Source organism: Hungatella sp. SL.1.14, from assembly GCF_024460495.1.
Taxonomy (GTDB): domain Bacteria; phylum Bacillota; class Clostridia; order Lachnospirales; family Lachnospiraceae; genus Hungatella; species Hungatella hathewayi.
This window is the reverse complement of the sequence record NZ_JANFYJ010000020.1, coordinates 57,672-115,342: the sequence shown is the minus strand read 5'-3', so window position 1 is coordinate 115,342 and position 57,671 is coordinate 57,672. Positions and strand designations below refer to the sequence as shown.

Annotated in this window: 54 protein-coding genes and 9 pseudogenes (1 of these 63 only partly in view); 5 read left to right on the top strand and 58 right to left on the bottom strand. The window is 41.2% G+C overall.

The genetic code is table 11. From position 1 onward, the window contains the following. Positions 1-135: 135 nt before the first annotated feature. Positions 136-1,323, top strand: coding sequence for a M20 metallopeptidase family protein (locus tag NE473_RS20665; protein ID WP_002591397.1), 1,188 nt, complete (start codon positions 136-138; stop codon positions 1,321-1,323). A gap of 45 nt (positions 1,324-1,368) precedes the next feature. Next, complete coding sequence (locus NE473_RS20660; RefSeq protein WP_002591396.1) at positions 1,369-1,725, top strand: hypothetical protein; 357 nt, start codon at positions 1,369-1,371, stop codon at positions 1,723-1,725. A gap of 385 nt (positions 1,726-2,110) precedes the next feature. Here the strand turns inward: NE473_RS20660 and NE473_RS20655 are convergent, their stop codons facing one another. The 35 genes and pseudogenes from NE473_RS20655 to NE473_RS20480 all read right to left on the bottom strand — a co-directional run bounded on the left by NE473_RS20655 (position 2,111) and on the right by NE473_RS20480 (position 30,575). Continuing rightward, on the bottom strand, positions 2,111-2,317 hold the full coding sequence (locus tag NE473_RS20655; RefSeq protein WP_002591395.1) for a helix-turn-helix domain-containing protein: 207 nt from the start codon (positions 2,315-2,317) through the stop codon (positions 2,111-2,113). Then, positions 2,307-2,747 carry a sigma-70 RNA polymerase sigma factor region 4 domain-containing protein gene (locus NE473_RS20650; RefSeq protein ID WP_002591394.1) on the bottom strand — a complete coding sequence of 147 codons (441 nt, stop codon included), beginning with the start codon at positions 2,745-2,747 and terminating at the stop codon, positions 2,307-2,309. Before NE473_RS20650 ends, NE473_RS20655 begins: the two co-directional genes overlap by 11 nt. 1,007 nt (positions 2,748-3,754) lie before the next feature. Further along, entirely contained in the window at positions 3,755-4,507 is a 753-nt protein-coding gene (locus NE473_RS20645) for an inositol monophosphatase family protein (protein WP_002591393.1), read from the bottom strand. 131 nt (positions 4,508-4,638) lie between these two features. Then, positions 4,639-5,409, bottom strand: a complete 771-nt coding sequence (locus NE473_RS20640; RefSeq protein WP_002591392.1) for a TraX family protein — start codon at positions 5,407-5,409, stop codon at positions 4,639-4,641. A 91-nt stretch (positions 5,410-5,500) separates the two neighbouring features. After that, positions 5,501-6,052, bottom strand: a complete 552-nt coding sequence (locus tag NE473_RS20635; protein ID WP_227898619.1) for a nitroreductase family protein — start codon at positions 6,050-6,052, stop codon at positions 5,501-5,503. Between the two features lie 92 nt (positions 6,053-6,144). Further along, positions 6,145-6,288: pseudogene (locus NE473_RS20630) on the bottom strand (VOC family protein); the annotation flags it as partial. Positions 6,289-6,324: 36 nt separating this feature from the next. Beyond that, on the bottom strand, positions 6,325-6,807 hold the full coding sequence (locus NE473_RS20625; protein ID WP_002591390.1) for a GNAT family N-acetyltransferase: 483 nt from the start codon (positions 6,805-6,807) through the stop codon (positions 6,325-6,327). A 437-nt stretch (positions 6,808-7,244) separates the two neighbouring features. Next, a pseudogene (locus tag NE473_RS33185) lies at positions 7,245-7,767 on the bottom strand (hypothetical protein). Positions 7,768-7,968: 201 nt separating this feature from the next. After that, positions 7,969-8,172, bottom strand: a pseudogene (locus NE473_RS33180) (DUF3795 domain-containing protein); the annotation flags it as partial. 148 nt (positions 8,173-8,320) lie between these two features. Continuing rightward, entirely contained in the window at positions 8,321-8,803 is a 483-nt protein-coding gene (locus tag NE473_RS20605; protein WP_002591386.1) for a hypothetical protein, read from the bottom strand. 36 nt (positions 8,804-8,839) lie between these two features. Then, positions 8,840-8,986 (bottom strand): annotated as a pseudogene (locus NE473_RS20600) (VOC family protein); the annotation flags it as partial. 38 nt (positions 8,987-9,024) lie between these two features. Beyond that, positions 9,025-9,630 carry a GNAT family N-acetyltransferase gene (locus tag NE473_RS20595; protein ID WP_002591384.1) on the bottom strand — a complete coding sequence of 202 codons (606 nt, stop codon included), beginning with the start codon at positions 9,628-9,630 and terminating at the stop codon, positions 9,025-9,027. Positions 9,631-9,716: 86 nt separating this feature from the next. After that, the gene (locus NE473_RS20590; RefSeq protein ID WP_002591383.1) at positions 9,717-10,127 is read right to left on the bottom strand and encodes an ester cyclase; all 411 of its coding nucleotides are present in this window, start codon (positions 10,125-10,127) and stop codon (positions 9,717-9,719) included. A gap of 45 nt (positions 10,128-10,172) precedes the next feature. After that, a pseudogene (locus tag NE473_RS20585) lies at positions 10,173-10,316 on the bottom strand (VOC family protein); the annotation flags it as partial. A gap of 25 nt (positions 10,317-10,341) precedes the next feature. Then, a complete protein-coding gene (locus tag NE473_RS20580) occupies positions 10,342-10,878 on the bottom strand; it encodes a GNAT family N-acetyltransferase (protein ID WP_002591381.1) in 537 nt (178 codons plus the stop codon). A 46-nt stretch (positions 10,879-10,924) separates the two neighbouring features. Continuing rightward, positions 10,925-11,389: a VOC family protein gene (locus tag NE473_RS20575; protein WP_002591380.1), complete on the bottom strand. Its 465-nt coding sequence runs from the start codon at positions 11,387-11,389 to the stop codon at positions 10,925-10,927. Positions 11,390-11,480: 91 nt separating this feature from the next. Further along, entirely contained in the window at positions 11,481-12,242 is a 762-nt protein-coding gene (locus NE473_RS20570) for an MBL fold metallo-hydrolase (RefSeq protein WP_002591379.1), read from the bottom strand. A 99-nt stretch (positions 12,243-12,341) separates the two neighbouring features. After that, a complete protein-coding gene (locus NE473_RS20565; protein ID WP_002591378.1) occupies positions 12,342-12,875 on the bottom strand; it encodes an IbrB-like domain-containing protein in 534 nt (177 codons plus the stop codon). Beyond that, the gene (locus tag NE473_RS20560; RefSeq protein ID WP_006774512.1) at positions 12,865-14,175 is read right to left on the bottom strand and encodes a phosphoadenosine phosphosulfate reductase; all 1,311 of its coding nucleotides are present in this window, start codon (positions 14,173-14,175) and stop codon (positions 12,865-12,867) included. Before NE473_RS20560 ends, NE473_RS20565 begins: the two co-directional genes overlap by 11 nt. A gap of 133 nt (positions 14,176-14,308) precedes the next feature. Beyond that, positions 14,309-14,850: pseudogene (locus tag NE473_RS20555) on the bottom strand (DUF3795 domain-containing protein). An 89-nt stretch (positions 14,851-14,939) separates the two neighbouring features. After that, positions 14,940-15,533: a VanZ family protein gene (locus tag NE473_RS20550; RefSeq protein ID WP_002591375.1), complete on the bottom strand. Its 594-nt coding sequence runs from the start codon at positions 15,531-15,533 to the stop codon at positions 14,940-14,942. Beyond that, entirely contained in the window at positions 15,526-16,644 is a 1,119-nt protein-coding gene (locus NE473_RS20545; protein ID WP_002591374.1) for an ABC transporter ATP-binding protein, read from the bottom strand. The genes NE473_RS20550 and NE473_RS20545 overlap by 8 nt, the downstream gene beginning before the upstream one ends. A 16-nt stretch (positions 16,645-16,660) precedes the next feature. Further along, entirely contained in the window at positions 16,661-17,500 is an 840-nt protein-coding gene (locus NE473_RS20540) for a carbohydrate ABC transporter permease (protein ID WP_002591373.1), read from the bottom strand. Further along, complete coding sequence (locus NE473_RS20535) at positions 17,497-18,369, bottom strand: carbohydrate ABC transporter permease (RefSeq protein WP_002591372.1); 873 nt, start codon at positions 18,367-18,369, stop codon at positions 17,497-17,499. Before NE473_RS20535 ends, NE473_RS20540 begins: the two co-directional genes overlap by 4 nt. After that, on the bottom strand, positions 18,353-19,594 hold the full coding sequence (locus NE473_RS20530; RefSeq protein ID WP_002591371.1) for a hypothetical protein: 1,242 nt from the start codon (positions 19,592-19,594) through the stop codon (positions 18,353-18,355). Before NE473_RS20530 ends, NE473_RS20535 begins: the two co-directional genes overlap by 17 nt. Then, positions 19,584-21,530, bottom strand: a complete 1,947-nt coding sequence (locus NE473_RS20525) for a hypothetical protein (RefSeq protein ID WP_002591370.1) — start codon at positions 21,528-21,530, stop codon at positions 19,584-19,586. Before NE473_RS20525 ends, NE473_RS20530 begins: the two co-directional genes overlap by 11 nt. 22 nt (positions 21,531-21,552) lie before the next feature. Continuing rightward, on the bottom strand, positions 21,553-22,152 hold the full coding sequence (locus NE473_RS20520) for a hypothetical protein (protein WP_002591369.1): 600 nt from the start codon (positions 22,150-22,152) through the stop codon (positions 21,553-21,555). 32 nt (positions 22,153-22,184) lie between these two features. Next, a complete protein-coding gene (locus NE473_RS20515; protein ID WP_002591368.1) occupies positions 22,185-24,314 on the bottom strand; it encodes an ABC transporter substrate-binding protein in 2,130 nt (709 codons plus the stop codon). Positions 24,315-24,451: 137 nt separating this feature from the next. Then, entirely contained in the window at positions 24,452-24,883 is a 432-nt protein-coding gene (locus tag NE473_RS20510) for a DUF3788 domain-containing protein (RefSeq protein WP_002591367.1), read from the bottom strand. Positions 24,884-24,896: 13 nt separating this feature from the next. Continuing rightward, positions 24,897-25,826: an AraC family transcriptional regulator gene (locus NE473_RS20505; RefSeq protein ID WP_002591366.1), complete on the bottom strand. Its 930-nt coding sequence runs from the start codon at positions 25,824-25,826 to the stop codon at positions 24,897-24,899. A 203-nt stretch (positions 25,827-26,029) separates the two neighbouring features. Beyond that, positions 26,030-27,178, bottom strand: a complete 1,149-nt coding sequence (locus NE473_RS20500) for a sensor histidine kinase (RefSeq protein ID WP_002591365.1) — start codon at positions 27,176-27,178, stop codon at positions 26,030-26,032. Then, positions 27,165-27,872: a VanR-ABDEGLN family response regulator transcription factor gene (gene vanR, locus NE473_RS20495; protein ID WP_002591364.1), complete on the bottom strand. Its 708-nt coding sequence runs from the start codon at positions 27,870-27,872 to the stop codon at positions 27,165-27,167. The genes NE473_RS20500 and vanR (NE473_RS20495) overlap by 14 nt, the downstream gene beginning before the upstream one ends. Positions 27,873-28,041: 169 nt before the next feature. Further along, positions 28,042-28,989, bottom strand: coding sequence for a DUF2268 domain-containing putative Zn-dependent protease (locus NE473_RS20490; RefSeq protein ID WP_256265374.1), 948 nt, complete (start codon positions 28,987-28,989; stop codon positions 28,042-28,044). A 290-nt stretch (positions 28,990-29,279) separates the two neighbouring features. Beyond that, positions 29,280-29,680 (bottom strand): annotated as a pseudogene (locus tag NE473_RS20485) (helix-turn-helix domain-containing protein); the annotation flags it as partial. A gap of 709 nt (positions 29,681-30,389) precedes the next feature. Next, positions 30,390-30,575: a hypothetical protein gene (locus tag NE473_RS20480; RefSeq protein ID WP_038269767.1), complete on the bottom strand. Its 186-nt coding sequence runs from the start codon at positions 30,573-30,575 to the stop codon at positions 30,390-30,392. A 258-nt stretch (positions 30,576-30,833) separates the two neighbouring features. Here NE473_RS20480 and NE473_RS33175 point away from each other — a divergent pair. Further along, positions 30,834-31,016: pseudogene (locus NE473_RS33175) on the top strand (sporulation initiation factor Spo0A C-terminal domain-containing protein); the annotation flags it as partial. Positions 31,017-31,161: 145 nt separating this feature from the next. On the opposite strand, the gene NE473_RS20470 reads toward NE473_RS33175, so the two are convergent. From NE473_RS20470 to NE473_RS20370, 21 genes are all read right to left on the bottom strand, one after another. Then, positions 31,162-32,310, bottom strand: coding sequence for a sensor histidine kinase (locus NE473_RS20470; protein WP_002591356.1), 1,149 nt, complete (start codon positions 32,308-32,310; stop codon positions 31,162-31,164). Beyond that, positions 32,297-33,004 (bottom strand): VanR-ABDEGLN family response regulator transcription factor, encoded by a 708-nt coding sequence (gene vanR / locus NE473_RS20465; protein ID WP_002591355.1) that lies wholly within the window; start codon positions 33,002-33,004, stop codon positions 32,297-32,299. Before vanR (NE473_RS20465) ends, NE473_RS20470 begins: the two co-directional genes overlap by 14 nt. 506 nt (positions 33,005-33,510) lie before the next feature. Then, positions 33,511-34,275 carry a MerR family transcriptional regulator gene (locus NE473_RS20460; RefSeq protein WP_002591354.1) on the bottom strand — a complete coding sequence of 255 codons (765 nt, stop codon included), beginning with the start codon at positions 34,273-34,275 and terminating at the stop codon, positions 33,511-33,513. After that, complete coding sequence (locus NE473_RS20455; RefSeq protein WP_256265373.1) at positions 34,265-35,188, bottom strand: DUF2268 domain-containing putative Zn-dependent protease; 924 nt, start codon at positions 35,186-35,188, stop codon at positions 34,265-34,267. Before NE473_RS20455 ends, NE473_RS20460 begins: the two co-directional genes overlap by 11 nt. A gap of 293 nt (positions 35,189-35,481) precedes the next feature. After that, positions 35,482-35,697 (bottom strand): hypothetical protein, encoded by a 216-nt coding sequence (locus NE473_RS20450; protein ID WP_002591352.1) that lies wholly within the window; start codon positions 35,695-35,697, stop codon positions 35,482-35,484. 84 nt (positions 35,698-35,781) lie between these two features. Next, positions 35,782-36,198: a pyridoxamine 5'-phosphate oxidase family protein gene (locus NE473_RS20445; RefSeq protein ID WP_117566153.1), complete on the bottom strand. Its 417-nt coding sequence runs from the start codon at positions 36,196-36,198 to the stop codon at positions 35,782-35,784. Positions 36,199-36,268: 70 nt separating this feature from the next. Next, positions 36,269-36,673, bottom strand: a complete 405-nt coding sequence (locus NE473_RS20440) for a GNAT family N-acetyltransferase (protein WP_002591350.1) — start codon at positions 36,671-36,673, stop codon at positions 36,269-36,271. Positions 36,674-36,709: 36 nt separating this feature from the next. Next, complete coding sequence (locus tag NE473_RS20435) at positions 36,710-37,267, bottom strand: CD3072 family TudS-related putative desulfidase (protein ID WP_002591349.1); 558 nt, start codon at positions 37,265-37,267, stop codon at positions 36,710-36,712. Between the two features lie 39 nt (positions 37,268-37,306). Continuing rightward, positions 37,307-37,537: a GNAT family N-acetyltransferase gene (locus NE473_RS20430; protein WP_330592359.1), complete on the bottom strand. Its 231-nt coding sequence runs from the start codon at positions 37,535-37,537 to the stop codon at positions 37,307-37,309. Beyond that, positions 37,431-37,880: a VOC family protein gene (locus NE473_RS33170; RefSeq protein ID WP_002591348.1), complete on the bottom strand. Its 450-nt coding sequence runs from the start codon at positions 37,878-37,880 to the stop codon at positions 37,431-37,433. The genes NE473_RS20430 and NE473_RS33170 overlap by 107 nt, the downstream gene beginning before the upstream one ends. Before the next feature lie 670 nt (positions 37,881-38,550). Next, positions 38,551-39,144, bottom strand: a complete 594-nt coding sequence (locus NE473_RS20420) for an IbrB-like domain-containing protein (RefSeq protein WP_002591346.1) — start codon at positions 39,142-39,144, stop codon at positions 38,551-38,553. Next, positions 39,134-40,459, bottom strand: coding sequence for a phosphoadenosine phosphosulfate reductase (locus NE473_RS20415; protein ID WP_155560802.1), 1,326 nt, complete (start codon positions 40,457-40,459; stop codon positions 39,134-39,136). The genes NE473_RS20420 and NE473_RS20415 overlap by 11 nt, the downstream gene beginning before the upstream one ends. Positions 40,460-40,911: 452 nt before the next feature. Next, positions 40,912-41,439 carry a hypothetical protein gene (locus NE473_RS20410; protein ID WP_002591334.1) on the bottom strand — a complete coding sequence of 176 codons (528 nt, stop codon included), beginning with the start codon at positions 41,437-41,439 and terminating at the stop codon, positions 40,912-40,914. Positions 41,440-41,567: 128 nt separating this feature from the next. Continuing rightward, a complete protein-coding gene (locus NE473_RS20405; protein ID WP_002591333.1) occupies positions 41,568-42,461 on the bottom strand; it encodes an NAD(P)/FAD-dependent oxidoreductase in 894 nt (297 codons plus the stop codon). Between the two features lie 622 nt (positions 42,462-43,083). After that, positions 43,084-43,524: a DUF3795 domain-containing protein gene (locus NE473_RS20400; RefSeq protein ID WP_002591332.1), complete on the bottom strand. Its 441-nt coding sequence runs from the start codon at positions 43,522-43,524 to the stop codon at positions 43,084-43,086. A gap of 59 nt (positions 43,525-43,583) precedes the next feature. Then, a complete protein-coding gene (locus NE473_RS20395) occupies positions 43,584-43,916 on the bottom strand; it encodes an NUDIX domain-containing protein (protein ID WP_082245918.1) in 333 nt (110 codons plus the stop codon). Positions 43,917-44,084: 168 nt separating this feature from the next. Further along, positions 44,085-44,468, bottom strand: a complete 384-nt coding sequence (locus tag NE473_RS20390; RefSeq protein ID WP_002591331.1) for a hypothetical protein — start codon at positions 44,466-44,468, stop codon at positions 44,085-44,087. Between the two features lie 82 nt (positions 44,469-44,550). Beyond that, the gene (locus NE473_RS20385) at positions 44,551-47,112 is read right to left on the bottom strand and encodes a hybrid sensor histidine kinase/response regulator (protein ID WP_002591330.1); all 2,562 of its coding nucleotides are present in this window, start codon (positions 47,110-47,112) and stop codon (positions 44,551-44,553) included. Between the two features lie 5 nt (positions 47,113-47,117). After that, on the bottom strand, positions 47,118-47,480 hold the full coding sequence (locus NE473_RS20380) for an Hpt domain-containing protein (RefSeq protein WP_002591329.1): 363 nt from the start codon (positions 47,478-47,480) through the stop codon (positions 47,118-47,120). Positions 47,481-47,799: 319 nt separating this feature from the next. Continuing rightward, positions 47,800-49,980, bottom strand: coding sequence for a transporter substrate-binding domain-containing diguanylate cyclase (locus tag NE473_RS20375; RefSeq protein WP_002591328.1), 2,181 nt, complete (start codon positions 49,978-49,980; stop codon positions 47,800-47,802). A gap of 302 nt (positions 49,981-50,282) precedes the next feature. Further along, the gene (locus NE473_RS20370; protein WP_002591327.1) at positions 50,283-51,956 is read right to left on the bottom strand and encodes a putative bifunctional diguanylate cyclase/phosphodiesterase; all 1,674 of its coding nucleotides are present in this window, start codon (positions 51,954-51,956) and stop codon (positions 50,283-50,285) included. Positions 51,957-52,278: 322 nt separating this feature from the next. Between NE473_RS20370 and NE473_RS33165 the strand changes: the two are divergent. Together NE473_RS33165 and NE473_RS20360 are read left to right on the top strand one after the other, a co-directional pair. Beyond that, positions 52,279-52,470: pseudogene (locus tag NE473_RS33165) on the top strand (IS110 family RNA-guided transposase); the annotation flags it as partial. A 403-nt stretch (positions 52,471-52,873) separates the two neighbouring features. Further along, positions 52,874-53,656: an IS110 family RNA-guided transposase gene (locus tag NE473_RS20360; protein ID WP_002591326.1), complete on the top strand. Its 783-nt coding sequence runs from the start codon at positions 52,874-52,876 to the stop codon at positions 53,654-53,656. Between the two features lie 308 nt (positions 53,657-53,964). Here NE473_RS20360 and NE473_RS20355 read toward each other — a convergent pair whose 3' ends face one another. Both NE473_RS20355 and NE473_RS20350 read right to left on the bottom strand, forming a co-directional pair. Continuing rightward, positions 53,965-55,284, bottom strand: a complete 1,320-nt coding sequence (locus tag NE473_RS20355; RefSeq protein ID WP_002591325.1) for an ABC transporter substrate-binding protein — start codon at positions 55,282-55,284, stop codon at positions 53,965-53,967. Continuing rightward, positions 55,281-57,671: the 3' portion of an ATP-binding protein gene (locus NE473_RS20350; protein WP_166434169.1), read on the bottom strand. The gene runs 771 nt beyond the window's last position; only the last 2,391 of its 3,162 coding nucleotides appear in the window; its start codon lies beyond the right edge, outside the window — the gene reads right to left on this strand; the stop codon is at positions 55,281-55,283. The genes NE473_RS20355 and NE473_RS20350 overlap by 4 nt, the downstream gene beginning before the upstream one ends.

Genomic DNA, 57,671 nt, shown 5'->3' with positions numbered 1-57,671 from the left:
AATTCATTGTTTTATTTATCATATGACTTTACATTCTTTTCACTTTTTATGATATACTTCATTAACAGAAACATGTGAAACAAACCATTTTCATATTCTTAAATTTCAGTCAATATTAACCCGGAGGATATTAATATGAAATCAATTTTTGAGTCTGCAAAACAGCTAAAGCCAGAACTAATATCAATCAGAAGAACATTACATCAATATCCTGAAATAGGTTGCATCTTACCACGAACCCAATCATTTGTTTTTAGTAAATTGGAAGAGTATGGATATTGTCCTCAGAAAATATGCGAAAGTGCTGTTATTGCCACTATATCTGGTAAGCAGCCCGGCAAAACAATCCTTCTTCGCGCTGATATGGATGCTCTTCCGATTAAAGAAGCTGCTCCCGTTCCATTTGCCTCTGAAAATGGCTATATGCATGCATGTGGACACGATATGCACACAACCATGCTTCTGGGTGCAGCTAAATTATTAAAACATTACCAGCAGGATCTGGTTGGAACCGTAAAACTGGTATTTCAACCTGACGAAGAGGGATTCACCGGAGCAAAGGCAATGCTTAAGGCCGGTGTTTTGGAAAATCCCCATGTAGATGCAGGCATTGCTTTCCATGTTGTTTCAGGCATTCCATCCGGAACGATCATGTGTGGTTCAGGTACCTGCATGGCTGGGTGTATTTTATTTCAAATTCATATAAAAGGTACCGGCTGCCATGGTGCAATGCCGGAAGCAGGTGTTGACCCCATCAATATTGCGGCCCATGTTTATCTGTCTCTCCAGGAAATCATTGCAAGAGAAATTGCTCCCACCCAACCTGCCGCCCTTACCATTGGCAGGTTTACTGCCGGCGAAGCGCCAAATATCATCCCCGAAGATGTGATTCTCGAGGGAAGCATTCGTACAATGGATTACAAGATATCCAAATATATCTTTGACAGAATTGAAGAAATCTCCATTCAGACAGCTTCTCTCTTTCGCGGACAGGCTTGTGTGAAAGAAATCGCTTCTGCACCACCGCTGCAAAATGACAGTGATATGGTCAAGGAGCTTACCAGCTACATGAAAGAATGCTATGAGCCTCATAAAATAGTATTGTTTGAACAAGGCGGCATGGGGTCAGAGGATTTCGCCTCTTATACTTATGAGAGGCCATGCTGCTATATGTTAATAGGCGCCGGAACCCCAGATGAAAATCCGCTATTCGGCAAACCGATGCATAATGACCACGTTGTCTTTAATGAGGAGATTCTTTCCCTAGGCAGTGCACTTTACGCATCAAATGCCATAAACTGGCTGCGAAACCACAGCCAATAACTTTTTCTTTGTACGCTGAATATATTAATAAAAAAGGGTATTCATATGCGTACAAAACGATATACCGTTGTCATTGCGGGACTTATGCCGGAAATCGTCACTCAGAACATTCTGGTTAAGATTTGGGGAAAAGCTGCCAAAAAAGTATACGCGAGTACAGGCATATATGTAAACGCATGGTTAAGCGAATCCTATTTCCTTTGTGGGGATAAACGGGGACCAGATCTAGATGGGTTGACCGCTAACTTTATAATTATATGGAATCCAGTCGAAGTGGAAAGTTATGAAAAATTCCATGAAGCGTTCACACAGGTTGTAAACGGTGTAAGGGACATATTGGGCAATCCATATGTGTGGATTACGATAGATGACATAGAGTTCTATTATTTTGTAAAATGCTGAAAGCTAGGAGCCGCCTTTGGGCGGCTTTCCTATTCCCCAAAGCGCTGACTCATTAAGTTGTCTGCCGATTCAGACAGGCGTCCTGTTTGTGTTGCACGTAAAATGAGCGTGTAAAGCTGGGTTTTAGAGGCACAAAGATAATTCTTCTTAGTGTTTGTCTAGTCTTTATGGTCCTGACTCCCCCTATTGCTATTAAGCTGCTTATGGGACAAGTATCAGATACCCTTGAAATAAATGTAGCAGCATACATAAAGATAATTGCTATTAAAGGAAAAGGGAATACCCCTGCCTCTGCATGCTGTATTCCCTTACTCTCTGTCTCCTTAAAGACTCATAGTTGCTGGTCCTCCTGTCGTTAACTGCGGATTAAGAAGGAAATTCAGTCTTATTTTTGCTCGTTTTCAGTCCCCTCAATAGAAAACTGTTCAATACAGGATACAAAGGTCTTAGAAAGTTCCTGATATAAGTCCTCTGAAAAGATTCCTTTGATTCTGGACCTGCTTAACACCATGGGACGGTACATCAAAAACAGTTCCTCTCTTGCCCCCTTGTCTCCCTGCTTAGCCTTCATTAACAGTTCTTTAAAATTCATTCCGTATTTTCCATCCTTTCCTCATTTTTTTCTTCGCATAGTTAAAAACAGAGCCGGCCTTTTTATAGTCCATGCCCAAATGCCTGCCGATCTCTTGATATGTCAGCTGTCTAAAAACCTTCATAAACACTACAAGAATTTCCATATCTGTCAGAGCATCAAGCGCCGTTTCTCCTGACTCACCAATCTGGCTTTCCATATACTGACGAACTTCATCCGGTATCAGTGGAATCTGCTCCGTTTCTTCCCATAAAAATGGCTTACTGTCCGTTATATCACACAACGGTTCTGGAAGCATCTTCTCTAACGGGCTTTCATGATTGCTTATTTTTATTTCACGGCATATGTAATCTCTCTTGGCACGTTTTAAAGCTGCTAATACATACCCCGTAAAACGGTATCTGATATTATCTTTCTTTTTCACTTTCATAGTCCCTCCGAATGTAGAATTATCTCTTTTCAGAAAGACTATGGTGGGCCACGAACCTTTGTCCTATATATTCCCCTGCTCATGAGGGTGTATACTGTTATTTTGAAAACAAAAGAGGAACAGCTTTGTACTGTTCCCCTTAAAAAGAATTGTTGATATTGGCTTTTTGCTATATCGCATTCTTTAAGTCTTTGGCTCTTTGCTACTCTTCCTTTCTCTAAGTTATATACCTTTATATTTAGGGATAATAGTTTATGTTTAATTTCCGGTTCTATATTAACTTAATAAAATAGTGTCCATCATCCATAAAGAGGTAATGTACTTGAAGAGTCCAGACCATCAGCTAATTTATTGGTTTTTGATACACTGCCTTTACTACAACACCCGTAAGAAATACCGACAATTCTTAATTAATAGCATAGGCAAAGCCTACAAATCAATCCATAGAGGGATAGCAGTTGGTTTTGTCTCTCAAAGCCTTTCATAACGCCTCCAAAAGCAGATTACCAGCCCGCTCTTTAATAAGCCAATTTTAGATAATCATCATAACTTTTGAACTGCACACACGGTCTCATAATTCGCTCAGGCTTAATAAATTATCCTAATAGTCATCTGCTCACATTTTTTTAGTCAGTATACTATAGGATTTTCAACGAGGCTCTATCTGTTCAAATTCTCAAAGGAAATGAAACTCAAAGGAACTCCAGTACTCTATTATAATTCTCCTCCTCCCTAAGGACAGAATAGTTTCCACACAACAAAGCTCCTGACTACCAGCAGCTAGAATCTTATCCTATCTAAAGTTACATTAGCCATGACTGATAGGATGTTCGCGGCTCTTGCAATGGGTAAACCGCCTCCACATTAAAGTCCGCATTTTCCGAGAATTGAATAGAACATTGTTAGTTCCACCACTTTCTGGACTGGCTTCTGATTTTTTGCTTCGAGAAGATGATACCCAGAAGTTAACCTTCTCCTACATCAGGGTACCCAAGTGAACACATAGCTTACAGTAACTTTAACAGTTCTGTATGGATAAATCCATTTGTTCCCACCACACTGCTCCCCTTTTTCGGTTCAAGCGGTTTTCCTGTAAAATCAGTTACCTTGCCTCCTGCTTCCTGAATCATAAGCATGCCGGCTGCATAGTCCCAGGGATTTAGATATATCTCGAAATAGCCTCCCTGTCTGCCGCAGGCGGTATATGCCAGTTCCAGAGCGGCAGAGCCAATCCTGCGGACATCCTGGCACTGACCGAACACCCTGCGGAACCGGGCAAAATTTTCATCGGCCACTTCTCTTTTTGCTGTTCCCAGCCCAATCATTGTGTCGGATAGTTTTTCTGCATTTGATACATGTATGGGCTGCCCATTTAGAAAGCTGCCCTTTCTCTTAATTGCAGAAAACACTTCATCGCGGAAGGGATCATATATAATTCCCATAATAATATCCCCCTGGCGGCAAAGGGCTAAAGATACAACGCTGTGCTGATAGTCGTGCATAAGGTTTGTCGTCCCGTCAACAGGGTCTAAAATCCAAAAGCTATCCGCTTTTATTTCCTGCAATCCGGTTTCTTCTCCAAGGAATTGAATATCCGGCGCAAGGGCAAACAGTTCCTTTTTTAAGAAATTCTGTACGGCAATATCTACCTGCGTTACATAATCTGCAAGACCTTTCTCTTTTACATGAGCGGCCATTTCACGGTTTTTAATTAGCCCTTGCGTTTTTGTTACTAAACTGATAATTTTCTGAATATCCATATGCGTTTCCTCCATAGGCATCAAATACCTGGTTGCAAAATAGAGTTTTGCAAACCATGCTTCTTAATTTAAAGGGTTAAGAAAATAAGGTTTAAAAGAACACGACAAACATGAATTGACAAAGCTTAACATTATACCTTGAGAACCAGCCGAACTAGGCCAATAATTAGCAAATGAATCGGATAAAAGGCATAGAATAACCAACGTGGAACCTTCAGGTTTGTATGGGTACAGGGGAAGATAAACAAAGCGGCAAAGGCCATTGCAAAAGTCCAATCAAATGTAAGACCACCCAAGGTGAGATTCCGAAAATCACCGGGGCGGGCGAAAAGCGCTGGCGGAACTGTAAACAGCAGATAGAACATGGCCCCTACTACCGGATTGTTGCGGCAGAGATAGAACACCAGCATCAAAAAAATTCCGTTGCTGGAGTAGTCGAAGTTCCACCATGAAATCACAAAAAAAGTCAGTGCGAACAGCCACCATTTGCGTTCTTTCCATCCATACATCGCCAAAAGGCTTAGAAACAAAGTAAAGAAGATATTCCAGTTAGTAAACTGCGACCAAAAGTCATACGGATGAAAGGCAAAGATATAACAGGGTTGAGAAATCAGTGCAAATATTCCCAAACGGAATAAATATTTCTTGATATCATGAGTATATAGCAGGCCCACTGTCATGCAATAACAGAAAATCGGAAACGCCAGCCGTCCGATCCAACGCAGCACCCTTACCTCCGGGAAAAAGACGCTGCCGATGTGGTCGATGAGCATTGAAACAATGGCGATTAGTTTGAGAAAATCAGTATCCAGATTCGTTTGCAGTCGGGCCTTATTATCTGAAAACGTGGGTGGGGTAAGCAATAGCTCCTTCACCCGCTTTAAATTTTGTGTTGTTTTCATATGGTTTCTGTCCTTTTGTTTTCATATTCACTGCAGATAAATCAATTCAAATTTTCCAGTTCAACAAACTGGAAGTTATTATTCTGACAAATTACTTTCTCCACTCCACTACATCATCAATCTTCTTGCGTGGCCTTTCTTTAGGAAATTCATTTGGATAACCAAATGCAATAGCTGCAATAAGTTGTCCGTCACTATTCAACCACTTACACAGTTCTGGATATGCAAAATAAATATCACATATCCAAAGACTACCTATTCCCTTCTCAGTCGCGGCGAGAAGCATATTTTGTATAGCAGCACTTATAGATTGAATATTACAGATTTCATAAACACGTTCTTCTGTTGTTAATTCTTCCATAATACTTTTCCCCAGTGAATTAACAACAAAGACTATGGTTGGTGCTTCTGCCATAATATCAATAGTGTATTTTGCAGAAGCTATGTGTTGTCTGCTTTGCGGTAACAATGCGCTATCGTTTTCTTCTCTCCCGATTCCCAACCTGAAAACATTTATCATGTTTTCCTTAGCATTTCCTTGTATCACAACGAACTTCCATGGTTGTCTATTTTTAGAAGAAGGGGCTTTTATTCCACTTTGGATAATATCTATAATATCTTTTTGAGATATAGGTTTATCTATGAATTACCGTGTGCTTCGTCTGTTATAAATTGAAGAAATCATTTTTACTTTTGTCCTTTCAATTATCGACTTGTTTATTCCTCCACCACATATTAGTTATTCAGAAGTTTTGTCGCATTCTCAATAGAAGCATCCATTTTCATAGAGACTTCCTCCATCGTCAAGGCGGAATCAAGAAAACGCTTGACCACCACTTTCATATTTTCTCCAACCTCTATGAGATGCCCAGCCAGATCTCTGTTGTGTTACTCACCGACAAACCTGAAGTTGTCTTAGAGCTTTAATACGGCAATCTGTTCTTCTCCATCTTTTTCTCCAGTTTCTATAAATCCAAAAGAGGCATACAACGATTTGGCAACCGTGTTCTCTGGCTCATATGACAGCCAACAGGAATCGGCTTTACCACAGGGAAATGTTCTGATAAATCTTAACGCAAGTTCTACAGCCTTTTTCCCATATCCCCTGTTTTGATAGTTCTTATCTATCATCAATCTCCACAGGTTATAATTTCCTTCTGCTATAGCAGGTGCATCCTTCCAATAATCATCTTTGCCATAACCAATCATCACAAAGCCGACCGGATGTTTATCTTCATAAATTCCAAACGGAAAAGCATACCCGTTGGATGTAATAGTGGTATACGCTTCAATAATGCTGATATCATTGCCAGCAACAAAAGATTTCTGACTATCTGAGACTTTTAACTTTAGAATATCCCAGACAATTTCGCCATTTATCTTTTCCAAATGAATCATTCTATTCACCTCTGAAAATCCCGATTTGATAAATTGTTATAAGCCAACTTTTTTGAAAAATACTCATTATCTAATTTAAGGTAGCGTATTTAATAAAATTTCTTTGCTATGTGCGTGGTTCCTATCCATCGGCTGTCATCTGAATTGTGAGCCAAACCTGCTAATTTGACTTTTAATGCAACAGGATTTACTTTAATCCCTTTTATATAGTCAAAATATTTAACAGACTCATCATGCGTCAGAATCGCAACCGCTTCGACTATTTCATAGGAAATTCTGGATTCAACTTTTCAACGGAAAAATGCTCATTGATGCAATACCAATTTATATAGGTTGTTTGCTTGAAATAAGACCGGATCTTAACCTTGCCATAAAACTGCATTCCAAAATTTCTTAACATCCATCTCTGCGCTCCTTTCAAACTGATTCGTCATTTCTTACTTTTCGATTGAAATAAACGTAGGAAAGGTATCGGAGCTATCGTTACGCCGCATAGTTTTTGAGTCCACATCAAAACACTTGCCGTTGTATTCATAGTGTAGCTTATTAGCTTTAACATAAAAACGATGTTCCGATTGAAATGCAACGGACTTAAAATGCCCTTCTTGTATCGGCTGATCCCGATATAAGACCTGATCTTCCGATAACTTCAGCACATCATTTTCAAGATGCATATCATAAATTCCACTTACGATAGCCTCTGCTGCCATATTTTTCCCTGAAGCTGAAATGAAACGAAAACAGCCAGTCAAACTATTGGTGCTTTTTCGCTCCGCTAGTTCAAATCGGAACAGGGATACACCACTGAAATCCGCTCTGAGAATATTTTAGATTAGAGAAAGATATTTGATCTGAGTAAACGCCCTGTAACGCACCATTTTCAAGTTCGTAAACTAATTCCTTTGTAAACAGCGTTTTTCCATCCACATTCGCTTCAATGAAGTTGATGATTTCTTTCATTAGCACCCGACTTCCTTTCAATTTAAAATACACCCTTTTACGCCAAGAACGCATAAAAACAACTTACAATTTTCAAGCCACACAACTTCTTATTTTCTTTCCCGCTCAGCTACACGGCAGCTTTTCTAAATCCCCGCCAGCCTCTATGAGATGCCCCTCCAGACCTCTGTTGTGTTACACTTACCGACAAACCTGAAGTTATCGCATTACACAAAGACTATCACAGAATACAGTTTTAATTCCATCAACACGACATCCTTCACAATTGATATGTTCAGGCAAAATGGGAGCATTATTTAACTCGGCCCACCGCTTTGCAGTTTTCTCACGCAACACCTAATCGTCATTGATTGTTACAAGATATGCCTCGCATTTTCCACAATCCAGCCCACAGTATGCAATCATTACCCATAATACTGATTGAACTTTGAGTAAAGTTCTGTTTCATGTCGGTTTTGTGCTGCATACTCAATCATAGTCTCATTCTGTATGATTCCCGCGCAGAAAACCAATAACTCCAATTTCCCATTCAAATTCTTCAGCATATCATTTTTTATTTTGCATCCCCGTTTTTGTACATATTGAAAAACAGTTCTCTAAATTCTTTCTCCGAAAGACTTAACTCTGTTTCGTTATAATAAGGGGTACCATCTTTAATTCCGAATTCAAGAGTAGTAGGTCCGTCTAAGTTGTAAGCTTTATGTGCGTAGTCAATCGCTTTTGCTTGTCGAACATAATCTACTAAAGCCTTTGCTGCCTTTCTGGATTTTTCGTCCGATATACCGCCAACTGCAAGACCTGAGCCTGCACAGTAAATATCTAAGTAAACTTCTTCCGATGTCGCCAGAATACAGTATGAAAAAAGATTCTCCAGATTTTTCGTTTCATAAATCGGTTGACCAAATAGCGCTTTGATTTTACCGCATATGATTGAAAACTGATTTCCATAATCTGAAAAGTCTTCAATGAAATTATATAGTTTACTGCTATCTGTTAATATTTCCATGCTTTTCACTGATTGAAATGTATATGGCATTTTATCCTCCTCTGTTTTTGAGCATATTTGAAAATTTTATTTTTTCTCGTTATTCAGAAGTTTTGTCAAATCCTCAATAGATACGTCCATTTTCGTAGATACTTCTTCCATAGTCATTCCAGAAGCAAGGAACCGCTTTACTACCATCTGCATATCCTCTCCAACCTCTATGAGATGCCCATCCCGATTGTTGTTGTGCTACTCACGACAACCTAAAGAATTTATAATTCGATATTGTATGTCAGTTCCTCATATTGATTTTCCGGTAATATTTTTTTCAAAGTATTCATAGCAAAGTTAAATTGGTTTTCATATTGAGAAAAACTGTCTGTTTTTTGAATCTTAAATCCTTGTCGAACATATAAAATGATTGCCTTATAACTCCATGGTTGAGTGTGGATATATACTGGAAACTCATCGTTTACAACGAAAATCTGCATAACCTTCTGGCAAAGAGCTTTTCCAATACCTTTACCCTGATATTGAGGGGAAACAACAAGCCAATGCAGGGAAGCAACCAATGTATCGTTTCTTAATTCTTTCCACGCAATGCAAGAACCAACAATTTCATTTTTTTCATTGACTACAAATACACATCTTTCTGTAATATCAAGAGCCTTTTTTGAACAATAAGTTGAAATGAAATACTGCTCTGCTTCATCAACTGAATCAAAGTCTCCAATTTCATATTCAAGTTGTGCCCACTTTCGCTCATCTCCATCTTGATACATACGGAATTCATATCCATTATGCAAAATTGGTGTAGTGGTTAAATAACGATCACACCGAAGAATAGTGTTATAAAATGGTATCGTCCTGTCTAACATTTAATTTTACTCTCCTCAAAATTTCGTACAATATAAGAGTAGGGAAATTACCCCCTATTCTTATTTTTCGATTTCACGTTTCAAAATTATATTGCTCCTATCATACCTGCTTCAAATAAAGTTTCAAATGTATTTACTGCACCTCCATGCTCCACAATCCTCCCATCAACTACCTTATCAACAATAATGCCAGTAAATACCAATCGTTTGTTGGTTGGCTTCATTCCTAGCCATTCACCTTTATGTGTACCCTCCATTACAAATTCAGAGATGACATAATCACCATCACAAAATTGCTTAATAATCTTCATCTTATAATCGGGATATGTCAGCTTTGTTGCTTGTATGTGTTCTTTCATACCTTCAATGCCAACTGGAATCAGTCTTTCTCCCATTTTCACACAACATTTTTCATGGACAAACTCTGCTACTTTTCCAATTTGATTTTCAGATATGATAGTTTCATAGAAATATTTTATTTTCTCCACTGAATCCATTGTCCTACCTCTCAACTTTCCACTAGTTTATTCCTTCACCACGTATTAGGTATTCAGAAGTTTGGTCAAATCCTCAATAGAAGCATCCATCTTCACAGAGACTTCTTCCATAGTCATACCTGACGCCAGAAAACACCTGAGCACCATTTTCATATCCTCGCCAACCTCTATGAGATGCCTATCCAGATCTCTGTTGTGTTACTTACCGGCAAACCTAAAATGATTTATACGACATATTCCTCGACAAACTGGAATTTATCGCTATTTGTAGATATATCGGACTTCTCGCAATTCTTTCCCTCCGAATATTATAATCTAAAAAATCATCTGTCGGTGAAAAACCAAATTGTTCATAAAAATGCCTTGCTCTGCTGTTTTCTTCAAGAACCCATAAAAAGATATTTTCGTATCCTTGTATTTTTAATTCTGAAAGGGTAGATTTCATAAGAGTTTTTCCATAGCCTTTACCCATATAATTCGGTAGCAGATATATCGAAATAACTTCACCCCAGTCGTGAAACTGCTCAAAACGGGATTTACAAAAACTGCTTGTTCCCACAATTCTGCCATTGTCAATACAAATCAATGTTTTCCAGTTTGGGTTATCTAAGATTGACGACCAGCGTCCATTAGGAATCGAATCCAGATAGTCTTGAGGTATTATGCCTTTATATGCGCATTTCCAACTTTCCTCATATATCTTGCTTATTTCCATTCTATCATCGGTAGGTATAATATATCGAATTTCCATTTTCTCACCTCTCCAAATTCTAATTTGTTTATATGCCCGCTGCACATTAGCTATTCAGAAGTTTTGTTAGGTCCTCAATGGATACATCCATTTTTGAAGATACTTCTTCCATAGTCATTCCAGAAGCAAGGAAGCGCTTTACTACCATCTGCATATCCTCTCCAACCTCTATGAGATGCTCGTCCAAATCGTAGAACCGGATTACACGTTGTCCCCAGCTATGCTCAATGACTTCTCCCAAATATTCGATGTCCGAGTATGCTTTCAGCTTATTCAGGAAACCATCAAAATCCTGTTCCTCAAAGACGATCTCCGCATTGTTGGATTTCTTCAGTACCTTTTCCTTTGGTATACTTACCAGCCAGTCAAAATCCTGCTGTAATGCCAGACCGCAGGTAAAAGCGATATTCCTTCCGTAATCCTGATAGACTTCTACCCCGAACAGTTCCTCATAAAACTTTCTTGCAGCACTGATGTCCGCTACCGATATAACTGTACATACATACTTCATATAAACGCTCCTCAATCTATAGCTGTTCTTTATTTCTGATAAAGCCTTTTGTATAGCACACAACTAAATGAAATTATACTGCTTCCTTTTTTTATAACCATACTGCCCAATCTCCATAGTCAAATGTACCACTGCCGTGATGTAATTTACCATCTTCCCGTAACTGCCTGAACGCATTTCTCATTCTGATTAAAATCTCCGGCTGAATATCCAAACTATGATGCGCAGGAAAAACCTTTTTGACCGGAAGCTCCGAAATCTTTTCAAGAGAAGCAAGGTATGCGTCCGGGTCTGTTGACGGATAATAGGCAAATAAAGTGTCCTTATAAACCAGGTCTCCGGTAAACAGATAACCTCTGTCTGATTCCCAGAAACACATATGCCCCGGAGCATGACCCGGAGTATGCAATACCTGTATATTCCGTCCACCTAATTCAATGTTCTCTCCATCCTCCAATACCTTAGTTGGCGTTCCCTGGAAAAACTCATAAGAGCCTGTATCGTAACCGTCTGGTAAATCGCAGCGGTCTGCCACCATCTCTCTGATTGTTTCTATTGTCAGAGGAAACTCACCGTTCAGCCAGCTCAATTCTTCCGCATGGGCATAAAAGTCCGGAAAAAACTTATGACCCCCAATATGATCCCAATGAATATGGGTGGCAACGGCCGTAACAGGCTTATTTGTCAGCTTCATTACTTCATCATAAATATTGCAGATTCCCAGACCCGTATCAATCAATAAGCTGCGGCTGGATCCATTTAACAGATAGCAATGCGTCTCCTCCCAATGCCGGTATTCGCTGATAATATATGTATCTTCATCAATCTGATCAATCGTGAACCATTTATCCATTTGCAAGCATACCTCCATAATTAATATCTGATTCCCTTTGCAGAACATCACTTATTTTTCTGCCAAAGGGCGTTTATTACTTTCACTCATTAATATTATTTACTCTTTTTCCGTCTCTTCCTCTACAGGGCGCCACGCCTCTCCAAATTTTATATCCCTGAATAGCGCGGCAAGACCTGTAATCTGCTTGAGACGCAAAATTTCATCTCTATCCATTCCCAAATGCTTTGAGATCCAGGCGTCTGATCGCCCAAACTCATGAAGTTCCTTTACGATGTTGCTCATCAGATCCACATCGTGAGTGCCTCGTGCCCTGTTATGGCGAACGGTGCTGGCCATACGTTTATCAATCGGTTTCTCAATGACAGAAACCGGCAGCAATCCCTGTTCTCTCTCGTAGATATCCGGATGATCCATCATCACCTGATACCGGTGGAAGCCGTCCACAATCAGATAAATATCCTGCGATTTTACATAATAGCATACGACCGGCATCGTATATCCGTCTTCTTTGATGCTCTCATAAAGCAGCCTCATTTCCGGCGGAGCAACCTTATTTGGATTGTAGTTATTGGGCCGTACCTTCTCTATTGGAACAGCTATCACATTATAAACTGGGCTTTTATACTTCATAATCGAATTCCTCTATACTTTTGTATTTACGGCGTATCATATCCAACCGTTTCTGTTGCTGCCGTGTCATCCCAAATCCCATGAAGCGGCAGATATGGTCATTTTTCAAAATGCAGTAACACATCCGCTTCCAACTGGGGATATCCTTTGTGGATTTGATATCGTCCGTGTGATCCGGTATGGGTCCCACAAATACAATCCGTGATTTTTGGTTCAATGTATAATTGGAAACACCGTTTCGTCTAATTTGATACCCCTTCTCCTGAAGCTCCTGAATTACAGACTCGTCCAACCCACCGCCTGTCCCATGCCAGAACTGGATAGAGGTATTGAATTTCTTAGCGTAGTTATTCCGCAGCCTTTTGGGCAGTGTATCCAATAAAAACTTCGTATAAGATTTCCATGTATGCCCCTCTGGCAAAGTAATATTCCGGTAGCCCATCGCTTTGCTCTTTCCATAAATGGAAGCGAAATTTGCGCCTTGTACACGCCCTACAAGCTTGCACCAAATCTCCGGGTCTATGACGCGGTATAGATTCAGGGCATCCTTCGCATAGTCATTAAACGGGGAGGCCACACGCATCTGCGAGGGCTTCAGTCCAGCCATATAATAGAGATCATACAGGCGGTTATAGTCATAACCAAATAAATAGGTGGCGTGCCATACATCATCCGTAGACCAGTCGTATAAAGGGGAGGCACACCAGACATCTTTAAACTGTTTGCTGATCCAGCAGGTATCCTTATAGCCATATTTTTTATTCAAAAACCCGCTGTACCGCTGTAAAGATTCATCTGCCCGATTTCCAAGCAGGCATACTGTTTTTCCGCCGTCATGGGCGTCCCGGTACCAGCGCCCGAATTGTTTTGCCAAATCTTCCTGGTGCATCCGGTAACGATATGTAGTCATTCTATTATTTTCCAGATTGATGACATATTCTTTTTGTGGCATCTCCCGGACCCAGAGTTCCTTCTTCGTATCATCCCATGGATACCAGTACATCTCATAGCTGCTTAATGCGGTTCTGGTGGCCATGGGCAAGCAGACCCAATAAAGCTCAACCTGATCCTGAATCCGTTCAAAGGTGCGTTCCACATACTCAGTCGTCACCGTATACTGTGCCTCAAAGTCCTGATGAAACACGCCAATGGCCCTTTCCGGATAATGCTGATTCCGATAATCCAGAACCAGATTGAGCAGCAAACCGCTGTCCTTGCCTCCGGAAAAAGAGACATAGATATGATCAAACTCCTCAAAGAGAAAATGCATCCGCGCTAAAAACGCATCATAAACATTCATATGCAGATACTCTCTTACCAAAAATACACCTCTCTTCTTCTGTCCTTTCCAAGAACCGGATACATTTCGATGAACTCACTTCGATTCTCAATTCCTCACTATCCATTAATGAACGATGTCTGTATCCAAATTCTCACTTTTTCTTTCGCAGTTTCAAGTCAATATTATTCTTTTCTGCTTCCGCCTTCAGCAACCAAGCAGTAAAAGCGCTTTTTCTTTGAGCGTCAGGTTTTCCAAATCGGATCTGTTCTCAATTTTTCCAAGTACTGCTCTCAGTTCATGAATCTTCAGAAGGTTTACTGCAACACAAAATAAGGTCTTTTTACGGCCATCATTATATCCTGCAAGAAGAGTGCCCAGTATTTCTACCTTTTCTTCCTGCTCTGCATTGTAAGCTTCAATCCCAATCTGCCGGGCCTTCTCTAAATCGCTCTTCTGGTTTCGATGTGAAATAAAAGAATCAAATTTGTCTATCTTCTCGTATTTTTCGCAGGGGTATTCATTGCATTGAAAGCAATACTCTATCCCATTATGTTCCATACTGCACCTTGCTATTTTACATGAGTGATTTTCCTCACCACAACCGAGACAATTTTTATTCAAATACATAGGGCAAAGCCCACAATTCAATCCACAGAGAGAAAATAATTTATTTTGTCGATGGAATCCTTTCATGCTGCCTCCCTAAACGGTTTACACACCTGTGTTTCCCTCTTTCCTTGTTTTTTATCATTGTAACATCTCCTGTGCTGCCAGGCAATTCCCTATAAAGAGAAATTACCTAATACAGACTGAATAAACGGCTGGGAAAAAAACATTACTACGCCAACCGTTACATATAAAAGATATAACTCACGTTCCTTGCAGCCAAGCCAGTTTAATTGTGGAAACCGATTAATAATCAATTTTCCTATTAAATATCCTATCATTGTACCTGCCACATTCGTTATCACATCATTTATATCGGTTGCGCGAAAGGTAAATATCTGCAGTATTTCAATACCCAGTGATGTCATCAGGCCCAAGCCCACTGTTTTCATCATACTTCTGTATTCGGGCCATAAGCATGGAACAAATATACCTAATGGGATAAAAAGCAAAACATTCAGATAGCTGTTCGTTATATCGGTCAACATCCCACGCAGAGGAATAAAGTTATGAGATAAAACGATTCTCATCCCTGCTATATTGGGAAATCCCACTAAAAAGCATATTGCAGCCAGATATAATGAAAAAAGTATATAGGCTGCCGTCTTTTTTATGTTATGAAATATAAATATATGATATAAAAAAAGAATCGGTATCAGTATCGCTGATGCAGCCGCAGTTTCTATCCCTGTTGAATATATTCTATACATAAACATCTCCATATGCACATCCTGTCTCTGTATTAAATAGAAGTATCTTTTCCGGCTTTAGCCGAATATATACCTCCTGCCCGGCCCGGCCTGAGAAATCCGCGCCTGTTACCATCGTCATATCCGGTATATCAGCCCCGGTGAGGAAAACTGCCGCTTCACGCCCGGTATTTTCTAAAATGCTGATTTTCATCCGCACTGCATGAGGATCGTCCGGTGCCGCCGGCACAATGTGTTCGGGACGGATACCTGCCTTAATGGGCCCCTGCAGTCCTCTTGCGTCCAGACCGCTTTTACCCATCGGAATACGGGCATTTCCCAGGGTCAGATAATGTTGTCCGTTATTTGAAATAAGCTCTGTGTCCCACACATTCATATTGGGTGAGCCTATGAACCCAGCAACAAACAGATTCGCCGGATTTCTATATATTTCCTGCGGTGTTCCAAATTGCTGTAAAACACCGCCGCTTATTACGGCGATGCGCGTCCCCATCGTCATTGCCTCCGTCTGATCATGGGTGACATATATGGTTGTTACCCCCAGCTCCCGTTGGAGCGTTATAATCTCCCGGCGCATTTCTGTGCGGAGCTTCGCATCGAGATTGGCTAACGGCTCATCCATGAGAAACAGTCCGGGTTTTCTTATCATGGCCCGCGCAAGGGCAACACGCTGGCGCTGGCCGCCGGACAAGGCCCCCGGTTTCCTTTCAAGCAGAGCATCCAGCTCCAGCTTTTGCGCCACTTCTGCTACCCTTTTCTCCCTTTCCGTTTTGCCGATATGCTGCATTTTAAGGGGAAAAGCAATATTATCTTTTACTTTCATATTGGGATAAAGGGCGTAATTTTGGAATACCATGGCAATATCGCGGTTCTTTGGCGGAACCTGGTTCACAGTCCTGCCGTCCATAATGACCTCGCCGCTGCTTATACTCTCAAGTCCTGCAATCATGCGCAGCAGCGTTGTCTTTCCGCAGCCGGAAGGGCCTACAAAAACTATAAATTCCCCTCTCTTTATTTCCATATCCATATCCTTAACAGCATGAACATCGCCTGGATACCATTTATTCACTTTGCTTATCTGCAGATCGCCTGCAAAATTCCTGTTTTCCATATATTAATCCCCTGTGTTAATCTTTCATTCCGGAAGATATAATGCCCTGCTCCAGATATTTCTGCCCGGACAGGAATATCAAAAGAGGAGGCATCAGTGTAATCAGTGATGCAATTAATGATACCCCGGCGTTATCCGCCGTGATGTTTGACATATATAATGACAGCGGCCAGAGCGCCTGGTTTTTTAAGAATGCCTGAGGCGCTTCTATTGCGTTCCAGTATTCCAAGAAGCCCAATACCACAGCCGAGAGAATGCCCGGCGCTCCCAGCGGAAGCCCAAATCGTAAAAAAGTCTGAAATGAGGAAGCCCCATCCACGGCTGCCGCCTCCATGACCGCCTCCGGTATGTCCATGAAAAAACGTGTCATGATGAATACCGGAAGTGTTGATGCCGCACCGGGCAGTATGACTGCCCACACGGTATCAATCAGGCCCAGTTTGTTCAGGACAAGATAGCTGGAAACCATGGTCACCTGAAATGGCATCAGCATCAGGACAATATACAAGGTATAGAGTATCTTTTTCCCGCGAAAATGAAACTTTGCAAATGCCCATGCCGCAGGTGCGCCCAAAAGGACATGGCCAAGTATGATTGGAAAAACCTGCCTGCAGGAATTCCAGAATACCGTAAAAAACTGGGGCGTATCCAATAATAGTTCCACATATGCCGCCAGAGTCGGATAACGCGCCATTACAGGCCATACAGCCGTTCCTCCCCTGCCCTCCAGGACAGGCGCAAGATTTTCAGACAGCTCTGCCCCTCCCATAAAGGTACCGGATATCAGCATCCAAAGAGGCAGCCATATAAAGACCGAAATCAATACAAGGGGCAAGCCAAGAAGCCATTTTTTCATATCCTATCTCCTCTGTTCATAATTTTTTGCAGCAGTAGTATTAAAATAAATACCAGAATTGCCATCATCACAGCTCCGGCACACATTTTATCCACATCCAGATTGCCGTACCAGTTATTGAATAAGTGCTGAAGCATGTAAATACTGTCATCCGGATAACCTCCCGCAATCAGATAAGCCTCCCTGAACACCTTAAAGGAATTGAGCAGCGACAGCACGGTAATGGTAAATAATGTGGGCATAAGATTGGGAAGCGTAATCCTCACAAACCGCTGGAGGCTTCCGGCGCCGTCTATCTGAGCCGCCTCATATAATGCCGGATTTATGGCGCTGAGTCCTGACAGCCACAGCACCATATCATATCCGAAATTCTTCCACAGATAAGCAAACACCAACACGCCAAAGGCGGCCTTACTTCCAATCCAGTCAACCGGAACCAAACCCCAAAGTGCAGTAAATGCATTGAGAAGTCCATTTTTATGAAAAATCACACGCCACAAAAGAACAATCGAAGCAACGGGAACCGCCATGGGTACAAGAAACGAGGTCTTGAAAATGCCGCGCTTTTCCCTGAAGGAGGCCAGCATCAGGGAAACAGCCAGGGAAAAGAGTAACAGAAGCGGTATGCAGACTAAGATAAATCTTGCTGTATTAGCTGCCGCCAGCTGAAACGCATGGTTCCTCAAGACTGACAGATAATTTTGAAATCCCACAAACCGGTCACCGGCAGCCAGGAAAAAGGAACGGCGCAGAGCGTCCAGCATAGGAATCAGCACCATAATGCTCACGAACAGCAGGCTCGGCAGCAAAAACAGCCATGGTACCATTTGTTCCCGGATCGGAACACTGTATTCACGTTTTTTCTTCATCCATAATCCTCCCTTCACGGACATCGGCGGCAAGTGTTTCTTTCAGACAGTAAAAGAGAAAATCCACACATATCCAAAGACATGGCAGAAGATACATCGCTTTGCAAAAGGTCATATTGTGAGCAGAGGCTATCTTGAATGAAATAAGGCAAAGTGTCAGTGTATATGCCGCACAATAGAACATCATTCTTTTGTAAGAGCGTATGGATACCAGCATTGCTGCGGCTGCCGTAAAGGCAGAGGCACACACAGAAAGCAGCACTGCCATAAATGACGAGGTCCAAAGCTCCATATCCCGGAAGGCAGGCCCGGCCGCCATCCAGGAGACCATATTTTTCCCCTGCTCCTGAAACAGATTTCCCCAGAACTCAAAATCAGACCACATTGTGGGGACAAACTCGGAAGGAAACTCAGGCAGATCCATACAAAACCATAATACGGCCAATATACCGAAAGCGATTAAAAAATAAACAGCCAGCAGTAGGGGATAACGGAAAAGCCTTTTTCCATGCCTGGTCACGCGCCCAAGGATACCAATTGCCAGAATGATCGCAGGGAGCCGGAGTATCATGCCAAGTACCCATGCAAATAATGTCAGGTCAAGGATCCGTCCCTCCGGAAAACCTGCCGATGAGAGATACTGACCGGCCCTCTCCCCTGCTCCCGGACCTGTAAACGTCAGCTGCATATTGGATAAGGGTTCTTTCGATTCCGCCTGCGCCTGTAAGAATAACCTTGGTTCTTCCTCCTCAAATATGCCGCGGACATAGAACCGCTTTCCTTCCGCCTTTACCGGCAACCCAATCACATTAATACTCCCCCACAGGGAGAATGCCAGACCGGTACTGACGGCACAGCCAGAGGCATCCGATCTGGCCGGATAAGCGCCGTCAGCCGGCATGGAGGAGACAACATCCCCGCAGTCTCCAAAGGCGGCAACTATATCCGCCTTCATCTCCTTTTTATCTGAAGCCATTATCTCCTGTTCCGGATATATCTGCCATAAGGTGACCTCCGGCTGGTTTCCTGCTCCATCCTGCCTTGCATACGTCTGCTGCCTGATAAGCTCTGAGGGGCTGACACCGCCCTTTTCCCATTTAATGCCAACACTGGTGCAGTGACTGATGGCCGTACTATAGAAAGAACAAGCGAAACTCCAAAGAACCGCTGCCAGTATTGCTGATATTGTCAACGCCCGGTAATGAGCAAACCTGTTAATTTTCAATGCGGACCCTGTCTCCTTCCGATATGATCTTATTTGAGCTTATAACTACCTGATCCGAATACGTAAGCGCGCCGTCAACATACATCATCTGACTGTCTCTTTCCTTTACTGTTATATCTACCCTTGCAATGACCCATTCTGTTCCCAGTACAGAGCTTTGTCTGCGGAGTACGAATACGTGGTCTCCGCCAAAATCACTTCTGAGTGCGGTAAGAGGCAGACAATTTTGATACGTCTCGCTCTTTCTGCTTAGAAAAAGCTGTGCCGGCATACCGGAAGTATAACCTCCCTCCGGCAGAACCGCAGTTACTAAAACCTGGTCCGACTCGTCCGGCGTGCTGATGGAATGAATCTCCACATCTGCTTTTTGTGTGCTTCCATCCAATTTGTAATGAAGCTCTCCCTTGTCCCCGGCTGAAAAGCGGCGCGCTGAATCTTTATCCAGTTTTCCTTCAAAAACAAATCCTCTGTCAGCAGAGGAAAGAATGACTGCATCTTCCCCCTCCTTTGTTTTATCCCCGCGTTCCAGCGTCCTCACCACCGTTCCAGGGGCCGGAGCCAAAAGACGTCCCCCATTATCCAGAATTTCCTGTAATGCAGCACGCGATTTCTCTTTATCTGACCGCTCAGATTCACAGGTAATTCTGTCAATCTCACCTTCCTTCTGCAATACCTCAGCCTGTCTCCGGGCATCTTCCAATGCTGCCTGCGCGGTCTCAACTGCCCTTCCCGCAGCATAAAGTTCTTCCTCCTCAGAATATTGGTTATCCTCTGACTCACGCCGGGCACGGTTTAACGCTTCTCTTGCAGTATCAATGGCAGCCTGGGCCTCACTGACTGCAGACTCAGTTGAAAAATCTTTTCCTTCCCTGACTGCTTCCAGCACTGTTTCTGCTTTATAAAGAGCATCTTTGGCTTTATCAATTTTACGTTTCCAGCGTCGCTTGATGGAATCCAGGTTATCGTCTGCCCTGTCATAGGACGATGAGTTATAGTCTGCTTTTGAAAGTTCCTTTTTGGCCTGGTTAAATGCCTTTTGCGCAATGGAAAGTTCCTCCTCCGCCTCCTTCAGCTCCTCCGTATAATCCGTGGCATCATCCGGCTGCTTCCCTGCAATCGCTTCCTTTATTTCGCTGACTCTCTGATTTGCCATATTAAGTTCATCTTTCGCCTGCTCATACGCTTCTAATGCCTGCTGATAACTATCCTCTGAATCATCAAGATTTTCTGATTCCTCATCCAGCGCCTGTTCTGCGGCGCGGATGGCGTCCTCCGCGTCCTCCCTTACATTTTGCAGGTTTTCCCTCGCTTCCTTCACAAGCGCTTCTGCCTTATTAATAAGAATCTTTTCCGCATCCGCCAGTGTTTCTTCAAGCTTTGTATAATCTTCTTTCAGCCGCATCTCTGCCCTGGCATACTTCGCAGCAATCCGCTCATACGCCTTTTTGGCATCCTCCAGCGTACGCTGTGCCTCAATCACATCATTGCCGCCATTGTTTGATGAAATATCCAATTTAAGATTAAGGATACGGATTTCTTCTTCCAGTTTCTTAATCCGTTCTTCTACGGCGGGGACATCAAATTCTATCAACGCCTCGCCTTTTTCTACTGATTTTCCCTTCCCGGCATATACGGAAACGGCCTTAAGGCCATCCGGAAGACTAATCCCTTTCTCCGCTGACGCATGGATAATCCCCTCCAATTCAACCCTGTTCATCAGCGTTTTGCCTGCCATAGAAGCTACCGAAACATGGGCGGTAGTAAAGGAATACGATACACGGGAAATAATTGTGCATACTAACATGAATGCAAAAAATCCAATCATAAGATATACAGCCATGCGCTGTACACGGTCTTCTATGAGGGGCCTGTATTTCTTTCCGGAAATAAGCATGGCCTTTTGTTCTCTTATTTTTTCCCCAATATGTAAACGCATAGCTGTATCATCTCCTATCAGGTTAATTGAACACAATCATAATGATTCTGTCTGCCAGGTAAGAACCGTCCGCCTGCTGTTTCCCGAAACACAGTACAAAATCACTGCCCCCTATCCTGTCTTTTTCACTGTCCTCCAAAAAGTAGCTGCTGCCATCCGATTTCACGGTTCCCTTTTGAAATACCGTGTCTTCTGTATAAGTAACCGTCATGCTGCCCCCATCTCCTGAAGATGAAGTGCCGTCCGCAAAGGGCGATGTATTAATCACGCACCCGGTATCCGAGCATTCGCCGGCTGTACCGCTCAAATCAGCAGACTTCATCATGTCATTCGCATCTGCAAACGTATCCATTGTATCTGAGTCCCCATTCCCGGCATCATCCTGAATTTGCAGAGACGAATCATTTTGGACCGCTTCCTCCTGCTTTTCAGGGACCTCCGCCTTCTCCTCCTTACTGGCAGTAATTACAGGATTACTTTCCTGTCTCTCTGTCGCTTCAATTCTTTCTGTTTCCGTTTTTGTATTTGTCTCTATACCTGCACAGCCGGTAACCAAAAGCATCCCCGCGCAGATAACTGCATATATCCCCATCATTCCTCTTTTCATAAGCTGTCTTTTCATAGTTTTGGCTCCTTTCCTTTGCATAAAAATTTTCACATTTGCTCATTGATATAAAGACTGGCCCGGCTCTGAATTCTTTCAGCCGCTTCCAGGGCGCTCCTGGCCCCTGAAAAATATTCCCGGGCCTCCTCTAATATCAGTGATTCCAGTGTCTGATTGTCATTCTCCACATAGGCTGCGCTGTTTAAAAGCTGCATTGTCAGCTCCACATCTTCTTTTGTTGCCTTGCCGTCTTCGTAAATCCATGTCCAGACAGATTTTCCATCCACCGCCGCCTGCGTGACCTTATCAAACGCCCTCTTATGAATCGGAAGCATCATACATGACATCTGATGCTCCTCTGTCAATAGTGTTCTGACAAATTCCCATGCCCCTTCCTTCCGGGAGCTGGACGAGGAGATTCCAACCTTCACTTCCGGTTTGATTACGTGGTACTCACCGCCGCCTCCGGGAAGTCCAAGAAATCTCAGATTCCCGTTGTAATAATTTCTGTACCGGGTGATGTGGTAAACGCTCAGCACAGTCTCATAGGCTGCTGCATAGCTTTCGCTCATCTCCGTTCCTCCAAAGCTGTTCTGGCTGCTTTCCTGTATTTTGCCGGCAAATTCCAGCATTTTTACAAATTCAGGTGAATCAAAAGAGCATTTGCCCAAATTCCAGTCAATAAAACTGCCATCTGTCTGAAGCATGATTTTCAGGAAGGAAGCACCAGACAGATTGTTTATGGAATTGGCTCCGTAAGTATCAAGGACCTTTTCCAGCTCCTGAATGGTCCAGCCATCGTTTCCAGCCACAATATCTTCACCGGCCAGCATAGTGGATATGGCTGCTCCGTCCGTAAGATAGGGCAGCTTTCCATCCAGGCTGATAGCTTCAAAGACATTTTCAAAGTAATCCTCTTTCCTGATTTCCGGATCATGTTCCATATATGGATAGAGATCTTCTAAAAGCCCTTTGCTTTGATAAATCTGTACAGACAAATGACTCATATCCAGGATATCCGGCATATCGCCGGAGATGATACGTGTATTAAGATTTATAATGGCATTATCCCATTCCTCGTCAGTCACATTCTGCGCATACGGAAAATACTCTGTCAGCTCAACCTTATACCTGTCGTTTGTTTTGTTAAAATCAGATACGGCCTGGACAAGGCCGGGGGTCGCGCTCAGGCTCACCATACTCAAATTCTCCCTCTCATCCGCCCCCTTGGTCAGAACCGCCATTTCATACGATAATACCTCAGTCTGATTAGATGAGGCTGCCAGGACCACAAAACGCCCGTCCGTGCATTCTCCAAGATGAACCTCTGATGTGCCAAGTCCCATATCCGACCAGTTAAAGACCGGGCTGCCCTCCTGCGCGCCCGCTGCATAACCATATAAAACCGAAGAATCAAACCGATAGAAATCTTTGTTCACACCTCCGTACAGCCCTGCTGTTGCGCCCAGATAGATTTTATCTTTACTCCAATCCAGGCTCTTCATGTCCACTGTCAGCAGGTCATAGTTCATACGGTCCGGGGAAGTTGCACAAATACCAATCTGTCCCCCGGCAGTCGTTGTGGTTGTCATAAGATTTCCCTCATAGTCGAGAGAAAATAAGAAACTGCCGTCATTGTCGAACAGATAGACCAGCGTATTTCTGCCTTTAGCAGCCACACAGATATTTCCCTCTCTATCAATGCTGAGGAACAAATCTCTTCCAACTGCCGATATGACTGAGGTGTCCATCACACCTGCCAGGTCAACCGACTGAACCAGTGAACCGCTGTTGTCAAATTTCCTTAAACTATAGACACCGGCCTGTTCCAGGCAAACCGCCCAGATACTGTTGTCCGGGGCAAAGCCAAAATCCAGAAGCGAAACCGAGGCGTCCAGCTCCAGATTCTGTTTCAAAAATTTACCGTCATCAATGTTCATTGCTGCCAGATAGGACGTGCCATCTTCCTCCAGACAGCACATATAGGCCATATCATCTTTGAGCAGAAGTCTTTCGATTCCTGTCACTGAGTCCGGAATATCAAAAAAGTCTGCAACATAGGAAGAATCCGGCTGCATGGCATCCATGCGGTTCCCGCAGGCTGTTATGGTAAAAATCAGTGCTGTTGTTCCCATTATTGTAAAAATCCGTCTTAACTTCTTTCTCACAGCCACCTCCATACTCTAAAATTACCTCCTTTCATATAAAAATTGCCTGCTCTATCAGGCAGTTTAAGCATACCATTGATGAGCAGGCAATTTTTTAATTTGAGATAATTGATTTTCTATGGAATGGTAAATGAATGATTAAGAAATTCCTAAGGCGATATACTCCTCTTTCTAAGATTTATCAGTTCAAAAACATTATTCATAATCTCCTTATCCCGTACTTCTAACATCAGCCATTTCTGTCCGTTACCAGTTTTTGCATCTCTGAATACTTTCTGCACATAGTCAGAAAATAACGGCATTAATAATTCTGCCTCCGTAAGTTCACGGCTTCCTATCACCACAAGAGCGATAAAATAACCCTGCATTGGGTAACAGGTACAAAGAGATTTCCCGCTTTTCTTGTATTTAATATTCCAGCCTGGCTGCATGGAACAGCGGCTGTAATCCATATAAGGCTCAATCCGGTAAGCGGACCGGATGCGGCTGTCAAACTCTGCCCATAACGGATTGTCAATATACTCCGCTATTTGCTTCAGAGATGGAGCATCGCCGTTTGTATAAAGCATATTCCAATCCATCCCAATATCCCTCCTACTCTTTTTTTTCCAACGGTATGGGCTTGACCCAAATTTCCATACAGGCCATGTCCTTTAGGTCACGATAATACTTTTCTGCTGAAAAAGGCTCCGTTGTTAAGCTGTGATGCGGCAGCCATGTACCAAAAAGGTATTTTCCACCCTGATTCAAGGCAACCGTTACCAAATCCTCAAAACTTTCTGCTTCAATCCTGCAAACAATGTATTCTCCCGCAGGGAGTTCTCTCTTTACAAAGTCTTCCTGCTGTTTATGCGGGATATTTCGAACAAGACCTCCCGCAAAATACGTGAAAAGGCCCTGTGCCGTATCTTCCGTATGGGACATTCCCATTTCCACATTGGCATCGACGTCTTCTGCGATTAACGTCTTCTCCATATGGTAGCGTTTCCAGAGCTGTCCCGGCACATCTACACCTGTGCTTTCACCAGCCGGAATCTGTTCGGAAATACGGACTTTAGTTTCAAAGCCGAGGTAAACTTCCGGTTCCGTCAACGTTTTTCTCTGGATTTCCAAGACGATATTTCCTACCACCAGCGGAACCCCTTCATCTACTAAGACGTAATTCATGGAAACTTCCGGCTTGTCGAATGTGTTGAGCATTGGTAAATCTCTCCTGTACTCTTCGGGTGTGATTCCATACGTTTCCTTGAAGGCCCGCGTAAAATTTGCATGGCTTGTAAAGCCATAGTCCAGGGCAGCGTCAAGTATTCTCTGTTCGGTATTACCCAGATTTTCAATCACCTTTGCCAGACGGCGGAGCTTCACATATTCCTGAACCGGTTTATTTACCAGCCGCTTGAACAAACGCTGAAAATAGAAAGGGGACAGGCCGGCAATATTTGCCAGTTCCTCCGTATAAATTTCTTCTGTTAAGTGTTCCTCTATAAATGTTAAGGATTGTTCGATTGCTTCCCATGCGTACATTGTTGTACCTCCTGTATTTGATGTTCACATTATATCATCTTATTTTTTACCGGGCTTATCACACAATGCGCTTTTCATAAAAAAATCATACTGTCCCCCTCCTATGTTTTAATAGTTGGTTTCATAAAAATTGCCTGTTCTCTTAGGTAAATCTAGCATACCATTGATGAACAGGCAATTTTCATACTTAAATTGATTTTTTTCTAAGATGCTGTGAAAGAGATTTTGGATGATGCTGATGGGATTTCAATGATGAAAGCAGTGCGTCCATTACTGCTTTCAGCCCTTATCTGTCCGCCATGCAGTACAATAATATTTTTTGCAATAGCAAGCCCCAAGCCGGAGCCTCCTGTCTCGCTTAATCTCGCATTGCTTAAACGGCAGAATTTATCAAAAATCACATTGAGCTTATCCTCCGGAATTTCCCCATCATTTTCAAATCGAATCACCGTCCATTCTGAAAGCTCTCTGGCTGAGACTTTGATAACGCTGTTTTCCGCACTATAAGAAATGGCATTTTTCAGGATATTATTAAACACTCTGGCCAGCTTATCAGAGTCTCCATATACAGATATGTCCTCATCTACATGATTCTCTATGATTTTTCCGCATGCATTCAACTGCGGATACAACTCATCTGAAATCTGAGCAATCATATAGAAAAGATCAACCTTTGTCTTATGAAGCGGAAGAGATTCCGAATGGCTGCGGGTAATCTCAAAAAACTCATTCACCAGGGTCCTGAGCCGGTTCGCCTTTTCCCATGCAGTATGGATATATTTTGCTTTCTCCTCATCGGGCATATCCGGTGTTTCATCTAAAAGACTGAGATATCCTATCACAGATGTCAGTGGGGTCTTGATATCATGAGCCAGATATACCACCAGATCATTCTTCTGCTGCTCCGCCCTCTTAGCCTCATCCGCCCGTTCTGCAAGTGTCCGCTTTACATCGGCCAGTTTATGCTCCACACTCTCCAGTTCCGGAGACAGGGAAATCGCTGCCCTTTCTTCCATAAGCTTGTCAATCCCTGTAACTACCTCATCAAAATATCTTTTATATGTATCCAAAAGCATGTGGAACAACAAAAAAACAAATATGATTATGACTAACGCAAGAATAAACTGCATATTGACAGTCACTATCTTGAAATATATCAAATCAGCTTCCTTCTCACTGATTGAAAGACTGCGTGCAACTGCCCCGACAATCGCGTCTGCCAAGTGTCCACGCGTCAGCATCCGCAGGGCAAAGACTGCAGCAACTGCTCCCATGGTAATCCATAATCCTCTGATAAATGTAATACGGCCGAGCTTTGAATAGTTATATTTTGTTTTTTTAAATTTCCCCAATTTTATATCCAACCCCCCAAACCGTTTTTATATATCTGGGACTTTCCCCGGTATCCTTCATCTTCTCACGAAGATGGCGGATGTGTACGGTAATTGTATTGTTACTCTTGGTATAATATTCTTCCTGCCAGACTTCATGGAATAATTCTTCGGCACTGACGACACTGCACTTGCGCTCTAAAAGAATTCTTAGTATGGAAAACTCCGTAGGGGTCAGTGACAGCGTCTCTCCATTAAGCCGGCATTCATATGTCTTAATGTTCATCGACAAACCGGCATATTTGAAGATTTCATCTGCTGCCGGAACCGCTGAGCCCGCATTATATTTCTTGTAACGGCGTAGCTGGGCCTTTACCCTTGCTACCAGCTCAAGGGGCAGGAACGGTTTTGTAATATAATCATCTGCACCGAGTGTAAGCCCGGTAATTTTATCCGTCTCTCCATCCTTAGCCGTAAGCATGATTACCGGATATGTGTACTCCTTACTTCGGATGGACTGACATATCGAAAGTCCGCTGATATCCGGAAGCATAATATCCAATATAGCCAAGTCAAAGTCTGTACTCCCAATACAGACAAGCGCTTCCTCCCCTGAATAAAACTTATATACATCCATATTTTCATTTTGAAGATATACTTCGATCAGATCCGCAATTTCTTTCTCATCATCAACAACAAGTATTTTTTCAAGCAAAGCATGACACTCCTTTCAGATTAAATCATATACATTATACCGGATCCGTGACACTAATGTGTTTATATATAATGGATAAATGATTAATTATTTCCTAAGATACACATAATTACCATTTTAATTATGTTGGAGAAATGTGATATTAAAGCCGAACTGTTTGGCTGGAGCCTTAGTTTATAAAAAGAAAAAGGCGGCCTGAAAATAAATTCAAAACCGCCAGTGGAATTCGCATGCTTGTTGTAAAACTCCAAATTATATTTTGTTTGTTCCAAAAGTCCTCCACACAATCTAAGACTTCACTCGCAGGTAATATAGTCGCTTCTGCAATGCTTTTCCCTGTTTTGTTCAAATAATGCTTAACCAAATGATAGCCGCAAGCATAGCCTGCGCAGTAAGGTAAACCAACAGGAGCGTAATTTTGCAAAGCAGCCATTTCATCGCCATACAAATAGGCATTGAGGTTTTCAAGCCCTTGAACATTTAAACCATCGTGAATGATTGGCTTAATATACTCATTTAAGATATCCGACCAGTTAAAGACCGGGCTGCCCTCCTGCGCGCCCGCTGCATAACCATATAAAACCGAAGAATCAAACCGATAGAAATCTTTGTTCACACCTCCGTACAGACATGCTGTTGCGCCCAGATAGATTTTGTCTTTACTCCAATCCCGGCTCTTCATGTCCACTGTCAGCAGGTCATAGTTCATACGGTCCGGGGAAGTTGCACAAATACCAATCTGTCCCCCGGCAGTCGTTGTGGTTGTCATAAGATTTCCCTCATAGTCGAGAGAAAATAAGAAACTGCCGTTATTGTCGAACAGATAGACCAGCGTATTTCTGCCTTTAGCAGCCACACAGATATTTCCCTCTCTATCAATACTGAGGAACAAATCTCTTCCAACTGCCGATATGACTGAGGTGTCCATCACACCTGCCAGGTCAACCGACTGAACCAGTGAACCGCTGTTGTCAAATTTCCTTAAACTATAGACGCCGGCCTGTTCCAGGCAAACCGCCCAGATACTGTTGTCCGGGGCAAAGCCAAAATCCAGAAGCGAAACCGAGGCGTCCAGCTCCAGATTCTGTTTCAAAAACTTACCGTCATCAATGTTCATTGCTGCCAGATAGGACGTGCCATCTTCCTCCAGACAGCACATATAGGCCATATCATCTTTGAGCAGAAGTCTTTCAATTCCTGTCACTGAGTCCGGAATATCAAAAAAGTCTGCAACATAGGAAGAATCCGGCTGCATGGCATCCATGCGGTTCCCACAGGCTGTTATGGTAAAAATCAGTTGTTCCCAGTATTGTAAAAATCCGTCTTAACTTCTTTCTCACAGCCACCTCCATACTCTAAAATTACCTCCTTTCATATAAAAATTGCCTGCTCTATCAGGCAGTTTAACTTCTCCATATGATAGCGTTTCCAGAGCTGCCCCGGTACGTCTACACCTGTGCTTTCACCAGCCGGAATCTGTCCAGAGAAACGGACCTCCGGTTCCAAGCCGAGGTAAACTTCCGGCTTGTCAAATGTGTTAAACATTGTTATATCCCTCCTGTACTCTTAGGGTGTATTCCATACGTTTCTTTGAAAGCCCGTGTAAAATTCGCGTGGCTTGTAATGTCATAGTCCAGGGCAACGTCAAGTATTCTCTGTTCGGTATTACCCAGATTTTCAATCACCTTTGCCAGGCGGCGGAGCTTCACATATTCCTGAACCGGTTTCTTTACCAGCCGCTTGAATAAACGTTGAAAATAGAAAGGGGACAGGCCGGCGATATTTGCCAGTTCTTCCGTATAAATTTCTCAATACGCTTTTCCAGGAAATCACACTGTGCTATACTAAACATGATATCACTTTTTCAATGCCTGTTTGATAATTTCCCCGCCAATCTCTTTCACCCGGTTCGAGTTTCATAATCCTGATTCCCATATAAAACCTTATGAAGCGCCGTGACGTTGGCCTCCATTGTTTTAGGGATCACACACCCCCACTTCCCAGATTTTCAAGAGTGACCGTCTTATGTACAGCAGAAAAGCCCTCGGAAGCCGCAATACTATAGCTCCCGGCATTCTTTCCCAGCTCCTAATAATCCTCCATGTCTATGCTGTTTGCAACCTGGGGCAACACAGTCTCCAGAAGGCGGTTAATTGTTAGCAATTCTGCCTGCTTCAGTTTCTCCGAATACCGCGAATAGGCAGTTTCTTGCTGTAATCGGGACAGAATCAGGCCATAATTTATATGCGCATCATAACACATTGCTTTATGTGCAGCTTTTCCCATAGTGCCCTTTTTTAATTAAATCAGTCATTGCATTCAACCGCTGTCTTACACAGACGTCTATGTGGATAGGCTGGAAAACATACGCTTCCTCGACTTTGGATTTTATTTATCAATTTTAACGTCTGAATATCATCTAAAACAGGCGGGCCCGGTCAATGTCCGGTACCCGCCTTGTTCTATTTTAATTTGACCGTGGACATGGACGTCTATTCCATCTTCCGTCTTCAAATCCTACCGTATACCCATCGTTAAAACCCTCTCTGTATGCCCAGCGTCTTTCATTCGCACAAGGATCCCAATTGTCGCCCCAATTACCGCCCCAATTGTTTCCTCCACCAGTACTGCACCACCATGGACAGCAGCAACAGCAACCGCAACCGCAGCTATTACTATTACTATTACTATTACTATTACCACAGCATCTGCAACAGCATCTGCAACAACATCTACAACAACATCTACAGCAACACATTCTTTACTCCTCCTTTTAATATAGGTTTGTACTATACTATATGGGACGAATAGACAAGGTGTTACTTCTTAATATCATTTATATTATAAGCAATCTTAATTCGACCTTTTTCGTCATAATGTATCGTTTTTTTCGCCTTGTTTTCTCTTGGACCTCCATTTTTTGCCATATAAGGTTACTATTGCGATAATATTTCAGGAGGGATTAGTAGGAAATACGAAAGAGAAACCAGTAATCTGCTTCGATGCCTTGGGAGCAATAATTCCTATAAGGGATTCCGCTATACATCCTACGGAGTCGGTCTAGACATTCATGATCCAGAATTACTAACCTACATATCGAAAGGGCTGTATGTAGAGATATCCAGCAAATTTCATACATCCATTTACCATATCGTGAACCAATTCAAACGGACATGTAAATTCACTGCGAATTTTCAAAATGCTCACCACCTTTTTAATGTATTATATAATCGTCTGATTCCCCGCCTGTTCTATCAGGTCGATTGAAATGATAGATGTATTAAAATCGCTAAGATGCTGTGACAGAGATTTTGGATGATGCTGATGGGATTTCAATAATGAAAGCAGTGCGTCCATTACTGCTTTCAGCCCTTATCTGTCCGCCATGCAGTACAATAATATTTTTTGCAATAGCGAGCCCCAGGCCGGAGCCTCCTGTTTCGCTTAATCTCGCATTGCTTAAACGGCAGAATTTATCAAAAATCACATTGAGCTTATCCTCCGGAATTTCCCCATCATTTTCAAATCGAATCACAGTCCATGCTGAAAGCTCTATGGCTGAGACTTTGATAACGCTGTTTTCCGCACTATAAGAAATGGCATTTTTCAGGATATTATTAAACACTCTGGCCAGCTTATCAGAGTCTCCATATACAGATATGTCCTCATCCACATGATTCTCTATGATTTTTCCGCATGCATTCAACTGTGGATACAACTCATCTGAAATCTGAGCAATCATATAGAAAAGATCAACCTTTGCCTTATGAAGCGGAAGAGATTCGGAATGGCTGCGGGTAATCTCAAAAAACTCATTCACCAGGGTCCTGAGCCGGTTCGCCTTTTCCCATGCAGTATGGATATATTTTGCTTTCTCCTCATCGGGCATATCCGGTGTTTCATCTAAAAGGCTGAGATATCCTATTACTGAAGTCAGTGGGGTTTTGATATCATGGGCCAGATATACTACCAAATCATTCTTCTGCTGCTCTGCCCTCTTAGCCTTATCCGCCCTTTCTGCAAGTGTCCGCTTTACATCAGCCAGTTTATGCTCCACACTCTCCAGTTCCGGAGACAGGGAAATCGCTGTCCTTTCTTCCATAAGCTTGTCAATCCCTGTAACTACCTCATCGAAATATCTTTTATATGTGTCCAACAGCATGTGGAACAACAAAAAAACAAATATGATTATGACTAACGCAAGAATAAACTGCATATTGACAGTCACTAGCTTGAAATATAACAAATCAGCTTCCATCTCACTGATTGAAAGACTACGTGCAAACCACCTAACAATCGCATCTGCCAAGTGTCCACGTGTCAGCATCCGCAGTCCAAAGACTGCAGCAACTGCTCCCACTGTAATCCATAATCCTCGGATAAACGTAATACGGCCGAGTTTTGAATAATTGTACTTTGCTTTTTTAAATTTCACCAATTTTATATCCTACCCCCCAAACCGTTTTTATATATCTGGGATTTTCCCCGGTATCCTTCATCTTCTCACGTAGATGGCGGATGTGTACGGTAATTGTATTGTTACTCTTGGTATAATATTCTTCCTGCCAGACTTCATGGAATAATTCTTCGGCACTGACAACACTGCACCTGCGCTCTAAAAGAATCCTTAATATGGAAAATTCCGTTGGAGTCAGTGACAGCGCCTTTCCATTAAGCCGGCATTCATACGTCTTAATGTTCATTGTCAATCCGGCATATTTAAAGATTTCATTCGCTGCCGGAACCACTGCTCCCACATTGTATTTCTTGTAACGGCGAAGCTGGGCCTTTACCCTTGCTACAAGCTCAAGAGGCAGAAACGGTTTTGTAATATAATCATCTGCACCAAGCGTGAGCCCGGTAATTTTATCCGTCTCTCCATCCTTTGCCGTAAGCATGATTACCGGATATGTGTACTCCTTACTTCGTATGGACTGACATATCGAAAGTCCACTGATATCCGGAAGCATGATATCCAATATAGCCAAATCAAAGTCTGTACTCCCAATACAGACAAGGACTTCCTCCCCTGAATAAAACTTGTATACATCCATATTTTCATTTTGAAGATATACTTCAATCAAATCCGCAATTTCTTTCTCATCATCAACAATAAGTATTTTTTCAACCAAAGCATGACACTCCTTTCAGATTAAATCAAATACATTATACCGGATCCATAACACTAATGTGTTTATATATAATGGATAAATGATTAATTATTTCCTAAGATACACACAATTTCCATTTTATCTATGTTGGAGAAATCTGATATTCAGGTTCCCAAACTGTTGGCTGGAGCCTTAGTTTATAAAAAGAAAAAAGCTACCTGAAAATCAATTCAAAACCTCCTGTGGAATTCGCATGCTAGCTGTAAAACTCCAAATTATATTTTGTTTGTTCCAAAAGTCCTCCACACAATCTAAGACTTCACTCGCAGGTAATATAGTCGCCAAATAATGCTTATCCAAAATTTCTTTTTAGACGTAAAAAACGCTCCATCCGATATATATCATATCAAAATGAAGCGAATTTTTCTTTGCGGATAATATATGATTTTTAACGCAATTTCTTACGATTATCCTGCGAGTTTTACTTTTAAGTCACCTCCGCAAAGTTGCCCCGATATAATAGTTTATTAGCGATTACAGCAATAGACTTTAATTGCTTCACCAAAAAATTCCGCAACATTCCATGTGGCAAATCTATTGATATACTCGACAAATCGTTCATCTGTTTGATAGAGTTCGCCCAGATACATCAGCATAGCATCCGAACAGGGATAGAAGTTTTCAGATATATACTCCTGCCACTCTGCAACAATGGATTGAATGGCAGGTAAAGCAGGTGTTTCCGCCTTATATTCCGCCAGTCGTTCAAAGACATTTTGTGAATATATAAAAAAATCATTCCACTTCCGATTTCTCTCTTTTTCGGCTCTGGCTGAAAAAAAAGAAGAAAACTCTTGATACTCATGGGTGCTGCCCCAACGTTCGATAACTTCATTCCTATATTTTTCTTGTAGAGCAGAAACTTCTGCATTTGAGAATGCTGTAAAAGAGTAATCACTTTTTCCGGCCAAAGTATCGTTGACTAAGCAAATAAGTTCCTCAATTTTCTTTTTTCTAAGATTGAGAAGTTCTAAATGTCTTTCTAACGCTTCTCGTCTATTATATACGGGCGCTGACAATAATGCCTTGATCTCTTTTAGAGAAAACCCCACTTCACGGTAAAATAGAATTTGTTGTAACTTCTCTAAATCATTTTCAGAATATAAACGATATTTTGTCTTATCTGCTTTGGTAGGTTCCAGCAGACCGATTTCATCATAGTAATGCAAAGCACGTATCGTAATGCCGGTCAGCTTTGCAACCTCGTGAATCATCATTTTTTTAGGATTCATCCCAAAATCCCTCCACTTCTTTCAGTATTTCATCAGCAGGTATCTTGGTAGCCTCAATGATAGATTTTCCTGTTTTTTTCAGATAGTATTTTATCATATGATAGCCACAAGCATATCCGGCACAATAGGGTAGACCAACAGGAAAATAATTTTGCATTTTTGCCATTTCATCACCATACAGATATGCTGTCAGGTTATCTAAACCCTGTACATCAAGACCTCCCCTAATGATAGGCTTGATATATCCATTCAAAGTTTCCAAATCTGTCTTACTTACCCACGACCCTACATTTTCCTCACCATATAGGTAAGTAGCAAAGTTTTCAGCAAGTCCCTCACTTATCATCATTTCAGCAAGAGTAATGTCATTGTACCATTTAATAAACTGGAAACGGACATTATGATTTGTTTCATGTGCCAACGCTACGGGAAGTCTGCTCTTAGTGTGTTCAGATGGAACAAGCCATGTAAAAATGTAGCCAGGAATCCCTCCATCTCCACAGTAATTATCATTCATTAGCATATAAGGTTTCTCTGGATCAGCCAGCAAAATGATATAGAGATATTCTTTTATCGGCAACTCAATTTCTGCATCAGTAAAACACTTTAAGGAGCGCTCGATAGACTTTTGACAGTTATCCCAAAATTGGTTATCGTCTAACAGTGTTATACTTTCGGACCATGTTTCATCAATTTTTTCCGGCAGAAGAAAGCCTAACATACCACTTGCCATAATAACATCATAGCCATTCGGTTGTGCAGCCTTCATTGGCACATTGTAGCAGGCCCATTTCTTTTCAAAAGGCTTCATCATTTCATAGCGATAAATATCATTCTTTTTAGAAACTGGCGCTTCCATGATTTTTCTGTAGATACCGTCAGAACGAACGGCCTGTACTTTTAGGTTACTCATATTTTGTACTTCCTTTCGATATTTTGTAACTTCATTCTACGGTATGACGGAACGTCAAAGTCAATAGTTTTTGAATTATTTCTTTTCTACATCCGTTTGCCAGTTTATCCGCACCTTTCGGAATTAACCGTACCCGGCTAAGGTGAACCACACCATCGATCCAGCTCTTTACACATAGTTTCTGCACCCGGTGCTTGTATTACTCCCATTTCTTTGCAGTTTCTTACATTGTCATTGCGTTCCTTTACAAACAAAAAGCGCCACTGAAAATATGTGGCGCTTTTTCAAATACATTATCTCTTTTTCTTGTGTAACTTTAAGTCAATATTTTTCGTTGCCGCTGCATCCTGCAGTAATCCAGCAACAAAAGCGCTTTTTTCTTTGAGCGTCAGTGTTTCCATATCAGGTTTACGATCAATTTCTCTAAGTACCGTTTGCAGCTCTTGCAGTTCCAGCAGGTTTACGGCTACACAAAAGAATAATTGATTTTGTCGGTTAAATCCTTTCATGGAGCCTCCTTAAACAGCCTACCTGCAAACGGTTAGGATAAGCTATAATAATACTTGACCTAACACAGTAGGAAATTTGAAAATCTAAAACTCATATCTTGTACCATGCGAGAGCAACAGGCCATCTGATAATTCCACTTGCAAAATGATGGTATTTTCATCGTTAAAATCAGTATGGCCGTTATCAATCCATTCAGCAAATACTTTTTTTAGCTTCTCTGCAATCACACAATTCTCTTTTTTCCCGAAATAACCCAGACTGACGCCATTCCCGTGTGCTGTAAACCACTCGCCGGCGATTGCAACAACAGGGTTATTTTTTATATGCTTCATTTTATTTGAGAGTGCATGGGTAATGACATAAAATGCCCCATTTTCGTAATAGGCATTGACGTATCGCACATAAGGCGTTGTATTTTCCGTTGTTGCTAATGATATAATTGTATCTTTCCCGAAACGCTCAATCATGACCTGTTCTGCTTCTTGACTAAATTCTTTCATTGAATTATTCTCCTTTTAAAATACACTTTTCAACTCTGATCAAATTCCAGATAAACCGGAAGCTATATTGTTATCGAAAATGTTTCAGTACCATTGCTGAGTAATTATCATATTGCTGAAACCCATATCGTTCATAAAACGCAATCATTTTAGGATCAGACGGCATAATTTTGACATAAAGGAGGTTTTCAAAGCAACTCATAATCTTTTTCATCAATTCATCGCCAATATGATGCCCCTGATATGCAGGGTCTACCAGAAGATAATGTAGAAATGCAACTGTTTCGCCATCATCAAGTGCCCGTACCAGTCCAATCAGTTTGTTATCATCCCATGCTGAAATTACATGTGAAGAATTTAGCATTGCCCCAACAAGTTTATCCGGGTAATTCCCGGACTCCCATCCCACGGACAAAAACAGTCTTTGCAGTTCTTTCTCTGTAAAAATATGGGTGTCTTTATACTCAATTTTCATACCACAATCTCTCAATATTTCTTATTTAATTTTCTGCTACTCCTTGACCAAGTTTGACTTAATGAAAGACTTTACTTGTTCAAATACATTATCAGTATCTTTGATGCCTAACATAGGAATATTCAAGTTTTCCGCCTTTATTCGATTGCTAAGTTCGCTCATAAAAATACCTTTACCGCTTATCTCTTTGTTAAAATCTGATGTGGTTTCAACACCGCAGTTCGGCGAGCGATTTGCACCAATAATCCCGATTATCTCAAAGCCGTAGGCATTGTATTCTGTTATTTGTTTCATCACATAGTCAACTTGAGCCATTAGCATTTTGTAAGATTTCGCTTTTTGCATTTCCTTACGAATGCGGGTATTTTCAATGACAACGGGAACATCTGCCCCATCGTTATTTCCTCTATTAAGCCCTAAACAGCAAAGTTCTGGACATGGCATTTGGACAATGCCAATATCAGCATCAAGAAGAATTTTTATTACATCCTTAAAAGCTGCTGGAAAAACGGCTGTCCCGTCAGATATTGAATTTTGATTTAATATACAATGCGCTATAAAAATAACTTTTTTGCTTCGACCGTCCTCAAACATAAATTTTCCTCTTTTTAAGCCCAAATTTGTTTTGTCGTGTTACTCAGCAAGCTGTGTTAATGTATCGCCTGCAATGCGATAGACTGTCCAATCAGACATGGCCTCTGCTCCAAGAGACAGATAAAAGTCAATGCTGGGTTTGTTCCAGTCAAGACACCACCATTCAAGCCGTCCGCAGCCACGTTCCACAGCGATAGATGCCAGTTTTTTCAGAATAGCTTTTCCGTAACCTTTCCCGCGGCATTCCGGCTTGACATACAGATCCTCCAAGTAAATACCGGCTCGTCCTAAGAACGTAGAAAAATTGTGGAAACCGGATTACCCGCTGCCCCCAGCTATGTTCGATCACTTCTCCCAGATATTCGATGTCCGGGTACTGTTTCAACTTGTTCAGGAAAGTGTCAAAGTCCTGTTCCTCAAAGACGATTTCCGTGTTGTTGGATTTTTTTAGTACCTTTTCTTTCGGCAGATTCATAAACCAGTCAAAATCCTGCTGCAATGCCAGGCCGCAGGTAAATGCGATGTTTCTTCCGTAGTCCCGAAATACCTCCAATCCGAACAAATCCTCATAAAATTTTCTTGCAGCATTAATGTTAGCCACCGATATAAGCATACACGTCTACTTCATAAAATTATTCCTTTCAGTTTTGCTTTTCTCAATCCTTTTATTGTTGTTCGGCTCTGGCAAATAATGATTACATTTTCTCATTGCTTTTTCTTATCGCTTATTCTTGTGCAGTTTCAGATCAATCCCTCTAAATCAGGTCTGCCCTCAATTTCCCTAAGTACGGCTCGCAGCTTTTGTAAATCCAAAATATTTACTGCTATACAAAAGAGTGTCTTTTTCCGTCCAGCATTATAGCCGGACAGGAGCATGTTCAGTATCCTGGCCTTTCCAAATCAGCCTCTTACTGGCGGTACCTAATAATGGTATCGAAGTCGTCAATATGATTGTATTTTTCAGAGGGGTATACACTGCACTAAAAGCAGTATTCTACTCCGCCATGCTCCATGCTGCTTCTTGCAATTTTGCAAGCCTGGTTTCCTTCACCGCCGCAGCAAGGACAGTTTTTATCCAAAAACATGGGACAACGTCCACAATTTAATACACAGAGGGACAAGAGTTGATTCTGTCGTTTAAATCCTTTCATGATACCGCCTTCATTATTTTACCAGCATCCAATCCAGCTGAAGTGAATTAATACTTGCCCCAACAGACTTATTTCCTCTAACATTATATTGGGTCTGTAGGATAATTGTATTATTTAATGCTAAAGAATTTATTAATCATTTCCTAAGGTGCAGATAGTATGCGTTTTCCCGCTATCAGAGGACTCTTCGTCCGGAACCACATCCTCCGCAGGCCGCCAGGCCTGTCCAAACTTCACATCACGGAACAGGGCCGCCAGGCCGGTAATCTGCCTAAGCCTCAAAATCTCATCCCGGTCCATACCCAGGTGTTTGGAAATCCATGCATCAGAACGTCCTAACTCGTACAGTTCCTTAATGATATTACTCATTAGGTCCACATCATGTGTTCCACGGGCGCGGTTATGACGGATGGTGCTGGCCATACGGCCGGACAGCGGCTTATCTATTATCGAAACCGGCATCATTCCCTTCTCACGCTCATAAATATCCGGGTAATCCCGCATCACCCGCCAGCGGTGAAAGCCATCTACAATCACATACTTATCATTGCTTTTTACATGATAACAGACAATCGGCATCGTATAACCGTCCTCCTTGATGCTGTCGTACAACAACCGCATTTCCGGCGGGGCCACGTTGTTCGGGTTATATGTATTGGGTACAATCTTTTCAAATGGTACTGCAATGATATTGTATACCGGGCTTCTGAATTCCTTATTTGCCATCTATCATCCCTCCGTACTTGCATCTGATAATATCCACGCGTTTTTGTTCCTGCCGCGTAAGCCCAAATCCCATAAACCGACAGGTATGGTCATTTTTTAAAATACAATAGCACATCCGTTTCCAGCTTGGTATATCTTTCGTGCTTTTGATATTATCGGTATGATCGGGAATCGGCCCAAGAAAAATAATACGAGAATTTTTATTGATTGTATAATTAGATATACCATTTCTCCGAATGTGATATCCCTTCTCCAAAAGCTCACGGATTGTTTCCTCTGGCAGCCCACCTCCGGTCTCATGCCAGAAATGGATGGAGGTATTAAACTTTTTCGCATAATTATTCCGCAGACGAGCAGGCAATGTATCCAGCAAAAAATGAGTATAAGATTTCCATGTATGACCTTCCGGTAACGCAATACTGCGGTACCCCATCGCTTTTGTCTTTCCATAAATCGCACCAAAATTTGCTCCGCGCACCCGCCCCACCAGTTTCGTCCATATTTCCGGGTCGATGACCCGGTACAGATTCAAAGCATCTTTGGAGTAATCATTAAAAGGCGATGCTACCCGCATCTGGTCTATTTTTAATCCTGCCTTATAATACAGATCATATAAATTGTTGTAATCATAATTGAAGCGATAATTCGCACACCATACGTCAGAATTTGACCAGTCGTATAAAGGTGAGGCACACCATACGTCTTTAAACTGCCTGGAAATCCAGCACTCATTTTGATAACCGTATTTCTTATTGATAAAACTACTGTACCGCTGCAAAGATTCATCCGCCCGCATACCAAGCAGGCAGACCGTCCTGCCGTTACCATGCTTCTCCTTGTAGAATCGCCCAAACTGCTTTGCTAAGTCTTCCTGATGCATCTGGTAACGATAGTGGGTAAAAGGCTTTGCCAGATTAATGACATAGGGATACTCCGGTATCGGGCGCACCCATATATCCTGTTTGGTATCATCCCAAGGATACCAATACATCTCATAACTACTCAGTGCTGTCCTAGTAGCCATAGGAAGGCAGACCCAATAAAGGTCTATACCTGATCCATTTTCCAGTCGCTTAAAAGTGCGGGTAATATAATCCGTAGTTACAGTATACTGTGCCTCAAAATCCTGATGAAATACGCCAATCACACGGTCTGAAGCATACTTATTCCGGTAATCCAGCAGCAAATTCAAAAGAACACCGCTATCCTTGCCGCCGCTGAATGAGATATAAATATTTTTAAATTCCTGAAATAAAAGAGCAAATCTCTTCTGCAATGCATCGAATACATTCATATTAATGTATTCTTTTTTCATGTCTCTTATAAACTCCTTATCTTTCATGTATAAAACGTACAATAGCGTTTATTTGGCAGTCGAATATCCTTCTAACATTTCCAGACTATAACTGCCACTATCATTTTGTCTAGTCACATTTATTATGTACTTTACTAAAATAATAAATATGGAGAACAGAAAAATTCAACATAATATATACTCAAATTGGCTTAGAGTTTTTTCTTTATACGCATATGGGTTGCTTTGTGTATCTGTTAACGTGAAAAAGGGGATAGAAGAAAATTTGCTGTACGGAATGCCAATGCATAATGAAAAAATAATATTCTATAAAGAGATTCTAGTGAAGGATGCATCTATTTATGTTAAAATAACGGAGCAGCATCTGCTGCTCTGCAAAAAAATAAGAGTAGGAAATTCACATTCCCTATTCTTATTTTTACTCTTAATTGTACTAGTTATAATGGATATAGCTAATCAATCATATCTTTAGCCATTGCCACCATTTCATCTTTTGAAACATTCTTATTGATGTCCATAAGGCTGTAGCAAACATCCCCATTAATCCAAGACAGAGAATTAGCCTGAGCCATACCATAATACATATCTATTTCCCCATGTTTTATAACAATAGTATCTTTTGAAAGAGATTGCCCTGATGCCGGTTCGGCAGACAAGGAAACCGATTTGGTGGTATTATTGTCCTTTTTTAAATATTGGAAGTCTATACCTTTATGTTTGTTGATTTGAGCGCCATTTGTATCCAAATCAAATAATTCTGTTATATGACCACTATTAAACTGATAACCGCCTGCTAGGGTTTCTGGGGCCTTAGGCCTGAATCCCACATCTTTTTGCAGAGTATCTGCATCCGGGAGCGTGGTATATTGAGCTTCTTCGGAATTGGAAACACTGACCATCGACGACTGGGATGCAAAACAGGGTACTGTATTCATCAGACAAATTCCTGTCATTAATAATATTGCAATCTTTCTTTTCACGACTCATAACTCCTTTCTTAAATGAGGTTATTTAATGTTTTACAAATACGATAATAGCAAATACTTCTCTAAAAAACATCTAAGGATATATTTGGAAATTTATATCAACCCATTACCAGCTGTTTTTATTAACACACTGCTGCAGCCTGTATTCCTGCGATTGCTCCATCAGCAACTGCTGTAGCTACCTGTCTTACCTTTTTTACACAGATATCTCCCGCAGCAAAAACTCCGGGAATTTCTGTCTGCATCAATTCATCCACTGGAATATATCCGTTATCTAACTTCAATTCCGTATATATCTGAGTGTTCGGAACAATACCTGCATATACAAATACTCCGCACTCTGCATCCTTTATGATCTGTTTTTTCCCTGTTTTGTTGTCCGTAAATTCAAGCTCCTCAGCTCTTTCGTTACCATATACTGCTGTGAGACTTGAATGCGGCATAATTTCAATATTATGGTATGCAGCAACTTTATCTTTAAATTCTTGTATGCATACAAGTTCATCTTCCACGCATACAATTGTGACCTTTCCCGCAATTCCAGCCAGGTAAACGGCTTCCTTGACTGCGCCATCAGCTCCACCAATGATATAGATTTTTTTCCCCTTATAATCAAGACCGTCCTTTGTTGCATTTAATCTGATACCTTTCAGTCTTTCTCCTGGAATTCCTAACATACGGCCAGAGCCACCATTCGCAAGAATTACTGTTTTACATTCATAACTTTCTTTATCTGTAACGATTTTCTTAATATTACCTATGAGTTTTGTCTCTGTCACATTTTCATAGCGAATCTCTACACCGGCACTAAGTGCTTGCTCTTTCATACGTTCAGCAAATGTCTTACCAGATTCTTCTTTCATGATTGCAGTATAATGCGTAACTGTTGAGACAGTTCCAATCAAACCGCCAACCTGATTCTTTTCCAACATCAGAATCCTTTTTCCTCTGCTTTTTCCATAAATAGCTGCACTGATACCGGCTGGTCCAGCTCCAATAATAATTATATCATACATTTGAATATCCTCCTGTTGCTTATACGAAAATATTGCCTTATTTATATAGCTATCCCACTGATTCTACAATCTTATTTAAGTTTTATTCGTTTCAGAGATCCTTGATTGATAGCATATGCAATATACTATATTTTACCCTTTATGAACATTATATTCATAATATTTGTGACAGATATTTCTACAATCACCAGCAAAATAAAGAAAACTTTTAATGTGATAGCTACTCCAAATGTAATATGCGGTTATGCGGCAGGCAGGATTACAAAATACTTTTTAATGCTCTTGTCCCCATTACCATGGCATTGTCAAAATACCCCTGTTCAATTAATACACTCCCATTAATTGTTCCACAAAAACCGAGCAAATGCTGCCGATAACTATTACTGCCTCGGATAGTAGATGAAATGTAGGAAGTAGTACGATAAGATCAAGTATTAATAGAGGAATGGATTTCAGCGCCAAAATAATCGGCTGCAGGCTTTTATTCAAGATTGGGTGAAGCCCAATCAGTACACCAAGGACTATACCGCTTATCAAAGCTTAAAAATATCCTAGGATTAATAACTTCATGAAGCTGATAAAACAGCTTCTTTTCTTCTCATTGTAGATATATTACTTCCGTCTACCTTTTAATATTTCTTTTTTTATATACAATGATCTCCGCATTGGATCCATCCGCATCATATTCACTAACTATCAGAACGCTCTCATCCGCTGCTATCCCATAGTATCTGCTACTATCTTTTTTGCTAAGCTGGTTACCTAAATATATCTTGTCATCATCTAACATTTTCACTGCCTGACCGCTCGAAAACGTATATGTAAGATTGATATATGATCCCTTGCACGCATTAAGCCCAGTAATTTCTTCCATATCTTCAATGCCAAGCATACAGAATTCTGCAATCATCTGTTCTTTAAGCCTGCATTTTTCATTGTGGCATTTCCCGCAATGCTCATATCCATTACTTAGACAGCATGCCGCCAGCACACACCCGCCATGAAAAGGATGTCCCTCTGTCGCAGCACAACCATAGCATGTTTCTTTTAATTCACATTTCATACAATCAATCCCACAAATTGAATTTCTCGTAGATTTCCTCCATAAAAAAATCTTTTTTGTTACATTGTTAGCGCAAGTAATGGGTGCAGCTCCCCTTTTCGTTCCATCTTGATCAACTCTTCATCCGTCACCCATTTTACATCTACAACCTCTGTTTCCTGAAGTGTGATATCTGAAATATCGACATCTTTATAAAATACCCACACATCATACAAATCCCTCGTTTGTTCCCGACAAATCCGGGAAATCCTCTGCCCATCTTTCGGATTCAGAATAATCCCCAATTCTTCATTTACTTCCCGGAGAGCTCCACCCAAACTGTCTTCCCCCGAAAGCCCCCCAGACTGTCCGAAAACCCTATTTGAGGCATAGTAATAGCCCCCTTTCCTCACTGTGCGCCATTAAAAACTGGTTCTATACTGAATGTTGGGGTGTGCTGAAAAGTACACTTCCAACATTCTTTTCGTTGTAATAAAATACATCTATAAGAAGCCTCCTAAACGCATTATCCCGACCAAAGTTTAATGTTACGGAGGTGACCCCTTATAGATGTACCCTAATTATACCAAGGCTTTCCTTAACTTGGAAGGTGTTTTTATTGAATCATCACCATTTCCTGGGGATACCACGATATCGCCGCCATTGTCTGCTTTTTCTGTAATAGCCTCTACAACTGTGAACTGTCCTTCCTGAAGCTCCTTAATACTTCCTTCCAGATTCGGATTGCTGTCTTCCCATTTCTCGAAAGTGTTTTCTGTAAATGATTCTAGAGTGGAGGCCTTCTCTTCCGAAGGTGTTTCACCTGACTCCTCTGGTTGCTGTGTCGGAGCAGTTTCAACTGCATCTATCTGTTCGAGTTTTTTGCCTCCACAGGCACACACCACAAGGCTCATGACACACAGAATACTTGCCATAAGAAACAGCTTTCTTATTCTCTTTTTCATTTGATTCTCCTCTCATTTGTAAAATCGCTGCAGATTATAGTTAAATTTTACAGATTTTCCTCTAAAAATCCTCTAAGGCACCTTAAGTCAGAAACCTTTTCAGTAAACGGGACACTTCCACGATATCAATAGGTTTTGCTATATGAGCATTCATACCGAACTCCAAGCAACGTTGTATGTCATCAGAAAAAGCATCTGCGCTCATAGCTATAATTGGAATCGACAGGGCATCAGGGTGATTCAGTCCCCGAATCGCTTTTGTGGCTTCATATCCTGTCATATGCGGCATTCGTATGTCCATAAGTATGGCATCATAATAACCTTCTGATGATTTTCCAAATTTATCCAGACATATCTGTCCATCTTCTGCCCACTCCAGTTCTACTCCCAAATCAGATAACAATTCTCTTGCAACCTCCCAGTTAAGCTCATTATCTTCAGCGAGTAGAATACGTCGTCCGGATAGATCAATATTTTGATCCAATGTCTGGTCATTTTCTGTTTCAATGTCCATATACTTACACAAAGCATGATACAGCGTAGATTTAAAAAGCGGCTTGGAAATAAAACCATCAATACCTGCTTCACGGGCCTCCGCTTCAAATTCACTCCAGTCATATGCAGAAATCAGCAGAATCGGTACTCCATCCCCTAAATTACGCCTGATTTCTTTTGCAACCTGAATCCCATTCATGCCAGGCAATTTCCAATCCAATAGAATGATTTGATAATCATCTCTCTTTTTATGGTGTTGGTTTACCAGTTCTATCGCCTTTTCTCCGCTTAATGTCCATTCGGCTTTTATTCCGATAGATTTTAGCGCGTCCGTGGCTGTCTCACATAATAATTCGTCATCATCAACCACGAGCATATTCCAGGATGGAAGAACCATATCCATATCCATTACAACCGCTTTCTCAAAATCAAACGTGAGAAGAAATTCGGTACCTACACCAAGCTCACTTTGTATATCTATGGTTCCTTCCATTGCATCCACAATATGCTTAGTTATCGCCATTCCCAAACCGGCACCCTCTGTTTTATGTATTCTGGCTCCATCCGCCCGACTATAGGATTCATATATTTTTTCCAGATATTCTGGCGACATGCCAATTCCATTATCTTTAACAGTGATATGAATTCGAACATAGTTTTCTCCCTTTGGAGAATTTTCTTCTGAGAGGAACAATCGTATGGAACCGCCCTCCAGTGTATATTTAGTTGCGTTAGATAAAAGGTTTAATAAAACCTGATTCAAACGAACACCATCGCACCAAACATTCTCAGTTAAGATATTTTCTACATGTATGTCAAAGGATTGCTTTTTTGATTTTATTTGTGGCTGTACAATGCTAACAATCCCTTCTATAACCTCTTTTAAAGAAATCTGCTCTGTTGTTAAAGTCAATTTTCCACTTTCAATTTTGGACATATCTAAAACATCATTAATCAACCCTAATAGGTGTTTACTAGATAATGTAATTTTTCTAAGACAATTCTGTAGTTGTTCTCGGTCATCTATGTGGGCTGTGGCAATCGCAGCCATGCCTACAATTGCATTCATGGGTGTACGGATATCATGGCTCATATTTGCTAAAAATTCACTTTTGGCTTTGTTCGCTTCAAGAGCTCCCTGCCGTGCCTTCTCCAATTCATGCATCTGAGAACGAATTATAAAGAAATACCGAATAAAAATCAATGATAGAAAAATCAAGATAGAAGCACAGGACAATCCTACCATAAACATGCGCAGTTTTCCCAGAGCGTCCACATTTTTGCTCAATATACTATAAGGCATTACCGATACTAAATACCACTCGGAACAGGGTAATGGTTTACCATATATTTGAAGTGTTTCACCATTCACTTCAAATGTTGTACCATATTCGTCATGATTCTTTAGTGCAGCACCAAATTTTTTAATAGAATTTTCTACAGATAGCTCATTTGCTGTAGCATTAAGCTGCTTTTGTAGTTGTTCAAAGAAATACCACAACTCAGTGTTGTCGTTCTGTATTACAAAACTACCGTCTGGCCTGATAATATGATAATATATCAGCTGCTCTTCCTTCTCTAAGGAAAGGAAATCAATGATGTACCCCAGTGGGACGGCCGCTACCAGTCCAGTGCTCATACTTCCATCCTGCATAGGGTAATCAGTGGCATCAACGCCAAACAATACCACTATATTTCCGGCAGAATCACTACCTAAAGCGACTCTTTGTTCTCCTCGTACTAATGCTTCTACAAAGGGCTCTGGGTTCAGTGGTTGTATTGATTGTCCATAAAGAGTCTGAAAATCTCCCTCAGTAGAACAAAGTGCTAAATAGTCAAAGTTCCTGACCTTCGTCCTGTAAACAAGTTCCTCATATAACTTTGCTTTATCGTTATTATCTGCTGAGACAACAGAAACAATGCCGCTGACCTGATCAAAACGTAATTGAATGACAGTTTGAAAGTGTCTGGACATTTGTTCGTTCATTCCAGACATATAAATCTGACCAATTTCATTAATAGCCTTGTTGCTTTTTCGGCTCATATAAATTCCGAGCATACTGAAAACCATAATACTAAAGACAATGAGCCCAATAAAACTGCCTATTAGAAAATGTGTTACAGAATGCTTTTTTTTACTGTTTCCCATTGATGTTATTCCTCCTTAGAATTCTTAAAATTTTTAATAACATTGATTATTTCATGGTAATCCTTTGATAATTTTGGCATCATTTCGACAGCCGTATTCCAATCGTTTTCTTTTAATGCTTTTGTTACCAAACTACTACTTTCAAACAGTCTGGTAAAAGAAAGGTTCTGACAAATTCCTTTGAGTGTATGAACAGCTCTAAGAGCCTCGGCATAGTCTTTATTTCCCATAGACGCTTCAAACAAGAAAAAACTTTTATCGTCTAGGAACTTATATACAAATTTCTGAATGGTTTGTTCACGACGCAGTCTACCCACAACTTCATCAAAATCACCGCCAAATTTCATATAACAATCTTTTAGATTCATAATTATTATTCCTCCTTTTTTGTAATAACTTCTCGGAATCTTCAGTCCTGATTTTATAAGGCTTTCAGACACCTATCTAAAAAATCACCCGTTTTTTTGCAAAAAATGCTTGACAAATCGCTCAAAATTTGCAGCAAAGCCGATTGATTATATTTTATTTCAATCGACTGGAGGCAATTTTTTTATTGCCTACAAATTTTTAGATCTAATTCTCATCTTCATATACTCTACTTCCTCTCTCGATTTCTATTTTGGGATAATCACGATTATAATCTAATAATTAGCTTAGCAAAGAGCATACTGAAAAACCGGAACTCCATTAACAATTTTCATGCTGGAACATTTTCTTATATTCTTTTTTCTGTTCGTACATCATCGCATCTGCCTGTTCCAGTAGTTTCATAACGTCATTCTCATTATGCTCCTCTTGCACTTCAATAATTCCGCAGCAAAAATTCTTCGGATATTCCTTAGAATGATCACTGTGAAATACCTCTTTCATCTGCCGTATCTTTTTCTCCCCTGTTGCATACTTGCAACCTCTGAGTATGATACAAAACTCATCCCCTCCAATACGGGCGAAAATATCTCCAGTTCGAATATGACTCTTTACAATTTCAACAAAATTACGAATATAGTAATCGCCCTCCGAATGTCCATACGTATCATTGATATATTTCAAGTTATCCAGGTCGCAATAACAGAGTGTAAACTTCTCATTTGCTGCCAGTAATTCACTCATTTTATCCAAAAAGAACTGTCTGTTTCCAATCTGAGTCAAAGCATCCTGATTCGCCTTAACTTCCAACTCATTATTACAAAGTTTCAGTTTATATGAATACTCTTTTTCCTTCTTTACTTTCTCCAAAGCAGCTTCCAATTTGTTTCTGGTAATAGATATCCGGTAAAGCATCAGGCAAAGAGTCAGAATAATAAGTCCAGCCAGACTCAATACTGCTGTCATATGTGCGTTGACAAAATCACTGAACGTTACAACTTTATTCACATAAGAGTTTTCCGCCAATACTACACCATTCAATCTGTCGGAAGATAAAGTAATTCCTTTATTCAGAATAGCGGCCGCCACCCTGTTGTCTTTTGTTGTCGCCAGACATATCTCTGCCAGCGCTGGTGTATCCGAAAACTGAAGTGATTCCATTGCTGGGTACTTCCTTAACACATTCAGACGCACAGAGGTAACAAGTGTACTGTCTGCTTTCCCAGATGCAACTGCATTCAGGCATCCCTCTATCCCATCACACAACAATATCTCCGCTTCTGGATACAATATGCGAAGAACCTCTTCATGAAACAGACTTTCGTTCGCGACCGCAATTGTTGCACAGTTTATATTAAAATCAAGCTGCTTATAAATAGTAACCGGTATTGTAGAAAAAAACGCATTTGTCAAAACATAATTTTCCAGCTCTGCCAAATAGAAATCACCGTATAAGGGACCGATTACATCTACTTCTCCCTTTTCCAACGCTTCCTTATACTGCCTGCTCGTCTTATAGCATTTTGTTTCCACCAGGATTCCAAATTTCTCCTCCAGCATATCAGCTATCGTTTTCATAACACCGCCCATTTCCCCATCCTCTAATTGTGTGGAATAAGGAAGGTTATCGTCAAGATATCCGATTCTAAGTGTATTTTCATGATCAGCCAGCCATTCGTCCTCTTTATTACTTAACACCTGAGTGTTTGTCATCTGTTTATAATACCGGCTGACCAGCAGATTGTTGTAATCAAGCTCTGAACTCTGAATCTCATACAATGCTTCATTTAATTCTGCCAAAATATCAGGCCGGGTCTTGGAGACGGCAAAATAGTAATCACTGAATCCAATATTGATAATGGGCAGATAATCATAACTGCTGGAAAGATCAGGGGTGGCAATAGCATCCAACTCCCCGGCGTCCAGCGCAGACATCAAGGCGTCATAACCGTCAAACTTTACGACTTCTGCCTGGATATGATTGTTCTCCATCCAGTCCATCAACAAACCTTCCTGAAAGCTCCCAACCGTTACACCAATTTTACACCCGTTCATCTGCTGAATGTTTCCACTAATCAGTTTCATATGTTTTTTCGTTGTATACAGCAGGTAAGTGTCTTTTCCCTGTGGGTAGGAGGCGAAATCAAATAATTCCGCACGCTCTGGTTTATAGGATACGTTGCCAAACAGATCAATATCTCCATTTACCAGCATTTCATAGCATTCTTTGAAGGAACCATAGACATACTCATACTTCCAGCCGGTAATATATGATATCTTCTGAAGATACTCATAACCATATCCACGTTTATATTCGCCCTCTCCGCCTTCTTCATAGGCTGCCACATTTACGTAACCGACTCGGACTGTCTTCTGTTCCTTTCCTGTCTCTGCTGCAAATACAGTCATCGGACAAACCGAAGCCAAAAACAACACGAAACAAAAAATTAGTGTTCCTATCCTTTCTTTTATTCGTAAAATGTGTGTTATTCTAATATCCATTTCTTTTCCTCCCTTCTGTATTTCTTGTGAAAACTTATAAAAGACTTAAGCAATGTATCTCCCATATCATATCCATACGTATCATTGACCTTTTTTAATTATCCAGATCAAAAGGGCACACAGACAGAGGATAATCATCCTTACAAATGGAATTCATGACAAGCTGAAACTCCGTCGATTTAGGACTCCTGCCAGATAGTCACGGTTTGCCCCATTTTTATTCCAAAAACATCTGCCCGATTATCCGGAAGCGATATACTCATAAGAATCGCAGAAATACCTTCACAACCATATTTTAACACTTATAGGATATCTTCCTTACGCTGGCCTTTTAGTAATTCTTCAAATTCCGTAATAGGCATTGGCTTTGCGAAAAAATATCCCTGCGCATAATCACACCCCAGAGACTGTAATCGTTCCATTTGTTCCCTTGTTTCTATCCCCTCTGCCACTATGGTCAGATTCATTCTATGAGCCATGCTAATGATATCATTCAGAATGCTTTTCTCCATTGATTTCGTCATTTCGTTCTTGACGAGTTTCATATCCAGTTTTAAAATATCCAATGACATTTGGCTCAGCAAATTTAAAGAAGAATATCCGCTTCCAAAATCGTCCATCTCAATAGTGAAACCTAACTTTCGCAATTCCTCTATTGTATTAACTATCCGATTCCCACACTCTGCATAGGCACTCTCCGTAATCTCCAAATGGAGATATTGCGGATCAATATCATATTTTTTTATAAGTCCGCTAAAAATGTCTACCAAAGACCCCTGAAAGATATCGTTTCTTGATACATTTACCGACATCGGAAGAAGCAGATACCCTTTCTCTTTCCACTCTTGAAGTTTTGCACACACGTTCTCCCATACAAATTGATCCAGACTGGAAATAAAACCATTCTTCTCAAACAATGGAATAAACTCTCCAGGGAACATAAATCCCCATTCCGGATGTATCCACCGTACCAAAGCTTCCGCACCGACTATCCGGTTATTATTCAAACTGTATTTTGGCTGAAGATAAACAATAAACTCCCCCTCTTCCAGCGCTGTCACCATGGCATCCGTAATCGCCTTTTCCCGCAGCAATTTTTCGCGAAAGGAATCATCGTAAACAGCGATGCTTTGATTATACATTCCTTTTACACGATCCACGACCCAAAGTGCCCTGTCACACATTTGCTCAACAGGAATGGAGGAATCCATAATCTCATAAATACCGAGTTTTACAGAAATGTTTTCCGTCAACGATGAACGTTTGCTCTCCCTGCTTTTTACAAAATATTCCCGTCCAATTGTTTCCCGTTCCTTGTCAAGAAGACATAGAAAACGGTCTGCACTATATCGACAACAGATAGCATCCTCTCCTACTCTTTCCTTGAAAATTTCAGCTCCCTCTCTCAGAATCTTATCTCCTGCTTCCCGTCCAAAGGTATCATTATACCATTTGAAATCCTCAAAATTTGAACATAAAATTGTATATTCCTTTTCAGGATTTGCCTCAAGACATTCCCTGACTTTCTGATAAAAGAACTCTTTTGTATAAAGTCCGGTAAGCCGGTCATATCGGAGCTGGTTTATCATGGCTGCAGTCTCACGCAGTTTGATGAAATTTGCTACCCTGTGGAGAATTACCTGAGGGCGATAAGGCTTTGGTACAAAATCTGTTGCACCATGAGCAAGAGCATTTACTTCATCCGCTTCACTGTCTCCCTGAGTTGTCACAATGACTGGAATCAATGCTAGTTCTGCATCCGTCTTAATCGTGTCCAAAAAAGTATATCCATCCATAACGGGCATCATAATATCCAAAAGAATTAAATGGATATCATCTCTATTTTGCTCCAGAATATCCAATGCATCTTTTCCGTTTTCCGCTTCTAAAACTTTATAGCTGTCTGACAATATCTCGCTTAACATAGCTCTGTTGAGTTCATTATCTTCTACAATTAATATCTGTTTTTGTGTCATATTTATAATCCACCTTTCTGCGAAAGGCACCAATGCATCATGAAACATTTTAGCTAACTTTCGCTTTTTTATTTCCTATTCTGATTTCCTTCTGATACAATTCTTTTATAAGACTGACATACTACAGAACACGTGGAGATGAGTGGCGGGGCTGTATAGCGGCGACCTCGCATTTTTATATGTTGTCGGTCATCCGTTGAGGCATCAACGATTGGCGCATTCCCGTAGCCCGTAAACTTATCGCTTCCAAAGTCGACTCGATTTTGCCGGCTAACCAGTCACTGTCAATCTTATAACTATAATGTTTCAGAAGGTTATTTTATTGTCGTTTAAAATCCTAAAAAACAACTGCTGTGGACTTGATATCCACAAAACTTGGATCTTTGCCTGTATCGGTATTACCGATTTCAACAATCGTACAAAATATAAGCAGGCTCGCTTTTCTTCCTTTACCAAAGGATTGCAAGAGTTGTGTGACTGGCTTGCCAAGTATCACTGTAATGATGTTTGCATTCTAAAACTGAACGAAGAACAGCTTGCTGCATTTACTGCTGATTTTATAACCAGACTGCCGCAATATCTGCAAAATGCACTTGATTCGCGGGCAGCTAGAGCATAAATTGCTATTTTGTTAGCTGAAATATTGAATTTTCAACGAATCATGAAGGGTTATCACAGCCCATAATGAAAATAGGGTATTGGCTCCGCTACTTTTCTTATACTTGCTTTTGCCGTAGAATCGGATTAGGCAGGATAAAGTTTGACCGTACATTGGTGGATTTGCACCCATTTGTTCAACGTAAACGCTTTACCCTTGAACACAGCATATTGTGGCACTCTTTATGGTTAGCACGCGTAGCAAAGTCCGTATTATCTCGGGTAAATCTCCTGCCATCTTTGGAAAGGAGCTTGTACTTATGAAAGACCTGTTAGAAATTTCCTGCGGCCTTGACGTTCACAAAGATAAGATTGTTGCTTGTATCTTATCCGGCCCCATCGGCAAAACCACTGTCTCTGAAATTCGTGAATTTACCACTCTTATCCCTGATATGGCTGCTCTACGCGACTGGATTGTTTCCTGTAACTGCCACCATGTCGCTATGGAAAGCACTGGCATTTACTGGCAGCCTATTTATGAAATCCTTGAAGATGCTTATTCTGATGATATCACTCTGCTTGTTGTTAATGCCAGACACATGAAAAACGTTCCGGGTAAGAAAACTGATATGCGTGATTCGGAATGGATTGCTACTCTTTTACGCGCAGGACTTTTCAATGGCAGTTTCATTCCGGATAAGCAGATCCGTGAATTTCGGTATCTGAACCGGTATCGCAAGAGTATCATCCGTGATATCACTTCCCAGAAAAACCGGGGCGAAAAATTCCTTCAAAGTTCCATTTTCCGTTTATCCACTTTTATTTCAGAAATATTTGGTGCCTCCGGCAGAAACATCATTCGTCATCTGAGCCAGCATGGCTGTATCTATAGGGAATCTCTCGATTCCTGTCTGAAAACCAAACCCCGCAATCACATCAATGAAATTCTTGTGGCTGTGAACGGAACTCTTTCCAAAATCCAGCAGGATTTTCTGGAAATGCTAATGGATCATTATGACTCCCTCAAATCACATATGGCAGAAATTGAAACCGCATTAGAACAAGCAATGGCACCTCTATCACCAAAGGCAATCCTTATATAAAAAGTATGCTTTGTGAGATTGCCTGGGTCATTGCTGGAAAACGTAATACCTATCTTTCTGCATGGTACTGGAGAATCAAGCAAAAGAAAGGGGCTAAAAAAGCCATAGTTGCGCTCGCACGCAAACTTCTGGTCATCATCTATACCAAGCCTCCGCCTGATGATTCATTATGGACAGGCAGCTGTTTAGCTGCTCTATTTGTCGTGTCTTCATGATTGTTGAAAACATTTGTTGTCAATGTGTGGGGATTGCTACGAGGTATTTATTTTCGTAGCAAGGTGCGAAGCCCATTTTGGGTATGGGAAGTCTTAGTTACTTAAAGTTTCTTCCTGCAGTCTGTCAAACTCTGCCATGCATTCATCTACCGTTGCACCTTCAAGCAGTTTTCTCACGATCAGACAGGTATTCCCCCATTGTTCCAGTTTCATTCCCGCATTAGAACCAAGGACAAAAACATTCTCTTCTATTCTGTCATTCAATAGTTTCAAAGCCGGTATACAATCTACCTTAATATTTTTGGACGGAGAAATCACCTTATTTGTTTCAGTATAAACCTGAAGAGCTTCGTCAGAGGTCATCACATCCAACGCACGCATTGCATCTTCTGCATGTTCCGAACCCACTCCAATTGCCATTCCTGTCATAGGCATAACGGGCATCTGCCCTCGGCTGCTGGGAAATCCGATAACCTGCAGTTCAAAATCAGGGGCTCCATAAGCAGTATCCGAATTTGCGGCGCCCCAATAAGCCATAACAATCGGTGTTTTCTGGGCAAGGAAATCCGGACCTTCCCCTTCAATTGCCTCGCTGACAAGCGCTTTTTCAGCATCAATATATCCACAGTCGATCAATTCCTGCAGAAATGCAAAGCCCGGACGCATATAATCGCTATATTTCCTTTCTCCGCTGTTTAAGGCGGCTACTTCTGCCTCTGTATTTCCTCCATTATATAAATCTGCATAGGCCTGTGCCAAAACAAACGTCTCCAGCCACCAGCGATTCGCTCCTACCGGCGTTTCAATTCCGTTTTCCTTAAATACTCTGCAGCACTCCAGAAATTCCTCCGGCGTTTCAGGCAATTCCAAGCCATAATCATCAAACATATCTTTATTTACAAATAGGCCATATGCCACTACTTCCTGAGGAATTGCCACAAGCTTTCCATCATAAACATTCGCAGCCTTCACAACCTCCCGCAGATTTTTCGCACTATCAAGTTCTGACAGGTCCATCAATTTTCCCTCTTCGGCCATTTTCTGGATCACATCCGGATTCAGTAAATACACATCATCCATGTTATTGCGAATTCTGTCAATCGCTACATCATCATATGTCTTATCCTGATAATTCTCTGCGGTATATGTAACATATTCCACGTAGATATCCAGTGCTTCTTCTGCCATTGCAATGGTTTTATCAGATGCACTCCTCGCAACATTCTCCGCATCCGGACTTGTTTTTTCCATTGGGCTATAAAGTCTTACGATTCTTGTTTCCTCTTTTTCCGATTGTATCAGATTACGGTCCGTATCCCCCTGCTTTTCGCATGCAGTCATTCCCAATACGAACAAACCAGCCATGCAAACTGCAATCTGCCTCTTTAATCTTTGTTTCCAGTTTTTTCTCATGACATATTTCCTCCCATTATACATTGTTTGATTGCTCTTTTTAACACTTCAATATCAATAGGTTTTGCCACATGGACATTCATTCCTGCTTCCAGAGCGTCTTTTTCATCCTCTGCAAATGCGTTCGCCGTCATGGCAATAATCGGAATCGTCTTGGCATCCCTGCGCTCTAAGGACCTGATTGCTCTTGTAGCCTCATACCCATTCATGACCGGCATCTGCACATCCATTAAAACTGCATCAAACTCTCCGGCTGCGGAATTCTTAAAACGTTCCAGAGCCAACTTGCCGTTCTCAACAATTACACAATCCGCTCCTTCCATTTCAAGTATTTCTGATAATATTTCTGCATTAATTTCATTATCCTCTGCAGCAAGAAAATGCAGCCCTTCCAGACTACTATTATTGATATCTGTCAGACATTCTTCTTTCGATTCTGCCTGTTCTTCCGATATACGAAATTCCAACTCAATTCGAAATAGGCTGCCTTTATCTACCTCACTGAAAACCTGAATCGTTCCTCCCATAAGCTCTACAATATTTTTGGTAATCGCCATGCCCAGTCCGGTTCCCTGAACCTTATTTGTCGTGCTGTTTTCCGCTCTGGTAAATGCATCAAAAATAGTCTCTAAAAACGCCGGCGCCATTCCAAAACCATTATCTTCAACCTCAATGCGAATATGTTCAAACTGGGCTGTTCTCTGTGGAAGTCCAATCAGACGGAGCCAGATATTTCCTCCTTCCGGTGTATACTTTACCGCATTAGAGAGAAGATTGAACAATATCTGATTGACTCTCGTATCATCTCCCATGAAATACTTATGCTCAATCCCTGATATCTCGACAGAAAACTTCTGATGCTTCTCCTCGGACATGGGGCGGACAATATCCTCTACGGTTGATACCAGATCAGTGAAAGCGAACCTCCCAAAGTTCAACACCACTTTTCCGCTCTCAATCTTGGAAATATCTAAAATATCATTTATCAGACTGAGCAAATGCCGTCCGGATGTCAGAATCTTTTTTGTATATTCCCTGACCTTATCCGGGTTCTCTGCATCTTTAGCCAAAAGGGTCGTGTATCCAAGCACCGCATTCATTGGGGTACGGATATCATGAGACATATTGGAAAGAAAGGTTGTCTTGGAATTGTTCGCAACCTGCGCTGCCTGCAGCGCTTCTGCAAGTTGTTTGTTATAGAGTTCTCTCTCTTCGTCTCTTTCCTTTCTGATTTTATCCTGCTGTCTTCTGTTTACATAGAAAAGAATACAACATAAAGCAAAAGCAATCAGCATTGTGAATACAACGGTGTTAATATTCTGATTAACCGTTTTTCCCTCCTTCTGAATCGCTTCGACCGGTACATAACCAACCAGATAAGTTGAGCCGCCGTTCACCGCCCACATATAATTCAGAGCGTTCTTCCCCTGAACATTATGGTAAAACATAATATCTTTGCCATTTTTCAAACACTCAGAAACTTCCTGCCGCAAGTTTTCCGTCTGAATATCATTCGCTCTGTAGAAATCCTCCAGATTCAGATGACCTGCGCTTCGTTCCCCCATCCCTTTCGGTTTCAATACAAATCTCTCGCTTTTGGCGTCCATAATATATAACATCGCCTTTTGGTCATAAAATCCTTTGGGAAGAGATTTGTCAATGGAATCATATATATATTCTATATAGAGTACTGCAATTTCCTTTTCATCCCGAATAACAGGACATTTCATGGTATATGCCCATGTTCCCATATAATTCAGATAAGATTGGGATATGGCCATTCCTTCCACAGTTTTCCCCAAAGAGAACTCCAGCTCATTTTCAGAAAATGTATCCCCTACATTGGAAACTCCTTCCGTCTCACCTGTTAAAATCAACGACATTTTCACCATTGTTTGATTTTTTTTATACCTCTGGACATATTCCTGTGGATTATCTGTATCGGCAATCTCCTGCGCAATGAGTTTCTGGAACTCTGCTTCATTTTTCAAAATTGCCTCAATCGTACACTTAATCAAGTCCAGACTTTCTGTCAAATTCTGAATTGCTGACTCTGACATTTCGGCAGATGTTTTCCTTGAAACAGAACCAACAAAAACGCCTAAAATACAAAAAATAAGTACCATGGAAAAGAGCAGGGAAATACCTTTTTTCTTTTTGTTTCTATTCTTCCACATCTTTTTCATTGGTGTTAGTATATAAGTGTGGACAATCATCTTACTTACTTCAATTGGTGTAAACTCGTATAATCGCTTTTTTAACAAGAACACTAAAAATTCTTTTTCTTTTGTATTTAAATAAGACAGACTTCCTTCTAATTCATCTTTCTCTGACGCTTTCGATAACTCGTATACCTTTTTAGAACACAATCCCATCATTTTCAAAAA

Excerpts from the sequence above, each read along its gene's own strand:
- NE473_RS20645 (WP_002591393.1), bottom strand. The coding sequence starts at position 4,507 with ATGGATATTCAGAAAATTATCAGTTTAGTAACAAAAACGCAAGGGCTA.
- NE473_RS20535 (WP_002591372.1), bottom strand. The coding sequence starts at position 18,369 with ATGAAGAAAAAACGTGAATACAGTGTTCCGATCCGGGAACAAATGGTA.
- NE473_RS20570 (WP_002591379.1), bottom strand. The coding sequence starts at position 12,242 with ATGGATAAATGGTTCACGATTGATCAGATTGATGAAGATACATATATT.
- NE473_RS20665 (WP_002591397.1), top strand. The coding sequence starts at position 136 with ATGAAATCAATTTTTGAGTCTGCAAAACAGCTAAAGCCAGAACTAATA.
- NE473_RS20375 (WP_002591328.1), bottom strand. The coding sequence starts at position 49,980 with ATGGATATTAGAATAACACACATTTTACGAATAAAAGAAAGGATAGGA.
- NE473_RS20640 (WP_002591392.1), bottom strand. The coding sequence starts at position 5,409 with ATGAAAACAACACAAAATTTAAAGCGGGTGAAGGAGCTATTGCTTACC.
- NE473_RS20510 (WP_002591367.1), bottom strand. The coding sequence starts at position 24,883 with ATGGATTGGAATATGCTTTATACAAACGGCGATGCTCCATCTCTGAAG.
- NE473_RS20420 (WP_002591346.1), bottom strand. The coding sequence starts at position 39,144 with ATGGCAAATAAGGAATTCAGAAGCCCGGTATACAATATCATTGCAGTA.
- NE473_RS20565 (WP_002591378.1), bottom strand. The coding sequence starts at position 12,875 with ATGAAGTATAAAAGCCCAGTTTATAATGTGATAGCTGTTCCAATAGAG.
- NE473_RS20435 (WP_002591349.1), bottom strand. The coding sequence starts at position 37,267 with ATGTTTGAGGACGGTCGAAGCAAAAAAGTTATTTTTATAGCGCATTGT.
- NE473_RS20580 (WP_002591381.1), bottom strand. The coding sequence starts at position 10,878 with ATGGAAATTCGATATATTATACCTACCGATGATAGAATGGAAATAAGC.
- NE473_RS20460 (WP_002591354.1), bottom strand. The coding sequence starts at position 34,275 with ATGAATCCTAAAAAAATGATGATTCACGAGGTTGCAAAGCTGACCGGC.
- NE473_RS20360 (WP_002591326.1), top strand. The coding sequence starts at position 52,874 with ATGAAAGACCTGTTAGAAATTTCCTGCGGCCTTGACGTTCACAAAGAT.
- NE473_RS20540 (WP_002591373.1), bottom strand. The coding sequence starts at position 17,500 with ATGAAAAAATGGCTTCTTGGCTTGCCCCTTGTATTGATTTCGGTCTTT.
- NE473_RS33170 (WP_002591348.1), bottom strand. The coding sequence starts at position 37,880 with ATGCTTATATCGGTGGCTAACATTAATGCTGCAAGAAAATTTTATGAG.
- NE473_RS20515 (WP_002591368.1), bottom strand. The coding sequence starts at position 24,314 with ATGGAGGTGGCTGTGAGAAAGAAGTTAAGACGGATTTTTACAATAATG.
- NE473_RS20490 (WP_256265374.1), bottom strand. The coding sequence starts at position 28,989 with ATGAACATTGATGACGGTAAGTTTTTGAAACAGAATCTGGAGCTGGAC.
- NE473_RS20595 (WP_002591384.1), bottom strand. The coding sequence starts at position 9,630 with ATGTTAGACAGGACGATACCATTTTATAACACTATTCTTCGGTGTGAT.
- NE473_RS20455 (WP_256265373.1), bottom strand. The coding sequence starts at position 35,188 with ATGAGTAACCTAAAAGTACAGGCCGTTCGTTCTGACGGTATCTACAGA.
- NE473_RS20550 (WP_002591375.1), bottom strand. The coding sequence starts at position 15,533 with ATGTATAGAATATATTCAACAGGGATAGAAACTGCGGCTGCATCAGCG.
- NE473_RS20655 (WP_002591395.1), bottom strand. The coding sequence starts at position 2,317 with ATGAATTTTAAAGAACTGTTAATGAAGGCTAAGCAGGGAGACAAGGGG.
- NE473_RS20380 (WP_002591329.1), bottom strand. The coding sequence starts at position 47,480 with ATGAATCTAAAAGATTGTTATATGAAATTTGGCGGTGATTTTGATGAA.
- NE473_RS20660 (WP_002591396.1), top strand. The coding sequence starts at position 1,369 with ATGCGTACAAAACGATATACCGTTGTCATTGCGGGACTTATGCCGGAA.
- NE473_RS20625 (WP_002591390.1), bottom strand. The coding sequence starts at position 6,807 with ATGATTCATTTGGAAAAGATAAATGGCGAAATTGTCTGGGATATTCTA.
- NE473_RS20400 (WP_002591332.1), bottom strand. The coding sequence starts at position 43,524 with ATGAAATGTGAATTAAAAGAAACATGCTATGGTTGTGCTGCGACAGAG.
- NE473_RS20440 (WP_002591350.1), bottom strand. The coding sequence starts at position 36,673 with ATGAAAATTGAGTATAAAGACACCCATATTTTTACAGAGAAAGAACTG.
- NE473_RS20355 (WP_002591325.1), bottom strand. The coding sequence starts at position 55,284 with ATGAGAAAAAACTGGAAACAAAGATTAAAGAGGCAGATTGCAGTTTGC.
- NE473_RS20405 (WP_002591333.1), bottom strand. The coding sequence starts at position 42,461 with ATGTATGATATAATTATTATTGGAGCTGGACCAGCCGGTATCAGTGCA.
- NE473_RS20590 (WP_002591383.1), bottom strand. The coding sequence starts at position 10,127 with ATGGATTCAGTGGAGAAAATAAAATATTTCTATGAAACTATCATATCT.
- NE473_RS20505 (WP_002591366.1), bottom strand. The coding sequence starts at position 25,826 with ATGTACGCATGGGAAGCAATCGAACAATCCTTAACATTTATAGAGGAA.
- NE473_RS20445 (WP_117566153.1), bottom strand. The coding sequence starts at position 36,198 with ATGAAAGAATTTAGTCAAGAAGCAGAACAGGTCATGATTGAGCGTTTC.
- NE473_RS20385 (WP_002591330.1), bottom strand. The coding sequence starts at position 47,112 with ATGGGAAACAGTAAAAAAAAGCATTCTGTAACACATTTTCTAATAGGC.
- NE473_RS20560 (WP_006774512.1), bottom strand. The coding sequence starts at position 14,175 with ATGAATGTTTATGATGCGTTTTTAGCGCGGATGCATTTTCTCTTTGAG.
- NE473_RS20520 (WP_002591369.1), bottom strand. The coding sequence starts at position 22,152 with ATGAAAAGACAGCTTATGAAAAGAGGAATGATGGGGATATATGCAGTT.
- NE473_RS20575 (WP_002591380.1), bottom strand. The coding sequence starts at position 11,389 with ATGAAGTATGTATGTACAGTTATATCGGTAGCGGACATCAGTGCTGCA.
- NE473_RS20525 (WP_002591370.1), bottom strand. The coding sequence starts at position 21,530 with ATGCGTTTACATATTGGGGAAAAAATAAGAGAACAAAAGGCCATGCTT.
- NE473_RS20415 (WP_155560802.1), bottom strand. The coding sequence starts at position 40,459 with ATGAAAAAAGAATACATTAATATGAATGTATTCGATGCATTGCAGAAG.
- NE473_RS20650 (WP_002591394.1), bottom strand. The coding sequence starts at position 2,747 with ATGAAAGTGAAAAAGAAAGATAATATCAGATACCGTTTTACGGGGTAT.
- NE473_RS20605 (WP_002591386.1), bottom strand. The coding sequence starts at position 8,803 with ATGCCATATACATTTCAATCAGTGAAAAGCATGGAAATATTAACAGAT.
- NE473_RS20390 (WP_002591331.1), bottom strand. The coding sequence starts at position 44,468 with ATGAAAAAGAGAATAAGAAAGCTGTTTCTTATGGCAAGTATTCTGTGT.
- NE473_RS20370 (WP_002591327.1), bottom strand. The coding sequence starts at position 51,956 with ATGACACAAAAACAGATATTAATTGTAGAAGATAATGAACTCAACAGA.
- NE473_RS20450 (WP_002591352.1), bottom strand. The coding sequence starts at position 35,697 with ATGAAAGGATTTAACCGACAAAATCAATTATTCTTTTGTGTAGCCGTA.
- NE473_RS20545 (WP_002591374.1), bottom strand. The coding sequence starts at position 16,644 with ATGGAAAACAGGAATTTTGCAGGCGATCTGCAGATAAGCAAAGTGAAT.